Genomic DNA, 57,422 nt, shown 5'->3' on the forward strand with positions numbered 1-57,422 from the left:
CGGCTTCGCCCGCGCCACGGACGGCACCATCAACTTCTCCGAGATCACCGTCGATGTGAACGCGATCAAGCTCTACGACACCAACTCGGCCAGCGTTCAGACCGCCGCCACCGCCGCCCAGGTCACCGGCACCACCTCGCTCACCGGCACCGCCGGCTTCGGCTCGGGCACCGGCACCGCCAACTTCAGCGGCACCAACGAGGTCAAGATCACGCTGACCACCTCGGCCGGCGCCAACGACATCACCCTCAACGCCTCCACCCTCGCCTCCGCCGCCGTGAACCTGGCCGCCGTCACCACCGAGGAGTTCATCTCGGCGATCAACAACCAGATCGCCGCCTCCTCCAACATCGCCGGCACCGTCACCGCCGCCCTCGACACCTCGGGCCGCCTGTCGTTCACCACCACCGGCGCCGGCGCCACCGAGACCGTCTCCGTCGCCAACGGCACCGTCACGGCCGGCAACACGCTGGTCGACGTCGGCTTCGGCACCGGTACGGCGGGCACCGACACCCGCTCGGGTGCCGGCACCGCCGCCGGCACCACCACCGCCCGCGGCATCCTCGACACCGTGTCGGGCGCCTTCTCGGTCGACAGCATCGACATCAGCGCCCTCACCGGCACCGCCGGCGATGCCAGCCTGAAGGCGATCATCACCCAGGTCGACAAGGCGATCTCGGCCGTCACCAACGCCGGCACCAAGCTCGGCGCCAACAAGACCCAGATCGACGGCCAGAAGACCTTCGTCGACACCCTGATGAAGGCCAACGACCGCACCATCGGCATCCTGGTGGACGCCGACATCGAGGAGGAGTCGACCAAGCTGAAGGCCCTGCAGACGCAGCAGCAGCTGGCCGTGCAGTCGCTCAGCATCGCCAACTCGTCGAGCCAGAGCATCCTGTCGCTGTTCCGGTAAGATCTCCTGCCTTCGCCCCCGGCCGCGCCGGGGGCGGAACCGAAACGGAAAAAGGCCACGCTTCCTGCCGGAAGCGTGGCCTTCGTCGTCGGTCGCTCCCGCGTCGTCAGCCGACGAAGGTGTACCCGGCCAGGCGCTTGGCCTCGATCGGGTCGTAGCCCAGCCGCATGCGCAGCTTCTTGCGCAGCTTGCTGATATGGCCCTCGACCACGCTCTCCTCGACGTCGGTGTCGTGCTCGGCATAGACTGCGTTGAAGATCTGCAGCCGGCTGAGCTGGCGGCCGCGGTTGCGCGCGAAATACTCCAGGATGTGACGCTCGCGGCGCGGCAGCATCAGGCTCTGCCCGTCGATCTCCGGGTCGCGGCCGTCGGCATGGACCGTGAGGCGGCCGGCCTTGTCCTGGGCCGGGGCGGCCACGCCCTCGCTGCGGTTGGCCCGGCGGCGGATGGCGGCGGCCCGGGCCAGGATCTCGCGGACATGGACCGGGCGGCGCACGACGTCGTCGATGCCGGCGGTGAAGAGGTCGAGGGTCTGTTCGAGGGAACGGGTCTCGTTGAGCGCGATGATCGGGGCGTGGGTCAGGCTGCGGATGGCGGCCGTGAAGCGGGTCCGCTCCTGGTTCTCGCCGAGCACGAAGCCTTCCACCGCCTGCAGGTCGTCCGATCCGGTGGTGCCGAGCCAGGCCTGGAACTCCTCGGCCCGAAGGCCGAGGGCGCGCACGCCCTGCGCGTCGAAACCGGCGAGGTACTCGGTGGCTACGGAAGACCGCTCATCGACCACGATGTACATTGTCGCGCATTGCCCCACTGAAACCGGGAGTGGGACGATAAGATCGTCGCCACGGCAGTCGTCTCGAGCGAAGATCGAGGCGATGTCGGCGCGGCATCGGCAAAACGACTTGCCGTTGCTTCGCTTCCGATCTCTTCGACTGGGTCAACTCAAGATTTCGTGTTGACACCGTTCTCGTCGGGAAATGGTTAATTTTCGATTAAGTGGCGTTAACGAAATTCTTCCGCTGCCGGATCGTCCCTGTCCCGTCCCGGCACCTGTGGCGCCTGCGCATCAGGCTCCGGCGGGCGGGCCGTAGCGGTGGTTGAGGCTGTTGGCGAAGCGGTCGGCGAACTTCGCGGTGGCCACCGGCAGGGTGCGCCCGCGCAATTGTCCGAGGATCAGCGACATCGGCTCGAGGTCGCGCGCGTCGATGGGCCGGCGGCACAGGCGCGGGTCGTCGGGGATGCCGCTGGGCACCTGCAGGCTCACGGCGTCCTCGCGCAGGACGAGGTTGCGCAGGAATTCCAGGGAGCTCGATTCGATCGCCGGGCGCAGCGGCGCCCCCTTGCGGGCCAGCGCGTCGTCGAGGTGGTGGCGGATGGCCAGCGACCGGTCCGGCAGCGCCATCGGGTGCATCAGGCACTCGCGCAGGCGCACCGGCCCCTCGTCCCGGGAGAGCGGATGGCCGGCCCGCATCAGGGCGTAGAGGGGCTGGCTGCAAGAGAACAGCACCTGAAGGTCGGCCGAGGGCGGCGGCTGCAACACGAGGGCGAGGTCGGATTCGAACTGGGCGAGGGAGGCGATCGCCTGGAGGTGGTCGCGCACCAGCACCGTGAAGGTCACCAGCGGGAACGGCGCCCGGTAGGCCTCGACCTCGTCGGGGACGACATGGTTCACGAAGGCCTGGCTGCAGGCGAGCTTGACGTGGCCCCGGCGCACCCCGGAGAGGTCGGCGATCTGCGAGCGCACGCGCTCCAGGTCCGAGACCTGGTCGCGGATGTGGCGCACCAGCAGCTCGCCGGCGGCGTTGAGGCGCATGCCCTTGGCGAACCGCTCGAAGATCGGGGTGCCGAGCTCGTATTCGAGGTCCTGGATCTGCCGGGTCAGGGCCGAGGGCGTGAGGTTGAGCCGCTCGGCCGCCCGCCGGATCGACCCGTGCCGCGCGATCTCCGAGACATAGGTGAGGACGCGCAGGTGCTTCATCGACGGGGATCCGGTGCACGGCGAGGGAGCGTTGCGTTTTCGGCAACGCCTCGGTCAGCAAACAGCACTCGCATGCAACAGGGCCTGCTCATAGCCTGCGCCGGACCCTGTCGCTGGAACCGGATACCGCCATGATTCGCCGTCGCACCTTCCTGGCCGGCCTCGGCGCCGGACTCGTCGCCGCCCCCGCCGTGGTGCGGGCGCAGGGCTCGAGCGTGATCCGGATGGGCTCGCTCAAGCTGATCCATTCGATCGCCCCGCATTTCTACGTGCAGTTCACGCCGGCCGGCGTCACCGTCGAGGTGATCCCCTTCGAGAGCCCGACCGAGTGCAAGAACGCCGTCGTGACGAAGTCGGTGGATTTCGGCACCTTCGGCATCGCCGCCGGCACCCTGGGGGCGGCCGCCGGCGAGCCGTTGGTGATCGTCGCCTCCACCTGCAACCGCGGCATGGCGATCATCGCCAAGAAGGATGCCGGCATCGCCACCATCCAGGATCTCAAGGGCAAGCGCGTGGCGCTCTGGCCCGGCTCGACCCAGGAGGTGTTCGCCCTCGAGCGGATGCGCATGGAGGGGATGAGCGTGAAGGACATCACGCCGGTGCGGATCTCGTTCAGCGAGATGCACATCGCGCTGGCGCGCGGCGACATCGACGCCTACGTCGGCGCCGAGCCCGCCCCCGGCGTCAGCCTCTCGACCGGGGTCGGCAGCCTCGTCGAATACCCCTACGGCACCGAGATGGGCGCCCTCAACATGGTGTTCGGCGCCCACCGCGACACCATCGCCGAGCGGCCCGACGTGGTGCGCACCATGCTCGACATCCACCGCAAGGGCACCGACTTCGCCGCCAACAACCGCGAGGCGATGATCGCCATGGCGGTGCAGAAGCTCGGCCAGAAGCGCGAGGCGCTGGAGATCTCCGCCCCCAACGTCGAGCTCAAGTGGAAGCTCGGCTCCACCGAGATCGGCCAGGCCAGGATCTATGCCGACCGCATGCTCGCCCTGAAGCAGATCAAGCGCCTGCCCGACTTCTCGACCTTCATCGACACCCGCTTCGTCGACGCGATGAGGGACGCATGAGTGCCGCCCCGCTGGCCGGCCCGGCCGCCGTGACGGCGCCGCCGGCGGCGGCGGCGCGCGCGCCCTGGCGGCTCGAACGCCTGCGCGAAGGGCTCCTCGCCCTGGCAATCCCGGCGGTGCTCGCCCTGATCTGGCACCTGACGACGACGGGGCGGCCCTACAGCCTGATCCCGCCGCCGGCCGAGGTCTGGACGGCGCTGGTCGACCTGGCGGTGGGCGGCATCAACGACGACGCCTTCAGCGCGACCCTGCTCACGCACCTGGGGGCCTCGCTGTCGCGGGTGTTCGGGGGCTTCGCGCTGGCCGTGCTCACCGCCCTGCCGATCGGGCTCCTCATCGGCCGCGTGCCGCTGATGCGCCAGCTCCTCGACCCGATGTTCCAGATCCTGCGGCCGGTGCCGGTCACCGCCTGGCTGCCCCTGGCCATGATCCTGTTCGGGCTCGGGCCGCGCTCGGCCTACTTCCTCGTCTTCCTGGGCGCGTTCTACCCGATCCTCGTCAACACCATCTTCGGCGTGCGCTCGGTGGAGCCGCGCCTGTTCGAGGCGGCCGCGATGCTCGGCTGCCGGGGCTCGGCCCAGTTCGCCCGGGTGGTGCTGCCGGCGGCCCTGCCGTCGATCTTCACGGGCCTGCGGCTGGGCCTCGGCTTCGCCTGGGTCGTCATCGTGGTCGGCGAGATGACCGGGGTGCAGACGGGACTGGGGGCGATCATCATGGAGGCGCGCCAGCTCTCGCGCACCGAGATCGTGATCTGCGGCATGATCGTGATCGGCATCGCCGGCTTCCTCTCCGACCGCATCGTCATGCTGATCGGCCGCCGCCTGCTCGCGTGGAGCCCCTCCCATGGATGACCAAGGCATGGATGACCGAGATATGGATAACCAAGGCATGGATGACCAAGCCAATGGCTGATGCCACCGTCCCCATCCTCGACGTGCGCAACGTCTCGAAGTCCTTCAGCGTGAACGGCCGCACCGTCGAGGCGCTGAAAGGCGCCAACCTCACCGTGAACCGGGGCGAGTTCATCTGCCTGCTCGGCGCCTCGGGCTGCGGTAAGTCCACCCTGCTGCGGATCGTGGCCGGCTTCGAGACGGCCACCGCCGGCGAGCCGCTGATGTGGGACCGTCCCATCGACGGCCCCGCCCCGAGCCGGGGCATGGTGTTCCAGGACTACGGCCTGTTCCCCTGGCTCTCAGTGCGCGACAACATCGGCTTCGGGCCGAAATCCCGCGGCCGGCCGGCGGCCGAGATCCGCGACACGGTCGCCCGCTACATCGACGTGGTCGGGCTGCAGCGCTTCGCCGACGCCTATCCGCACCAGCTCTCGGGGGGCATGAAGCAGCGGGTCGCCATCGCGCGGGTGCTCGCCAACGAGGCCGAGGTCGTCCTGATGGACGAGCCGTTCGGGGCGCTCGACGCCATGACCCGCGAGCGCCTGCAGGACGAACTCCTGGACCTGTGGAGCCGCACCGGGCTGACGGTCCTGTTCGTCACCCACGCCATCGAGGAGGCGATCTTCCTCGCCGACCGGGTGGTGGTGATGTCGCCGAGCCCGGGCCGCATCGACGCGATCCACACCATCGACCTCGCCCGGCGCCGCGACGTGTCGAGCCCCGCCTTCAACGACGTGCGTCGCATGCTCTCGGCCCAGCTCCACAGCCACCACGCCCGCACGGCGGCATGACGGCCGATCTCCGCCGCCCCGAGCACCGCCTCGCCTACCGCGCGGCCGTCGACCGTCCCAGGATCGCCCTGCCCGGAGGCAAACACCTCGCGGTCTGGCCGGTGGTCAACGTCGAGCACTGGCTCATCGACCATCCGATGCCGCGCCAGATCCTGGTGGCGCCGACCGGTGCCGCGCTCCTGCCCGACATCCCCAACTGGGCCTGGCACGAGTACGGGATGCGGGTGGGGTTCTGGCGCCTGCTCGAGGCGTTCGAGACCCGCGGCATCCGCCCGACCCTGTCGATCAACGGCTCGGTCTGCGAGGCCTATCCACGGATCGCCCGGGCCGCACACGCCGCCGGCTGGGAGTTCATGGGCCACGGCTTCCACCAGGTGCCGACCCACCGGGTCGGCGACGAGCCGGCGGCCATCGCCCGCACCATCCGGGCGATCCGCACCGTCACCGGCGCGGCGCCCCGCGGCTGGCTCGGGCCGGGACTCACCGAGACCCTCGACACGCCGGACCACCTCAGGGCGGCGGGGATCGAGTACGTCGGCGACTGGGTGGCCGACGACCGGCCCTGCCGGCTGTCCACCGCGCACGGGTCGCTGGTGACCCTGCCCTATTCGGTGGAGCTCAACGACATCCCGCTCCTGGCGATCCAGCATCACCGCGCCGACGAGTTCGTGGAGCGCGCCCTCGTCCAGGCCGACCGCCTCGCCGCGGAGGCCGCGGGCGGGGGACCGCTCGGGGGCGCCAAGGCGATGGGGTTCGCGATCCACCCCTACATCACCGGCGTACCGCACCGGATCGGCCTGCTGGAGCGCCTGCTCGACGCGCTCCTGGCCCGGCCGGACGTGGTGTTCCTGCAGGGCGGCGACCTCGTCGACTGGTATCTGGAGAGCGGCGACGATGCCTGATGCCAACTGGCGGACCCTCGACGCCGACGCCCTCGACCGGGCCTACGACAACCGGGGCGCGGTGGCCGACAGCGCGTCTCGCCTCGCCGGCTGGCGCGCCCGCAGCGCGGTCCTGCGAGCCGAGCGCCCCGACACCCTAGACATCCCCTACGGCCCTCGCCCGCGCAACCGCATCGACCTCTTCGAGGGGGACGGCGGGAACGCCCCGCTCCTGGCCTTCGTCCACGGCGGCTACTGGCAGCGCAACGCGCGCGAGGATTTCGGCTGCATGGCGCTCGGCCCCCTGGCGCTCGGGCTCGACGTGGCGCTGATCGGCTACACCCTGGCGCCCGAGGCGACCTTGAGCGAGATCGCGGACGAGATCGGCGCCGCCCTGCGGCTCCTGCGGGCGCGGGACGAGGTCGCCGGCCGGCCCCGGCGGCGGCTGGTGGCGTCGGGCTGGTCGGCGGGCGGGCACCTGGCGGCCCTGTCCTGCCAGTGGCCGGAGGTCGACGCGGCCCTGTGCATCAGCGGGATCTACGACCTCGCGCCGATCCGCCGCACGGGTCTCAACGAGGCCCTGCGCCTCACCGAGGACGAGGTCGCCACCCTCTCGCCGATGCGCCTGGGCGGCCGGCGGGGCGTGCCGGTGACGGTCGCCTACGGCCTGTGCGAGCTGCCCGAACTGCAGCGGCAGTCGCGCGACTACGCCGCCCTGCGGCAGGCCTCCGGCGAGCCCGGCGGGCCGCTGCCGCTGGCGGGCCACGACCACTTCTCGATCCTCGACGCGATGATCGCGCCGGACGGCGCCCTGGCCCAGGCCGCCCTGGCGCTGGCGCGGGGGTGAGGGGTCAGGGGTCAGGCCGCGACCCTGCGGGGGCGCTCGCGGACGAAGGCCCGCGCCTCCTCGGCCGGAAGCGGCCGGCTGAAGAGATAGCCCTGCACCTCGGTGCAGCCCTCCCGGCGCACGCTCTCGAACTGCTCCTGCGTCTCGACCCCCTCGGCGGTGATGGTGGTGCCCCGGCGCATACCGAGCCCCACCACGGCGCGGACCACGGCGGCCGCATCCGGATCGGCGATGTCCCAGATGAAGGAGCGGTCGATCTTGATCTTGTCGAAGGGGAAGCGGCGCAGGTAGCTCAGGGAGGAGTAGCCGGTGCCGAAGTCGTCGAGCGCGATGCGCACCCCCAGCGCCCGGAGGCGGGTGAGGCAGGCGATCACCGAATCGGCCTCGTGCATCAGCACGCTCTCGGTGATCTCGAGTTCGAGCCGCTGCGGCGCCAGCCCCGAGGCGGCCAGGGCGGCGACCACGCTTTCCTCCAGGCCCGGCTGCTGGAACTGCAGGGTCGAGACGTTAACGGCGATCCGCAGGTCGCCGGGCCAGGAGGCGGCCTCGCGGCAGGCCTCGCGCAGCGCCCAGATGCCGAGGGGCACGATCAGCCCCGTTTCCTCCGCCAGCGGGATGAACTGCTCCGGCGAGACCATGCCGCGGCTGGGGTGGCGCCAGCGCATCAGCGCCTCGAAGCCGCACACCGTGCCGTCGGCGATGGTCATGACCGGCTGGTAGGCGAGGCCGAGCGCGCCGCCGATCACCGCCTCGCGCAGGTCGAACTCGAGGCGGTTGCGGTCGGCGATGGCCGCGTCCATCCCGGTCTCGTGGAAGTGGTAGGTGTTCCGCCCGGCCGCCTTCGACCGGTAGAGGGAGATGTCGGCGTTCTTGAGGAGGACGCCGGCGGTCAGGCCGTCGTCCGGCGCCAGGGTGATGCCGACGCTGGCGCCGATCGTCACCATGCGGCCGCCGAGGTCCACCGGCTCGCCGACCGCATCGATGATGCGCTGGGCCAGGGCGGCCGTCTCCTGCGTTCCGGAAGCGGCGGGGGCGATGACGGCGAACTCGTCGCCGCCCAGGCGCGCCACCGTGCCGGCCTCGCCCACCGCGGCCCGCAGGCGCCCCGCGATGGTGGCGAGCAGAGCGTCGCCGGCAAGGTGGCCGAGGGTGTCGTTGACGGTCTTGAAGCGGTCGAGGTCCAAGAAGAGCAGGGCGAGGCGCCCGCGGCCCGCCTTCACCTCGGCAAGGTGCCGGTCGAGGTGCTCGTGGAACAGGATGCGGTTGGGCAGGTCGGTGAGCGCGTCGTGATGGGCCATGTGGTTGACCCGGCGCTCGGCCTCCTTGCGGGCGGTCACGTCGATATGGGTGCCCACCATCCGCAGCGGTCGCCCCTCGCCGTCGCGCGTCACGACACGCCCGCGCGACAGGATCCAGGCGTAGCGTCCCTCCGCCGTCTCGACCCGGTGCTCGCATTCGTAGGCCGCGCTGGTGCCGGCGAGATGGTCCTCGAACGTCCGAAGGGCCTGCGCCCGGTCGTCGGGATGCACCATCTCGGCCCAGGTGCGGACGGTGCCGGGGAACGCCCCGACCGCGTAGCCGAGCATCGTGTAGCAGCGGTCGGACAGCCAGTACGCCCCGCTGGCGACGTCGAGGTCCCACAGCCCGTCGCTGCCGCTGTCGAGGGCCAGCGCCAGGCGCTCCTCGCTGACGCGCAGCCGCCCCTCGCTCTCCACGAGGGCCTCGCGCGTCATGCGCAGTTCGGTGACGTCGAGGTTGAGCCCGACGATGCGCGAGGGCACGCCGGTGGCCTCGTCGCGGATGATCCGGCCGAAGCTCATCAGCCAGCGGCAGGAACCTGAACCGGCGCCGGCGCCGGCGCGCGGCAGCACCCGGAACTCGACCCCGAAATTCGCAGCCCCGGTCCGGATGGCGTCGTGGTCCGCCGCCTCCACCGCGGCGCGGTCGTCGGGGTGGATCGGTGCGGTGCGGTGGTTCGCGTCGACGGTCACCGTCGTCGCACCGGGCGGGACGTCGAGCCCAATCATGCGCGCGCTCTCGGGCGAATGGCGCAGGACGCCGTGCGCCAGGTCCCATTCCCACACCGCCGCACCGGCGGCCTGCTGGGCGAGCTGGAGCAGGTCCGACGTCTGCGAGAGCCGGTCGCGGGCGACGATGATGTCGTCGATGTCGAGGGCGGTGCCGATCCATTCGGCCACACGCCCGTCCCGGTGGACCGGGATCATCACGAGCTTGTGCCACCGATAGACGCCGTCGTGGCGCCGCAGGCGGCCCTCCACCTCGAAGGTGCGGCCGGCGGCCACCGCCTCCATCCAGACGCGGCTCATGCGGGCGACGTCGTCGGGGTGGTTGCGGCTGTGGCGGATGTCGCGCGGGGCGCCATCCTCGCCGTAGTAGCTCCGGAAGCAGGCGTTGCGGTAGGTGGTGCGACGCTCCTCGCCGGCCAGCACCCAGACCATCTGCGGCAGGGACTCGGTGAGGGAGTGGTATCGGGCCTCGCTGTCGCTCAGGGCGAGGTCGGCGCGGGTCTTGGCCCGCAGGGTGTCGTGCAGGCGCAGGTGCGCCAGGACGATTTCGGACAGGTCGTGCAGCTGCCCGATCTCGGACGGCGACAGACGGCGCGGCCGCGTGTCCATGACGCACAGGGTGCCGAGGCGGATGCCGTTGCGCAGGACCAGGGGGATGCCGGCATAGAACCGGATGCGAAGGTCGCCCTGGACGAGGGGATTGTCCCGATAGGCCGGGTCGGCGGCGGCGTCCTCGATGACGAGGGGTGCGTCCGACTCGATCGTCTGGGCGCAGAAGGCGATGTCGCGGGACACGAACGCGTCCTCGATCCCGCAGCGGGCCTTGGTCCAGACGCGATCCGAGTCGACGAGGGTGACCAGCGCGATGGGGACGCTGAACAGGTCGCGGGCGGTCCGGCATACGGCATCGAAATGACGCTCGGCCGCGGTTCCGATCAGGTCGAGAGCATGCAGAGCGGCCAGACGCTCGGCTTCGATCACCGGAGAGGACATCCCGTTCCCTGCATTCTCCCGCTTCGCCGTCGGGATTAAGCGAAATGTCTTGACGAATACCTCCCGCCATCGGTGTTGTCGTTGCGCGTTCGGAGTGCCCGCGACGGTGCCGAGACCGCCCGGCAGATTCCGCGACGGTCCGTGCGACGAAGACCGCCGACGCCGGCGTCGAACGTCGAAAATGCGCCATACCGGAAGGCTAGGGCAGGCACCGGCTTGCGACTTCGCCAGCATCGGAGTAGCGCTCCCACGCCGACGGCAGGTTCCGGAGACGCCGCCTCACCCAAGAGACAGTCCAATCTGCAGGGTTGGAAAAACGAATCGGCATCCGATGCGTCACGAAAGGCGATTTTTCCTGTCGGGGGAGACTTGTTCTTGGCAATGGCGCCACCCATGTCGCCGACAGGACGAGGTCAACATCGTCCGGTGGCCCGACTAGTCTGCATCACGATGCATTCCGGCTCGGCACATCGCATGCGGGCCGAGGCGCGGCACGGGACGGTCGCCGTCCCTGTCGGCGTTTCGACTCCGTCGCGGGCCCCATGAGAACAACGACAAGAAACGTCCGCGCGAATCCGGCACCGTCGCCATCGAATCCGCCACGGAGTCGATGCTCGGGCCGCCCGTTCGAAGCAGCGACGGTCGCTTTGATCATCACATCGTGACTCAACGGTGGACGATGGATGGTGATACGTGGCAGCGAAGTGATCGGTGACGCGCTATTGGGAACCACATACCAATTGGCGGTGGAAAATGACCGCTCTATGGGTGCCAGATGAAACTTTGCTCGGTATTGCGTGTTTCCACATCCTTCGACGTGTGAAACGTTGCGGTTGGATCGTTCGATAGCGGCATGGAGGCATGTCGCTTTGTGGCTTTAGTACATGAGGGCCACGAGAGAAGGTTTCCCTACAGAATCTCAGGGCGAGGTATCGGCGACCGTGGTCCGGGACGCGACGTCCCGGGACGGTTTCGACACGACGACGACCGCTGCCGCCGAAGGGGCGGCGCGGTGGATAAAAATGCAAAAGAGAGAGAAGGGTCATAGACATGGAAGACACAGATCAGACCATCCAGGCTGACTATGTCGAACTCGCTGCCGATATCGTTTCCGCCTACGTCTCGAACAATTCGGTTCCGGTGGGAGAATTAGGCAATCTGCTCAGCAGCGTCCACGCGGCGCTCAGCGGCATCGCCGGCGGCTCCGCCGCCGCTCCCAAGGAAGAGCCGGTCGAAAAGCCGACGCCGGCACAGATCCGCAAGTCCATCACCCACGATGGCCTCGTGAGCTTCGTGGACGGCAAGACCTACAAGACGCTCAAGCGCCACCTGACCGGCGCGGGCCTCGATCCGGCCTCGTATCGTCAGCGCTACGGCCTGCCCAGCGATTACCCGATGACGGCGCCCTCGTACTCCGAGCAGCGGTCGGCCCTGGCCAAGAGCCTCGGTCTCGGCCAGCAGCGCCGTGCCCCGGGCGACGCCAAGGCGAGCGAGTCCTCCGAGCCGGCCACCGAGCAGGCCGAGGCCGAGAAGCCCCGGCGCGTCGGCCGTCCGCGCAAGGTCGCTGCGGCCGAGTGAAGGTACGGACCGGTCCATTCGGACCGGCACGCCTCCGTCCAGCCTTCGTCCCCGCATGCCGACTCCGGCTGCGGGGAGTATTCGGTTCCAGGGCCAGCGAGAAACGGGCTTCGCTCGGGCGACGCGCGGGCTCGGTGATACGGTTCCCGCCTGAATCAAGCGGAAGCCGTGTCAGGCGCCTTCCTGCCAGCCGGTCTTGGCACCCTTGTCGAACAGCTTCTGCGCCAGCACTACGGCGGCGGGCGCGTTGAGGGCGGTGGCATCCGCGCCGAGGCGGACGGCGAGACCGGGGTCGGCCGTGAAGACCGGACCGCCCACCATGATGCCGACGGCCCGGTTGCACGACCTCGCCCGGATCGTCGCGATGAAGGCCGCGAGCTCGTCGAGGCCGCGGTCGCAACTCTTGGTCAGCCCGACCACCGCGAACCACCGCCGCTCCACCAGCGAGGCGATGGTCTCCCGAGGAGCCGCCGGTTCCGACTGGACGTTCCAGCCGCCGGCGCTGAGGAACTTCTCCACCATCGCCGCGCCGAACACATGCTGCTCGTCGGACATCGTCGTCATGAGGACGAGGCGCTTCTTGTTGATCGCCGGCAGACCGTCGGTGTCGTTGAAGACCGCCAGGAGATGCTGGAGCCGACCCACCGCCAGGGTCACGTCGATGAAATCGCAGATGTCCTCGTCCCACAGGTGCCCGAGGTAACGGGCGGCCGGCTCCAGCACGTCGACGAACAGCGTATCCATCGAGACGCCGCGGTCGCGCAGTCCGGTCACGAAGTCGATCGCCGCCTGCAGGTCGGTGCCGAGCACCAGGTGCGCCAGGCTCTGGATCTCGTTGTCGCGCGCGAGCGTCGCGGTGGCCGCCTGGGCCTCGGCGCGGTGGTGCAGGGTCAGGCGGGGAATGACGTCCGCGGAGACGATCCGCAGGAGCTTGGCGCGCCGCGCGAACACGTCGGAACGACGGATGATGTCGGGGGCGACGAAGTGCGCGTCCATCGCGGTGTGCTGCGGCGGAGGCGTCGAGAACGCGGTGTCCTGAGCCGGCATGTCGATTCCCCCGAACGTGGCGTCGCGGGTTTGGCACCCGACTCGTCCTCAAGGTAGACCTCGAAACCGTGACCCGTCTAGGGGGCAGCGTGAAAGCTTGAATCAGGCCAAGCTTTCGCCGTGTCCGTGCAATCCGGCAACTGTGGGATTCTTTTCGGCAACGCGCCGGTATTCCAGAGGAAACCGCACGTTCCAGTCATGCTTTCCCCGAAGTCCGGTTGCTAAAGGTCAGTCCTGGTCCGCCCCCGACGCGACGCGTTCGTCCGCCCGGGAGCGCCGGGCGCGCTCGTTGCGCAACTCCCGCTCGGCCAGGAGCCAGAACTCGATCTCGAAGCCTTCCGGCCGGTGGTGACGCTCCCACAATTCGTAGGCGCGTTCGCGAATGTCGTCGAAGCTGATCCTGGCCTTGCCATCCATGTGCCGCTCTCCGTGCGGATCGGGCGCCGTGGCCGACCGATCGTCCCTGGGGAAGACGCCCGAGGCCGGCGGGCGATCCCTCCTCGGGCGACCCTCCGGCGACGGACGACCCGCTCGACGAGAGTTCAACCGCCCGCGCGAAGCGATGTTCGGTCCCCCTCGCCCTATCCCTTCCAGTTCTTCAGGGCGCCGAAGGGGCTGGCCGAGGGATCGGGGGCGGGCGGGTTGAGGACCGGCTCCACCTGAGACAGGGCGTCGGCGATCGAGAAGGCCGAGCCGTTGTTGGGCAGGCGGCCGCCGGCCGCGTCCTTGTGGCCGCCGCCGCGGAACCTGCGGGCGCCGTCGAGGGCGGTCTCGTCGTTGGAGCGGAACGAGAGCGAGCCGGTGCGCTGGACGTTGACCACGCGCCGGGCCCGGCCGCTCTCCATGATCCGGTCCGACACCCGCTGGAACATGCCCGAATCGAGCCCGAACGAGAGCAGCGTCCCGTCGGAAAGCGGCCTAAACAGCGTCTCGGAGCGGGCGAGGATGCGGGCGATGCGCATGCGGGTGGTGAGCGAGCGGTCGTCGTCGGGCTCGCCCTCGAGGAGGCGATCGAGGACGCGGGCGCGCAGGGCCCCGACCTCGGTCTCGATCCGCGCCGGCGGCAGGCCCTGGCGCAGGAAGCCGGCCACCCCGCGGAAAAGCTCGCCGACGAAGCGGTCGTGCCAGGGATGGCCCAGCGGCACGAGGTTGGAGACGTTGTCCCAGAACACCTCGTCGAGGACGTGCCCGCCCAGGAAGGTCGGCCGCTCCTTCTTCCACAGGTCGAGGGCGTCCACCGCCTCCACCAGGGTGGCGAGGTCGAGGCCCTGGGCCTCGTCGGGCTCCTGCGTCGCGTAGAGGGCGCGGTGCGCGAAGGCCATGCGGGTTGCGCAGCACCCCTCGTCGATGAGCAGGACGATGGCGGGGTCGCCGAGATCGAACCGCCTGAGGGTCTCCCCCTCGGCCTGCGGGGGCAGGGGGACGATGCCCTGCTCGCGCAGCTGGTCGAGGGACGAGGCGTGGTGGTCGAGGACGACGAGGCGGTGGGCCTGCTCGGGCGCACGCTTGGCGTTCATCGCCGCGAAGGCCTTGAGGAAGTTCACCGCCGGGGCCTCCAGCCCGAGGTCGGTGACGATCAGGAGTTCGGGCGTGCGCGCCGCGGTGAGGCGCTTGAGCTCGACGTCCACCACCGGGCCGATGTCGGAATAGCGCGCCACGTGGACGATCCGCGACACCGGCAGGAAGGCGCCGACCACGGTGGAGGCGGCATAGCCGTCGAGATCGTTGTGGGTGATCTGCGTGGCGTTCACGGCGGGAATCCTCGGCGCGGCGGCCCTCGCCACCAGGTCCGGACTGCTATGGCGGCCTTGCGGGTGCGGTGCAACGACCGCTTCGGGCACCGGGACGATCGTTCCCGCCCCGGAATGCTGCCAGACGCCGCAACCGGTCGCGCTTGATTGCCGCGCTCCGGGCGCGAGATGGAGCCGATGCCCGATCCAGAAACGCCCCCGCCGACCCTCGTCTGCCTGCATTTCCTCGGCGGCAGCGCGCGGGAATGGGCGCCGATCGCCGCCCGCCTCGATGGCACCGTGGCCTGCCTGCCCCTCGACCTGCCCGGCTTCGGGTCGGCCCAGGACGTGCCCGGCTTTGCCGTCGCCGAGATGGCGGACCACGTGATCGCCCGCGTCCGGGCGGAGGCGCCGCGCCGCTGGATGCTCGCGGGCCACAGCATGGGCGCCAAGGTGGCGCTGGCGGTGGCCCGGCGCGCGGAGGACGGCGAGGACGGCCTTGCCGGCCTGTGCGGGCTCGTCCTGCTGGCGGGTTCGCCCCCGAGTCCCGAACCGATGCAGGAGGAGCGCCGCGCCGCGATGATCGCCTGGATCGGCGCCGATGCCGAGACGCGGCGCAGGGAGGCGCAGGGCTTCATCGCCGCCAACGTCGGGGCACCGCTGCCGGAGGCCCTGGCCGGGCAGGCGGTGGAGGACGTGCTGGAGGCCTCCCCCGCCGCCTGGACCGCCTGGCTCGAGGGCGGGGCGCGGGAGGACTGGTGCGCCCGCATCGGCGTGCTGGCGACCCCCGCCCTGGTGGTGGCGGGCGGGCAGGACGCCGACCTCGGCGCCACCGCCCAGGCCTGCCTCATGGCACCGCATCTGGCGCACCATCGCCTCGTGGTGCTGGAGGGCGCCGGCCACCTCCTGCCGATGGAGCGGCCCGAGGTGCTGGCCGCCCTGATCGAGGGCGAGCCCTTCGCCCCGCCGCCCGCCCCGGTCGCGCCCGCGATCCCGGCCGAGTACCGCGCGTTGATCGCCTCGCCGCGGGTGAACGGCCGCCTGCGCGCGGCGCTCGACGACCGCGCGGCGCCCGACGACCCCGCCTACCGGCCCGCCGTCCTCGACCCGGTGGAACTGGCGATCCTGCGCGCCGTGGTCGACCGGGTGCTGCCGCAGGAGGGGAGCGCGCGCATCGATATCGCCGCGCGCATCGACGCCCGGCTCGGGCGCGGCGAAGGCGACGGCTGGCGCTTCGCCGACCTGCCGCCCGACAGCCAGGCCTATCGGGCCGCGATCCGCAGCCTCGACGGCGAGGCCTGCGCGCGGGCCCACCTGCGCTTCCTCGCCCTCGACGGGACGGCCCAGGACGCGATCCTCACGACGGCGGCCGAGGGCCGGCTCGACGGCACCGGCCTCGACGCGGCGCAGATGACGCTGTGGTTCGAGGACCTGCGATCGGATGTGGTGCGGACCTACCTCGCCCACCCCGCCGCCCTGGCGCGGATCGGGTTCGGCGGCATCGGGGCCGGGGGCGATACCGCACCGGCCGGGTTTGCGCGCGTGGGCGTCGACGGGCGCGAGCCCTGGGAACCGGCAGCGGCCGGGGAGGAGACGCGATGAACCTCGATGGCATGCGGCGCCATGCGCCCTTGGACGTGGTCGATGCCGTCGTCGTCGGCACCGGAGCCGGCGGCGCGCCGCTCCTGGCGAGGCTGGCCGCGGCGGGCCTCAAGGTCGTCGCCCTGGAGGCGGGGCCGAACTTCGACCCCAAGACCTTCGCCTTCGACGAGACGCTGGCCGACGAGATCTACTGGACGAAGGAACGTCTGAGCGGCGGCGCCACGCCCGAGGCGTTCGGGGCCAACAACAGCGGCACCGGTGTCGGCGGCTCCACCCTGCACTGGGGTGCCTTCGTGCCGCGGGCCGACCGGCGCGACCTCAAGCTCCGGTCCGAGAGCGGACAGGGTGCCGACTGGCCCCTCGACTACGACGACCTGCTGCCGTTCTACGAACGGGTGGAGGCCTTCATCGGCGTCTCGGGGGCGCAGGCCTATCCGTGGGACGCGAGCCGGCGCTACCCGCTGCCGCCGGTGGCGCGCAACGCCTCGGCCGAGATCATGGCCGCGGCCTGCGCGCGGCTCGGCGTGCGCGCCACCGACGCGCCCGCGGCGGTGGTCTCGCGGGCCTTCGCGGCCGCCGGCGCCGACGAGCGGCCGGGCTGCATCGGCTGCGGCTACTGCCACCAGGGCTGCCGCACCGGCGCCAAGACCAGCATGGACGTCACCTACCTGCCCCTGGCGGTGGCCCACGGCGCCGAGATCCGGCCCGATTGCACGGTCCACGGGATCGAGCGCGACCGGGACGGCCGGGTCGTGGCGGTGGTCTACCGGCACGAGGGACGGGACGTGCGCCAGGCCTGCGCCGCCCTGTTCCTCTGCGCCGGCGCGGTGGAGACGCCCCGCCTCCTCCTGCATCTCGACCTCGCCAACGGCAGCGGGCAGGTCGGGCGCAACTACATGGGCCATGTGGCCACCCAGGTGTGGGGGACGTTCGCGGCCGAGACCCGGCCCAACAAGGGCTACCCCTCCTCCCTCATCACCGAGGACATGGTGCGTCCGGACGACGCCGACTTCGTCGGCGGCTACCTCGTCCAGAGCCTCGGCGTGGTGCCGCTGACCTTCGCCAATTCGGTGGCGCGCGGGCGCGGCCTGTGGGGACGCGACCTCGTCGACTACCTCGCCCGCTACAACCACGTCGCCGGGCTCGGCATCAACGGCGAGACCCTGCCTTCCGAGCAGAACCGCCTCACCCTCGGCGACGAGACCGACGACCTCGGGATGCGCAAGGCGCGCATCGACTTCGGCTACGGCGCGAACGAGGAGCGCCTCGACGCCCATGCCACCCGGTTCATGACCCGCCTGTGGCAGGAGGCGGGGGCGCAGGACATCTGGGCGCTCAAGCGGGTCGCCCATACCCTCGGCACCTGCCGGATGGGCCACGACGGGAAGACCGCCGTGGTCGATCCCTTCGGGCGCAGCTTCGAGGTCCCCAACCTGTGGATCTGCGACGGCTCGACCTTCCCGAGTTCGCTCGCCGCCAACCCGGCCCTGACCATCATGGCCCTCAGCCTGCGCAGCGCCGAGCGGTTCCTCGGCCGATGAGGGCCGCCGACGGGCTCGGAACGTCCGCCCGGACAGGGCGGTTGACCCCTCGATAAGGTCGCTGCCGCGCGGGCGGCCGTCGCACCGGAGAGGCCGATGCCGCTGCACGATCCCATCCCCTACGACGACGATGCCGAGCGCCCCGATCCGGGCGAGGCGGCCGTCCATGAGGAGATGATCGCCACCTTCGCGACGATCCAGGAGACGACGTCCGGCCACTACGGCCACGCGGTGCGCGGGGTCCATGCCAAGAGCCATGGGCTCCTGAAGGGCCGCCTCGAGGTCCGCGAGGGGCTGGCCCCGGCCCTGGCGCAGGGGCTGGTCGCGACCCCCGGCTCCTACGAGGTGGCGCTGCGGCTCTCCACCAACCCAGGCGACATCCTCGACGACAGCGTCTCGACGCCGCGCGGCCTCGCCGTCAAGGTCGTGGGCGTGGAGGGCGCACGGCTGCCCGACTCTCCCGGCACGAGCCAGGATTTCGTGCTGGCCAACGCCCCCGCGTTCGTGGCGCCGGACGCCAAGGCCTTCCTCGGGAGCCTCAAGCTCCTGGCCGCCACCACGGACACGCCGCAGATCTTCAAGAAGGCGTTCTCCGCGACGCTGCGCGGGATCGAGGGCGTGATCGAGAGCCTCGGGGGCAAGAGTCCGACCCTGATCGCCCTGGGTGGCCACCCCGAGACCCATCTCCTCGGCGAGACCTTCTACAGCCAGGTGCCGCTGCGATGGGGCGACTACGTCGCCAAGGTGGCGGTGGCGCCGGTGTCGCCGGAGCTGACCGCGCTCACCGGCGCGGCCCTCAACGTCAACGGCAAGCCCAACGGCCTGCGCGAGGCGGTCCTCGCCTACTTCTCGGCTCACGAGGCGGTGTGGGAGCTACGGGTGCAGCTGCGCACGAACGCGCGGACCATGCCGATCGAGGACGCCTCGGTGCCGTGGCCTGAGCACGAGAGCCCCTATGTCGCGGTGGCCACGATCACGGTGCCGCGCCAGTCCTCCTGGGACGAGGGGCGGATCAAGGCGATCGACGACGGCTTCGCCTTCAGTCCCTGGAACGGGCTCGCTGCACACCGGCCGCTCGGCTCGATCATGCGGGCGCGCCGCGCCGCCTATCCGCGCTCGGCCGACTTCCGCGCGACCCGCAACGGCTGCCCCATCCACGACCCGCGCGACCTGTCGGGGATCAGGGGCTAGCGGGGCGATCGTGGCCGGATGAACCTCCTCGACCCCCCTGACCCCTCGTCGATCTGCCGCGGTCGCCCGAGACCCGCGTCGGTCGCCGGTGGGCCATTCCCGACACCGACGGACCACGTCGCCATGAGACGAGACCCGATGGAACAAGCGCTTATGATGAACCCGATCCGCCGCGTGCGCCCTCTCGCACTTCTCGTCGCCACGACGATGCTGGCCGCCCTTCCCGCCATGGCCCAGGCGCCGTCCGGAACCGGGCCGGTGCTGACCAAGGTCGCGAGCTTCGAACATCAGGTCACCGGCGTCACCGTCTCGCCGGAGGGGCGCATCTTCGTGAATTTCCCGCGCTGGACCGAGGACAGCGCGGTCTCGGTCGCGGAGGTGAAGGACGGCAGGCTCGTCCCCTTCCCCGACGAGGGCTGGAACGGCTGGCGCAACGCGCGCAGGGACGAGGTCTCGGCCGGCGACCACTGGGTCTGCGTCCAGAGCGTCGTCGCCGACCGCCAGGGCAACCTCTGGGTGCTCGATCCGGCCGCCCCCGCCATGGGCGCCATCGTCAAGGGCGGCCCTAAGCTCGTGGCGATCGACCTGAAGACCAACACGCCCACCCGCACCATCGCCTTCGACGAGACCGTGGCACCGCAGGGGTCCTACCTCAACGACGTCCGCTTCTCGCCCGACGGCAGGACCGCCTATCTGACCGATTCCGGGGCCAGGGGCGCCCTGATCGTCCTCGACGTCGAGAGCGGCAAGGCCCGACGCGTGCTCGACGGCCATCCGAGCACGCAGGCCGATCCGGCCGTGACGGTGACCTACGACGGTAGGCCCCTGCGCCGCCCCGACGGCCGCGGGGTCGAATTCGCCGCCGACGGGATCGCACTGTCGGCCGACGGCAAGACGCTGTACTGGCAGGCGATCAAGGGCCGGACGCTGTATTCCATTCCCACCGAGGCCCTGGCCGGCGGCCTCGCCACGGCGCTGCTGCCGACGGCGCTCGCCGGCGATCCGGCCTCCAAGATCGAGCGGGTCGGCGACAACGGGCCGGCCGACGGGCTCATCGTGTCGCGGCGCGACGGACGCCTCTACGTGACCTCGCCGCAGGACGACGCCATCAAGGTCCGCGACCTGTCGGCCAAGGATTCGCCCCTCGCGACCCTGATCCAGGACAAACGCCTGCGCTGGCCCGACACCTTCGGCGAGGGTCCGGACGGGACGCTCTACGTCACCACCTCGCGCATCCAGGATTCGGCCTTCTACAAGCCCGACGCTCCGGCCGCCCTCCCCACCGACCTGTGGAGCTTCAAGCCGAACGCGGCCGAGGCCACCGGGTCGGCCGTGCCGCCCGCCCGCTGAACCGCCCGGACGCGAGACGGAACGATGATGTCACGACGCGACGTCCTAGCGGCCGCCGCGGCGGGGCTGACGACCGCTCCGGTCACCGCCGGCCCGATCCTGCGCGCAGACGACCCCGGCTTCTCGGCGGTGGTCGATCCCGGCGCGCAGCTACGGACACTCTATGCCGGTGGGCGCTGGTGCGAGGGGCCGTGCTTCGCCCCGGCGTTGGGCGGCCTCGTGTTCAGCGACGTACGCTCCAACCGGATGCTCGTGCTGGGCGAGGACGGCGAGGCGCGAACGTTCCGTGATCCGTCGAACAACGCCAACGGCAACACCCTCGACGCGCAGGGGCGCCTCGTCACCTGCGAGCACCGCGGGCGCCGGGTGGTGCGGCGCGAGGCGGACGGCGGCCTGACGGTGCTGGCCGATTCCTACGCCGGCAAATCGCTGAACTCGCCCAACGACGCGGCCCTCGGCCCGGACGGGGCGATCTGGTTCACCGACCCGATCTACGGCATCACCGTGCCGGACGAGGGCATCATGGCCGAGCCGGCCCAGTCCGCGCGGCGGGTCTACCGGATCGCGCCCTCGGGCGGGATCGCGGCGATGACCGAGGCCCTCGACCAGCCCAACGGCATCGCCTTCTCACCCGACGGCCGCACCCTCTACGTGAGCGACACCGGCGCCGCCCTCAAGAACCCCGAGGGTGCCCGGGCGATCTACGCCTTCGCCGTGACGGCCGGTCCTTTGCCGGCGCCACGGGTGTTCGCCACCCTGGAGGCGGGCGTGGCCGACGGGCTCGCCGTCGACGAGGCGGGCCGGGTCTATGCCGCCTGCGTCGACGGCGTGCGGGTGTTCGGGTCCAGCGGCGCCCCGCTCGGGCGCATCGCCACCGCGACGGCGGCGGCCAACGTCGCCTTCGGCGGGCCGGACGGACGCCGCCTGTTCGTCTGCGCCGGCCCGGCCGTCCACGCGATCGACCTCCAGGTCCGCGGCGCCCGCTTCGCCTGATTTTCGCCCTCTCGACCGGAGCCCGCATGACCCTCGACCGCCGCCACCTGATGACCGCGACCGGAGCCGCCGCGCTGGCCCTGACCACGCCGGCGGCGAGCCGGGACGGGGCCGCTCCCGGGGACGGCGTGGCGCGTGATCGCACGCGAGGACCGATGGAGCTCGCCCGGGTCGCCCATGCCCCGTCGAACCCCACCGGGCTCGCCATTTCGCGGGGCGGCCGGTTCTTCGTCATGATGCCCCGCTTCGAGGCCGCGGTCCCCTTCACCCTGGGCGAGGTGATGCCCGACGGGCAGGTCCGGCCGTTCCCGGACCTCGCCACCAACGCCATCGATCCGGCACAGCCGCAGGCCCGGCTGTTCCACGTGCCCAACGGCGTGTTCGACGACGAGGACCACCTCTGGGTGCTCGATGCCGGCCTGCCGGACGGCGCGGGGCCGCCGGTGCCGGGGGGGCCCAAGCTCGTGCGGATCGACATCGCGGCGGCCGCGATCCGCCGGGTGGTCCCCCTCGAGGCGGGCGTCGTGCCGACCTCCTCCCTCAACGACCTGCGCCTCGACATCGGCCCCGGCCGGGCGCTCGCCTACGTCACCGACCAGGGCCAGGACGGCGAGGGGGCGATCCTCGCCGTGGACCTCGCCGACGGCCGGGTGGTGCGGCGCCTGGCCGGCCACGCCAGCACCCGGTCGCAGAAGGGTCTCCTCAAGCTCGTGGAGGGCGAGGCGGTGATGCAGCGCAAGGGCGAGGGCCCGCCCCGCCCCGTCCAGGGCGGCGCCAACGGCATCGCGCTGAGCGCCGACCGCAAGCGCCTGTACTACGCGCCCCTGATGGGCCGGCGGCTGTATGCGGTGGACACCGCCTCCCTCCTCGACCGCCAAGCCTCCGACGCCGCGGTGGCGGCCGGCGTCGAGGACCTCGGCGAGAAGGGCATGACCGGCGGCCTCGCCACCGACGCGCGGGACCGGGTCTACCTCGCCCTGCAGGAGCACAACGCCGTGGGGCGGCGCGACCCCGACGGCACGGTCTCGATCCTGGCCACCGACCCGCGCCTGATCTGGGCCGACACCTTCGCGATCACCGCCGACCGCTGGCTCTACATCACCGCGGCCCAGGTCAACCGCCGCCCCGAGTACAACCGCGGCCAGGACCGGCGGGTGACGCCCTACGCGATCCTGCGGATGCGAATCGACGCCGACCCGGCCTGACATCGGGCGGGGTGCGGCTCACCCCGTCACGGGACACGGCCGCTTTCCCGGAGCAGCGCCGCGCCGCGAGCCGATCCGCCGCAGGCGCAGGCCCCGGCCGACAGGTCACGCGACCCGCTATCGCGCGCCCTCCGGGCAACTTATGCTAATGCGGACCCGCGAACATCTGTCGTCTTCGCGCTCGACCGACAATCCGTCGCGCACGCCACGTCGTCCCGTACCCTTTCCTCTGTCGATCGTCTCTACCCAGGGTAGCCTGGCCGAGACAGGACCGCCGCCGGTGACCATGATATCGCCCGAAGACCTCAAGCTCCTGGTCCGCAAGCTCTCGAGCATCGAACACATCTCCGATGCGGAGAAGCGGGCCGTCGAAACCCTGCCCTTCACCAAGCGGCGCCTCGACAGCGGCCACGACATCGTCCGCGAGAAGGACCGGCCGACCCAGTGCTGCCTGATCCTCGACGGGTGGGCCTGCCGCTACAAGATCCTCACCGAGGGCAAGCGGCAGATCATGTCGTTCCACATCCCCGGCGACATCCCCGACCTGCAGAGCCTGCACCTGCGGGTGATGGACCACAACCTCGCAACGGTGACGCCCTGCACGGTGGCCTTCATCCCGCACGAGGCGGTCCTCGACATCACCCGCCGCTTCCCGGGCATCACGGGCGCCCTGTGGCGCGACACCCTCGTCGACGCCTCGATCTTCCGCGAGTGGATGACCGGCCTCGGGCGCCGCTCGGCCAGCGGGCGCATCGCCCACCTGTTCTGCGAGATGTACGTCAAGCTGAACGCCCTCGGGCTGGCGGAGGGCTATCGCTGCGAATGGCCGATCACCCAGGTCGACATCGCCGATGCGCTGGGCCTCTCCAACGTCCACGTCAACCGCGTGCTGCAGGACCTTCGCAGCCAGAAGCTGATCGCGCTGGGCGGACGCACCCTGGTGATCGAGGATTGGCACGGCCTGACCGAGGCGGCGGAATTCGACCCGCTCTATCTCCACTTCGACGACTGAAGATCGGTCTCCCGCGCGATCTCTTCCGGGGTGGCGCAGAGGCCGAGGCGGACCATCGCCCGGCCGACGCCGGGCGAGGCGGTGGCCACCGCGAAGGGAATGCCGAGGAGGTAGCCCAGCGTCAGCGGCAGGCTCCAGACGAAGGCGGCGGGGCCGAGCGCGAGGAGCGCGAGGCCGAGGCCGAGCCCGAAGGCGAGGCAGGGCCACAGGCGGCGCAGGGCCGTCGTCCACCGCACCCCTTGCGCGTCGCGGTTCTGCCGGCCCCAGGCGTGCCGGGGACTGACGAGGCGCTGGCCCATGAACAGCGTGAGCCGGAAGCTGCTCACGGCCAGGAGCACGAAGGAGAACGCCAGTTCCAGGAGGGCACCGGCCGTCACCCGCGCCAGCCCGCCGTGGGCGCGGGTCGCGCGGCGGGACGTGAGCACGTCGAGGTAGCCGGCGAGCTTGGGCGCCATCGAGGCGGCCAGCCACGCCAGGTAGAGCCCCGCGGCCAGGGCCACGGGAAAGCCCTCCTCCACCTGCATCAGCTTGAAGGGCACCAGGACGAGGGCCAGGGTCAGTGCGGGCGCGGTCAGGAACATCATCACCGCCGCGGCGAGCTGGAACCGGCTGACCGGGTGCAGGCCCGGCATCCGCATCAGGCGCAGGTACTGCAGGTTGCCGAAGCACCAGCGAACCTCGCGGTCGACGTGGTCGAACAGCGTCGGCGGGTTGTCCTCGAAGCTGCCGCCCTCCACCGGCAGCACCCGCACCTCGTAGCCGGCCCGGCGCATCAGCACCGCTTCGATCTGGTCGTGGGACAGGATCGGGCCGCCGAAGATCCCATCGGGCAGCACCGGCATGCGGCAGTGGCTGGCGAACGGGCGGATGCGCACCAGGGCGTTGTGCCCCCAGAACGGGCCGCAATCGCCCGTCCACCACGCCGACCCCATCGTGTAGGGGCGCATGCCCTGGCGCATCCCGAACTGGAAGATGCGGGCGAAGGGGCTGGCCGAGGGCGCCCCGACCACGAGGCTCTGGAGGATGCCGATGCCGGGGTACGCCTGCATGATCCGCACGAGGCGCAGGATGCAGGCCCCGTCCATCAGGCTGTCGGCGTCCAGCGGCAGCATCAGGTCGCAGGTCCCGCCGTGGGCGCGGCAGAAATCCTGGAGGTTGCCGGCCTTGAAGCCGGTGTTGTGCGCCCGGCGCCGGTAGGCGATACGGTGACGCTCCGCGAGCGGGCTGCGGGCGCGCCAGTCGGCCACCGCCCGCTCCTCGGCCGCCGCCACCGACGGGTCGTCGCTGTCGCTGAGCACGTGATAGGCGAAGGCCCGGCCCCAGCCGGTGGCGTCGAGGCTGGCCTTGACCCGCTCGAACCGCGCCAGCGCCCGGGCCGGGTCCTCATTGCGCAGGGTCATCACCACGGCGGTGGCGATGCGGATCGGCTCCTGGCCGGTGATCGCGAAGGGGGCGGCCGCCGCGAGGCCCTCCGCACCCCGGCGCATCAGCCAGAGGCCGATCGCCGCGTTCCAGAACCCCAGCACCGTCCAGGGCAGGGAGAGGGCGCAGCAGGCCAGCAGCGCCAGATCGACGAGGCTCCAGCCGCCCGCCCCGAGCACGACCGCCGTCAGCCCGAGGAGGACGAGGCTGCTCGCGAGGTTGAGGGCGAGCACCAGCATGCGGCGCCAGCGCAGGGTTTTGCGGGGTTGTAGGCCCGCGGGCGTCGTGAGAGGAGCGCCACCGTCCGCCTCCGTGCACCGGGGCTGCAAGGAGTCGACGTGAATCATCGGGAGACATCCGGCGCAGCGGTTCGGGAAGCGGAAGGGCTGACGGCGCTCTGGTATACCGCCGTCGGACAAGCCGAGCTGCGACACGAGGTTCCGGCTGCGCCTGAGCCCGGCGCGGTTCCCGTCGAGACCCTGTGGAGCGGCATCAGCCGCGGTACGGAACGCCTCGTCTTCGAGGGACTCGTGCCCGAGACCCTGTACGACCGCATGCGTGCCCCGGCCCAGGAGGGGCAGTTCCCCTTCCCCGTCAAGTACGGCTACTGCGCCGTCGGGCGGATCGCGGCCCCTGACGCGGCCGGCACCGGCCTCGTCTTCGCGCTGCAGCCGCACCAGGACCAGTTCTTCGCGCAGGCCGCCGACCTGTGCCCGATCCCCGCCGGGGTGCCGCCGCGCCGGGCGGTGCTGGGCGCCAACATGGAGACCGCCCTCAACGCGGTCTGGGATTCGGGCGCCGGCCCCGGCGACCGCATCGCCGTCGTCGGCGCCGGCGTGGTCGGCCTGCTCGTGGCCTATCTCGCGGCCGGCATCGTCGGCTGCGAGGTCACGGTGATCGACGTGCTGCCCGAACGGGCCGCCGTCGCCGAACGGCTCGGCGCCGCCTTCGCGCGTCCCGCCGACGCCCGGCCCGGCGAGGCCGACGTGGTGTTCCACGCCAGCGCCAGCCAGGACGGGCTCGCCCTGGCCCTGACGCTCGCCGGCGACGAGGCCCGGGTGGTGGAGCTGAGCTGGTACGGCGCGCGCAGCGTCGCCGCACCGCTGGGCCTCGATTTCCACGTGCGGCGCCTCAGCCTGGTCTCGAGCCAGGTCGGCCGGGTCTCGGCCTCGCGCCGGCCGCGCTGGAGCTACGCCCGCCGGATGCACAAGGCCATGGGCCTCCTGGCCGATCCGCGCCTCGACGCGCTCATCACCGGCGAGGTCGCCTTCGCCGACCTGCCCGAATCCCTGCCGCGCCTGCTGGCCGCCGGCGCGCCGGGCCTCTGCACCGTGGTGCGCTACGCCCTCTGAGCACCGTCACCAACCCCGAGGACACCCTGCATGTACGCCATCGAAGTCCGCGAGCACGTCATGATCGCCCACAGCTTTCGCGGCGACCTGTTCGGGCCGGCCCAGGCGCTCCACGGCGCCACCTTCGTCGTGGACGTCGCCTTCTACCGCACCAGCCTCACCGAGGACGGGGTGGTGGTGGACATCGGCCGGGCCGGCGAGGCGCTCAAGCGCATCCTGGCGCCGATCAACTACACGAACCTCGATACGCTGCCGCAGTTCGCCGGCATCAACACCACCACCGAGTTCCTGTGCGGGCACATCCACGGGGCGATGGCGGCGGCGGCGCGGGCCGGCGACCTCGGCCCCGGCGGCGAGGGCGTCGAGCGCCTGCGCGTGACCCTGCACGAATCCCACATCGCCCGGGCCTGGTTCGAGGGCCCGGTGGCGCCGTGACCGCGGTCTCCTTCCTCGTCCCCGGGGATCTGGCCACCCCCACCGGCGGCTACGCCTATGCCCGGCGGCTCCTCGCCCATCTGCCGGCGCAGGGGGTGGAGGTCATGGCCGTCTCGCTGCCGGGGTCGTTCCCGCACCCGAGCGAGGCCGACCTCGCCCTCACCGCCCAGGTCCTGGCGGCGACGCCGCGCGGCAGCGTGCTGCTCGTCGACGGTCTCGCCTACGGCGCCCTGCCGCCGGCCGTCCTCGCCCTGGCGGGGACGCGCCCGGTCGTGGCCCTCGTCCACCATCCCCTCGGCCTCGAGGCGGGGCTGAGCGCCGAGGCGGCCGCCCGCCTCGTCGCTGTCGAGCGCGCCGCCCTGGCGCTGGCCGCCCGCGTGGTGGTGACGAGCCGCTTCACCCGCGCCCTGCTGGTCTCCGATTTCGGGGTGCCGGCCGCGCGCATCGCGGTGGCCGAGCCCGGCACCGACCCGGCGCCCCGCGCGCCCGGCGGCGGGACGCGAACCGTGCAGCTCCTCGCCATCGGCGCGGTGACCCCGCGCAAAGGCTTCGACCATCTGGTCGCCGCCCTTGCGGGCCTGGCCGGCCTCGACTGGCACCTCACCATCGCCGGGGCCTGCGACCGGGCGCCCGGGCATGTTGCCGACGTCCGCCGGGCCATCGCCGCCGCCGGGCTCGAGGCGCGGATCACGCTGGCCGGCACGGTCTCGGCGGCCCGCCTCGACGCGCTCTACGCGCAGGCCGACCTCGTGGTCTCGCCCTCCCTGTTCGAGGGCTTCGGAATGGCGCTGGCCGAGGCCCTCGCCCGCGGCCTGCCGGTGGTGGCGTCCACCGGCGGGGCCGCCGCCGAGACCGTGCCCGATGCCGCCGGGCTGAAGGTGGCGCCGGGCGACGTCGCCGCCCTCGCCGACGCCCTCCGGGCGATGATCGCCGATCCCGCCCGGCGCCGGGCGGCGGCGGAGGCCGCCTGGGCCGCCGGCGAGGACCTGACCCGCTGGCCCGACACGGCGGCCATCGTCGCCGCGACCCTGAGGGAGGCCCGAGCCTGATGCGCAACACCGACATCCGGTTTTCCGGACCCATCGTGCGACCCCCGGGAGATCCCGCATGACCGGCTTCAGCAGCGAATGGCTCGCCCTGCGCGAGCCCGCCGACCACGCCGCCCGCGACGCCGGCCTCGTGGCCGACCTGGGGCGGGCGCTGCCAGCCGACCGGGAGATCGGAATCGTCGATCTGGGCTGCGGCACCGGCTCGAACCTGCGCGGGCTCAGTCCTCGCCTGGGACCACGCCAGTCGTGGCGGCTCGTCGACCACGACCCGGCCCTGCTGGCGGCCGCCCGCACCGCCCTCCTCGCCTGGGCCGACCGGGCCGCGACCGACGGCGAGACCCTCGTCCTGGAGAAGGGTGCCGCCCGCCTGCGGGTGACCTTCGCGGCCCTCGACCTCGCCGCCGGGCTCGGGTCAAATCTTGGATCCGGTCTCGGATCAGGTCTTGGATCCGATCTTGGCGCAGCCCTCGATCCCGCCCCGGATCTCGTCACGGCCGCGGCCCTGTTCGACCTCGTCTCGGCGGAGTGGGTCGCCGGGTTCGTCGAGGCCGTCGCGCAGACCGGGGCGGTCTTCTACACCGCCCTCAGCTACGACGGCACCGAGACCTGGGCGCCGCCGCACGCAGCCGACGCCGCCGTCCATGCCGCCTTCCTGGCACACCAGGGGATCGACAAGGGTTTCGGGGCGGCCCTGGGGCCGGGCGCCACGGCGGCGCTGGCGCAGGAGTTCGGCCGCCACGGCTACGGCGTCGCCACCGCGCCGAGCCCCTGGGACCTCGGCCCCGGCCACGGCGCCCTGGTCCGCATGCTCAAGGACGGCAAGGCCGCGGCGGTGGCCCAGACCGGCCGCGTCGGTGCGGACGCCCTCGCCGACTGGACCGCCGCCCGCGGCCGCCCGGAGACCACGGCGCGCATCGGCCACGCCGATCTGTTGGCGATCCCGCCCCGGTAGGGCGGTGGCTCGTCCGGCTGGGTCGGGCCGCCGCGCCGGTCCCTACCGGCTCGCCAGCATGCGGCGCAGGGTGCCGTCGCGGCGCACGAGGTGGTGATGCAGGGCGGCCGCCGTGTGGAGGGCGACCAGGGCCACGAGGGCGAAGGCCGCCACGGTGTGGACGCCGAGGATGCGCTCGCCCACCGGCATGCCCCCTGAGATCGGCAGGGTCAGCGGCACCGACCAGAACAGGTTCACGGGGGCGCAGCAGGCCGAGGTGCCGGCCCAGCCGAGCAGCGGCACCAGCACGATCAGCCCGTAGAGGGCGGCGTGCGACACGCCCGCCGCCCGCCTCTGCCAGGTCGGCAGCCCCGCCTCGGCGCCGGGTGCGCCCCGCGACAGGCGAACCAGGACGCGGGCCGCCACCAGGGCCAGGGCCACGAGGCCGAAGGACTTGTGCCACTCGTAGAGCTGGTTCTGCAGCGCCCCCTCGCCGACGTTGGTCATCGCCAGCGCGAGCGGCACCTGGACGAGGATGAGCAGCGCGATGCCCCAGTGCAGCGCCTTCTGGCTCGTGGAATAGGTCGCGGGTCGGGTCGTCTCGGGTCGGGTCGTGGGTGCCGTCATGGGGCGGGTCCTCCTTCGGCGCGGCGGCGCAGGTCGCAGTCGAACAGAACCTCGCCCCCGCCCAGGCGATAGCTCGTGGTCGCCGGCCGCATCGCCTCGTTCAGGGCGACGATGGGCCGAAGGTCGAGGCCGTTGCGGCCCGACCCCATCAGCATCGGCGCCACCATCAGGTGGAGCCGGTCGATCGCGCCCGCGTCGATGAAGGCCGAGACGGTGCGCGCACCGCCCTCGACGAGGATTCGCGCGAACCCGAGTCTCCCGAGGCGGGCGACGATGGCCAGTGGACAGAACGCCGCCTCTGCCTCCATCCGCACGGCCTCGACCCCTGGTGGCACCGCCGCACCCGGCCGGCAGACGACGACCCGGCGCGCGCCGTCCTCCGCCAGGCAGCGGGCCGTGGAGGGCATCCGGCCGGAGGGGTCGATCACCACCCGGGCCGGGCTCGCCCCCGCGACGCGGCGCACGGTGAGGAGCGGATCGTCGGCGAGGACGGTGCCGATGCCCACCACCACCGCGTCGACCCGGGCGCGGACCCGGTGGAGATGGTCGAGGGCCGGGCACAGGTTGATGTACTTCGAATCGCCCGAGGGCGTCGCGATGCGCCCGTCCAGCGATTGGCCGAGTTGCGCCAAGACGAAAGGACGCTGCGATGTTCCCGCCGCGAACGGCGCGAAGAGGGTCCATGACGCCGCACCCATGTCATCGGCGTCGGCGCGCAATACATCAGGCGCAGCCGAGGGCGGACGGGACGGATCGCAAACACCGTCCGGACTCGTCACGCTCGCCATCACTCGTGTCCCGTCGTCGTTCGTCGTCGGGCCGTGGAACCAGAGGTCATCGATGCCCACGACGTGCCAGGATGTAGATCGCAGGGACGCTTCCGAACAGGTGGCCGTCGAGCGCGCGATCGCGGAATTGCGCGCCGGCCGTCCGGTCGCCGTCCTCGGGGCGAGGCCCGCCCTCGTCGCCTGCGCCGAAACGGTGGACGCGGCCCTGGCCGCCTTCCTCTCCGGGCTGGATGCGCCGGTGCACCTGGTGCTGCCGGCCCCGCGCCTGCGCCGGCTCGGGCTGCCCGAGCGTGCCGGTGCCGGCATCGTCCACCTCACCGCCGTCGAGCCCGAGCGGATCGCCCGGCTGGCGTTGCGGGTGGATGCCCGCATCGACGCCCCCGTGGCCTCGGCCACCCCCTTCGACGAGAGCGCCCTCGACCTCGCCCGCGCCGCCCTGATGCTGCCCGCCGTGGTGGTGGTGCCGCTCGCGGATGCGGCGGCCGTGCCGGCCCATCTCCTCACCCTCGACGAGGCGGCGATCGCCGCCTACCGCGGTGTCGGCGTGCGCATCGTCAGCCGCGCTCCGGTGCCCCTGGAGGGCGCCCTCGACAGCGAGTTCGTGGTGTTTCGCGGCGGCGACGGCCTGCGCGACCAGGTGGCGATCGTGGTCGGGCGGCCCGACCTGTCCGCGCCGGTGGCGGTGCGGCTGCATTCGGCCTGCCTCACCGGAGACCTGTTCGGCTCGCTCAAGTGCGATTGCGGCGACCAGCTGCGCGGCACTATCCACCGCATGTCCGAGACCGGCGGCGGCATCCTCCTCTATCTCGACCAGGAGGGCCGCGGGAACGGACTCGCCAACAAGATCCGCGCCTACGACCTCCAGGCCTGCGGCTTCGACACCTACGAGGCCGACGAGGCGCTCGGCTACGGGGTCGACCAGCGCCGCTACGATTTCGCCGCCGCGATGCTGCGCGGCCTCGGGGTGAACCGGGTGCAGGTGGTGAGCAACAACCCCGCCAAGATCGCGGCCCTGGCCGCGGCCGGGCTCGACGTGGTCGGCTCGCAGCGCAGCCTCGGCCGCGTCACCGCGCAGAACCTCACCTACCTCACGGTCAAGCGCGACCGCACCGGCCACGCGCTCGGCCGCGACATCGCCGAGCGCCTGGAGGCCACGGTGACGTGAGGGCCTGGCCCGCCGGTGCCGCTTTCCAGCCCTCGCGCAGACGGCCATAGGGTCGGGGCCCGCCGCGCGCGTCGAGGCCCGGCCCGGGCCTTCGCGAGAGGCGATGACGGAGACCGGCGATGATCCTGCGACGTGATGCGACCCTCGCCCTGGCGGCGATCGCCTGCATCGCCCTGCCCGCCCGGGTGCTGCCGGCCACGGCCGGCGGCGCGACCTGGGTGCTGCCGGCCGCGGCCGGCAGCGCGACCTGGGCGGTCGAGGGCAAGCTGTTCGGGGAGCCGAAGAAGGACAGGGCCAAGCCGGGCCGGGTCGACAAGGACGACGTCAAGAAGTCCACCGACGTGAGCGGCCTCGCCTGCGCCACCACGGTCGGCTTTCCGCGCACCTGCCTGATCGCCGACGATCAGGCCCAGGGCGTGCAGATCGTCATCCTCGAGGACGGCCGGCTCCTGGCCGGCGACTTTATCCGCCTGACCGACGAGACCCATGGCGACAGGGCCCTCGACCTCGATGCGGAGGCCGTCGCCTACGCCGACGGCCTGTTCTACGTCGTCGGCTCGCACGGCCGGCCGCGGCACACCGACGGCGGCTCCGACGACCCGAGCAGCAACGCCAGGGCGGCGGCATCGCGAAAGCTGTTCCGCCTGCGGATCGACCCGGCCGCGGTCGACGCCAGGGGACGGTTGACGGGACCGGTGGCGGTCACGGCCTCCACCGCCCTGCCCGGCCTCCTGGCCGCGGAGCGGGCGCTCCTGTTCGACCAGCCCCTCAAGAAGGACGGCCTCAACATCGAAGGCGCGGCGGTGAAGGGCGGCCGGCTCTATGCCGGGTTCCGTGGCCCCCTCGTCGGCGGCAGGGCGGCGATCCTGTCCGTGCCCCTCGGCGTCCTGTTCGAGGGCGAAATCGGCAAGGCCGAGGTGACGACCGTCGACCTCGGTGGCGCACGCGGGGTGCGCGACCTCGTCACCTTCGGCGACGCCTTCCTCGTCCTCGCCGGCCCGGTGCAGGACCCGGCCGACGGCAGCGTCGCCGACGGGGATTACGCGGTCACGTGGTGGGACGGGGCGGGACGTACCAAGAGCCTCGGCGCCGTTCCCTCCCTCGGCCCCAAGGTGAAGCCGGAGGCGCTCCTGCCCCTCGGCGAGGCCGACGGCCGGCTGCGGCTCCTGGTCCTGTTCGACGGCCCCGACGAGGGGGGCCCGCGCGTCGTCGAGGTCGACGCCCCCTGACGATCCCGCCCGGCGGGGAGAGGACGAAGGGCGGCAGGACCGATACCGATCCGGCCGCCCCGGTCGCGCGATCCCCCGGGAGGGATCAGCCATGGCCTACCATTGGTAGCGGATGCCGGCCCGGCCGCCGCCGCCGAGCAGGTCCTCGCCGATGCGGTAGTCGGCCCTCAGGAAGCCGGACAGGCCGGTGGTGAGGTTGAGGAAATTGATCGAGGCCTGGATCTCGCCCCGCGCCTTGTTGACGTTGGTGAGGCCCGTGAGGCGGGTGCCGCCGCCGAAGGTGGCGGTGGTGCCGGACTCGGTGAAGACGTTGTAGACGAGGCCGGTGATGCTCGGCTCGACCCGGATGTTGTCCTGCACGAACTCGGTTCCGAGCCGGGCGCCGATGCGGCCGCGGAAGGCGTCGCCGTCCTGCAGCGGCACCGCGTTGGCGGCGAGCACCGGCGTGCGGTCGAACACCGTCGACACGTATTCGAGGCCCGCCGTCGGCTCGATGTAGAGGGCGTTGGGCAGGTCGAACCGGTAGCCGATGTTGCCCAGCACGTTGTAGTTCTGCAGGCCGGTCGACTGGCGCACGCCCGGCGCGGTGATGTCGAGGCCGAGCAGGTCGGTCTTGAACAGCGTGTCGGCGAAGAAGCCGCCCTTCAGGTAGGTGGCGTAGGCGCCCACCGTGCCGCCGTCGTAATCCTGGCGGCCCGCCTGCTGGTTGAGGCGGACGTTGGCGGTGGTGTAGCCGCCCATGACGCCGAGGATCAGGCCGTCGTCCGGCGCGGTGACGCCGCTGATGACCACGTCGGCGCCCGCCAGCAGGCCGCCGGTGGCCTGGCTGTAGCCGAGGTCGCGCCCGAAGTTGGCGCCCCCGAAGGTGAGGGTGCTGAAGCCGGTGCGGCGCTCCATGTCGCCGAAGGCGCGCGCCCAGACGGCGGGCTTGACGTTGCTGGGCGGGGCCGGCGCCACGATCCTGGGGGCGATCGGGTCCTTGCTCACCAGGGCCGCGTATTGGCCGAGCGGCGCGTATTGCGTCATCTGCGGCAGGGCCGGGGCCGGGGCCGAGCCGGCGGCGGCGCGCTGGGCGTCGCCGCGGATCTGGGTGACGCGGTCGAGGATGGCGGTGCCGCCCTGGAAGGCGATGCTCTGGGCGGCCAGGACCGCCGTGGTGCCGGATTGGCCCACCGCGCTGGGCACCGTGACGAGGGAGACGGTGCTGCCGCCTTCCGTGCCGAGGGCGCCGGTGAGCAGCGCCACGTCGAGGGCGCCGAAGCTCTGGACGTTGGCGATGCCGAAGGCGCCGGGGCTCACCGCCCCGTTGACCTGCACGAGCACCGGCGAGGTGGTGAAGGCCTGCCCCGGCGTGAGGTTGAGGAGGTTGAGGCCGGTGGTGCCGCCGGCGCTTCCGGTGATCACCAGGCGGTCCGAGGAACTGGTCTGGGTCGAGACGTCGAGGTTCACCCGGCCGTTCTGGCCGACGTAGTTGCCGTTGATGGTGAGGCTGTCGCCGGCCCGGCCGTTCTGCAGGTCGATCGTGCCCGCGTTGGTGAAGGTCGCCGCCGAAACGGCGGAGGCGCCGCTCGCCCGTACCACGCCCGAGGCGTTGGTGAAGCTCGACAGGCCGGCCAGGGTCACGTCCGGACCGAGGTTGACGATGCCGGCGTTGGTGAGGCTGCCGCCGCCGAAGGTGCTGGTGCCGAGCGGGTTGAAGATCCCCGAGGTGTCGTTGCCGAAGCTCGACCCGGCCGAGAGGGCGACGCGGCCGGCGATCGTGCCGGCGTTGACGACCTGCGTCGCGCCGCGGCTGGCCGTGGTGTCGATCGCCAGGGCGGCGTCGACGAGGCCGGAGTTGTAGACGGTCAGGGCACCGACCGCCGGGGGGACCAGCCCCTGGGCGGTGGCGTCGAGGACGGCCGCGTCGATGCCGACCGACGCGGTGACGGTGCCCGCGTTCACGACCGTGACGGCACCGCCGACGGTGCGGGCGTAGATGCCGGCCGTGCCTGCGGGCACGAAGCGCGCGAAGTCGCTCGGCAGCGTCGCCAGCTGCGCCGTGCTGACCTGCGTCGGCAGGGTCGCGTCCTGGGTGAGGGTGCCGCGGTTCGTGATCGTGACGGGGCCGAACAGCCCGCCGGCGGCGAGACCGAGCTTGCCGAAGGTCACCTGCCCGGAGTTGGCCACCCCGACGCCCGCGCGGGAACCGGCGGCGATGCCCACCGTCGCACCCTGGATCACCCCGTCGTTCGTCGCCACCGCGTTGCCGCGGGTGGAGCCGGCGGCGATGCCGATGGGCGCCGTGAGGGTGCCGGCGTTGGCGACCTCGACCGAGCCGGTCCCGGCCCGCGCCACGATGGCGGCGGTGCCGGCCTCGATGGTGCCCGCGTTGGCGACGGTGGCCGAGCCGGCGCCGCCCTGGGTCTCGACCCGGATACCGGCGCCCGCCGCCGATACGATGCGGGCGCTCGAATCGACGGTGACGGCGACGTTGCCGCCCTGCGAACCGCCGGCCGTCGCCGCCATCACCAGCAGCGCGTCCTGCCCGGCCGCGGCGGTGATGGTGGTGTTCTGCAGGACGTTGAGGGTGAGCGCCCCGGTCGGCGTGTAGAAGATGCCGCCGCCGTAGACCCCGCGCGGACCGCAGTTGGCCAGCGTCGTGGTCGAGGCGTTGTCGCCGGCCGAGCAGAGCCGGGCGAACAGGACGCCGCCGTTGCGGACGGGGAACAGGAACTGGCCCGGGGCGCCGCCGTTCGACGCGGTGGCGAGGGCGAAGGGGCTGCCGTCGAGGTAGTAGCCCGGCACCAGCGCGCCCGGCAGCTGGTAGTAGGTGCCGTCGACGCCGGTGCCGGCCGAATAGCCCACGGCCGCGGAGGTGCCGCCCAGGCCGTTGGTGCCGCCCGAGGCGTCGCCGGTCTCGAACTGGATGCTGCGGTAGTTGTAAGTGATGTCGAAATTGCCGGCGCCCGTGTCGGAGCGCTCCGTCAGCACCACCTGGAAGGTGTTGAGCTTGTCGGCCTTCGACGCGAAATAGCCCACGGCCGGCCAGGTCGCACCGAAGGCGGTGCGGCCGGCATAGGTGCCGGTGCCGTAGGCGGTGACGCCGCTGGCGGCATTGGTGGTGTCGATGTCGGCGAAGAACGGCGCGATGATGGGGGCGCCGCGATAATCGGCGTCGAGTCCGGTGGGCGTGTAATCGCTGAGCGGCCGGCCGAAGGTCACGTTGCCGTTGTTGTTGACGTAGATCTGCGTGTAGTTGCCGCCGAAGAAGTTGGCCGTGAAGGGCAGCGTCACCGGACCGCTGGAATTGTCGTCCCCGCGCGGGACCTGGGTCTGGTCGAAGCCCGGCGCGATGCCCTGCGCGGTGGCCTCGGATGCCGTCACCAGCGCCATCGCCAAGGGCAGGACCGCCAGGGATACGCCTGCGAGAAGGCTGGCCCGCAAGGCGCTCCGACGCGAGGCCGATCGGTCGGCGCGTCCGCCCGGTGCGGTAATGGCGTGAGAATGCATTGTCTGGTGCCCTTTGACCTCGCCAAGACTGTACAGCCAGGTATCCGGATTTGGGTGACGAAACGCCTTAACGATTCTAAACCACCTTGAATTTCGAAGGTATGTTGCCATGGTGCCACAAACGCTGTCCCGCCGGGCGAAGACAGAACTTGAGCCGGCCCCGGAAATTCCAACGCAGTCGTTTCGGCGGAGGGTTGCGTGCGAAGACCGGCGAACACCACGCCGACGCCAGCCGTGCGGTGCCGAGACCCTGAGGGCCGCGGCATGATTCGCAATCGGCGATTCGGGGACGCGGGCAATTCCGGCGCGAACGCCGGCCGACCGTCTCCGGTGCGTCGTGCCATTTCCGATGGATCACTCGTACCATTTCCGGGTGATCACTTCGTGATGCGGAAATGGGCTTCGCTCAGGCGCTGCGCGGGCGTGCCGATCCGGCCACCGCGGTCATCGAGCGCTGGCCGTATCAGGGCATCCGGCTCATGGCGCGGACCGCGCCGATCTCGGCGGGCGTGACGCTCGGGGCCGAGGAGGCGGTGGCGCGCACCGGGGCCGAGCGGGTGTAGGTGGACAGGGCCGGCACCTTCGGGGCGGCGCGCACCGGCGCCACGATCTTGTAGGTGGGCCTGGGAGCCGGACGGGCGGCCTCGCGCGGAGCCGGGCGCACGACCTCGCGCGGAGCGGGGCGGCGGACCTCCCGCTCCACCGGCGGCGCGACGACCTTGCGAGCCGGCCGGACATCCTCTTCGATCTCCGCCGGGCGCGCCGCCTTGCGGATGCGCGGGGCCGGGTCGACCGCCACCGGGGCCGCCTTGCGCGGCAGGCAGACGCTGTCGCTGAGCACGGTGCCGTTCGGGCAGGTCACCTTCACGCAGACCTCGCCCTGCTGCTCGCTGCCGGTGGGGCAGATCATCGGGCAGATCCGGCCGCTGTAGCTGTTGAGATCGTCCAGGGTGAGCTGGTCGGGCAGGGTCGAGGCGATGCGGATGGAGCGGTTGGGGCCGTTGCCGGTCAGCTCGGCCTTGGCCTGATCCGTCTTGGCCTGATCCGTCTTGGCCTGATCCGTCTTGGCCCGATCGGCGCGCTTGGCGGCGGCGTAGAACCGGTCGAGGGCCGCCATCGAGTGCCGGCCCCACGAGGCCTCCGGCGGCTCGGTGTAGCAGCCGAGTTCGGTCAGGCGGCGCTGGACCGCGCGCTGGACCTCGCCCGGGTTGCCCGGAACCGTCGCCTTGACGTCGCCGATCTCCTTGAGGTCGAGGCTGGCATAGGCGGTGTGGGGCAACTTGGCGGTGTCGGCCTGGGAGGCGGGCGCCCGGTCGGCGGGCGCCCGGTCGGAGGGGGCGACCACGGCCTTGGCCGCGTCCATGGACAGGGCAAAGCCCCCGGCGGCGGCGACCGGCTCGACCGCCGCGATCCTGGAATCCACCACGGCCGCCATGCGGACCGCCTCGGCGTCCGCCGCCAGACGAGCCTGCTCTTGCCGGACCTGCTCTTGCCGGACCTGTTCTTGCCGAACCGCGGCGACCTGAGCCGCCGCCTCGGAGGCGATGCGCAGTTGATCGGCGCGGGCGGTCTCTTCCCGGCGCGACTGCTCGGCGGCGGCGACCCGTGCGGCCTCCTCGCGGCGCGTCTGTTCGATCGCCGCCAGCCGGGTGGCCCTCTCGGCGTCCGCCCTGGCCTGTTCGATTCTGGCCTGTTCGGCCTTGGATTGCTCGATTCTGGCCTGCTCGGCTCTCGCCTGTTCCTGCCGGGCGGCCTCGTCGCGGCGCTGCTGTTCGGCGGCGGCCACGCGCGCGGCTTCGGCCTTCGCCTGATCCAGGCGGGCCGCGTCCTCGCGGCGCTGGCGCTCGGCGGCCGCGACCTGTGCAGCGGCGACCTGTGCGGCCGCGACCTGTGCGGCCGCGACCTGTGCGGCCTTCTCGGCCTTGGCCTGCTCCTGCCGGGCGATCTCGTCGCGACGCGCCTGCTCGAGGGCGGCGAGGCGGGCGGCCTTCTCGGCCTCGACACGGGCCTGTTCGATCTTGACCTGTTCGATGCGCGCGGCCTCGTCGCGGCGCTTCTGCTCCAGGGCAGCCAGGCGGGCGGCCTTCTCGGCATCCGCGCGGGCCTGGTCGATCCGGGCCTGTTCCTGCCGCGCCAGCTCCACGCGGGCAGCCTCGTCGCGGCGCGCCTGCTCGGCGACGGCGAATTGGGCGGCCTTCTCGGCCTCGATCCTGGCCTGTTCGACGCGCGCGGCTTCGTCCCGGCGCTTCTGCTCGGCGGCGGCCAGACGCGCCGCTTTCTCCGCCTCCGCTTTGGCCTGTTCCTGGCGGGCGAGGCGCGCGGCCTCTTCCCGGCGCAGGATCTCGGCGGCGGCGAGGCGGGCGGCCTTCTCGGCGTCCAGGCGGGCCTGCTCCTGCCGGGCGCGCTCCTCGCGCCGGATCGCCTCGCGGCGGGCCTCCTCGTCCTGCCGCTGGGCCATCAGGCGGGCGAGCTCGGCCTGATTCTGCTCCTCCTCGCGGCGCGACTTCTCCATGCTGAGGCGGGCCTGCTCGCGGTGGTTCTGTTCCTCCTCGCGGCGAGCCCAGAGCTGCCGCTCCTGGGCGCGGCGCTCCTCCTGGCGGCGGTTCTCGGCCTCCTGCTCGGCGTAGCGGGCCTGGTTCTCCAGGAGCTGGATGCGGATGCGCGCCGCATCGGCGAGGAAGCTCGCCGGGAACTTCTCGATGAAGGCGGAGAGGTCGGCCACCACGTTGCTGTTGCGCAGGCGGCTCCAGGCCTGGGAGTCGGTCTCGGCCCGGTTGAGGAACACCTCGTCGGCGTAGGAGCGCGAGAACTCGGGCAGCTGCTTGCCCTGCGTCGCCTTCTTCACCGCCACCGCCACCCGCTGGAACACCTGCCCGACCTCGAGGCCGGATTCGGCCAGGGACTTGGCCAGCGCCTCGGCGTAGGGGCTGTTGCGGCCCTGGCCGTCGAAGGCGACCTGGTTGGACTGCGTGGCGTAGGCGATGATCAGGCCGTCGCGGCCCACCACCCGGGCGAGCCCGGTGCCGCTGCCGCGCTTGACGCCCTCGGTGAGCGGCAGGTTGCGGCAGGCGTCGAGGATCATGATCCGCGCGCCGCGGGAGTTGTCGAGGGCGCCGATGACGCTGTCGACGGAGATCGTCTCGAACGGGATGTCGAACCCGTCCTTCAGCTGCGCGTCCGTCGGCACCAGGAAGTTCTGGTTCTGGTACTGCAGGCCGTGGCCGGCGTAGTAGACCACCGCCGTCTCGGCGTCGCTCGCCGCGCGGGAGAACTGCGCCAGCCGCCGGTCCATGTCGCGCTTGCTGAGGTCGCGACCCTCGATGACCGTGAAGCCGATCTGCCGGAGGACGGCGGCGATGTCTTCGGCGTCGTTGCTCGGGTTGTCGAGCTTGCCGAAGCTGGCGTAGGCGGCATTGCCGATGATCAGGGCGACGCGCTTGCCGGTCTGGGTCTGCGCAACCGCCGCCGATGCCCACATCGTGAGCAGGAGGACGAACAGCGCTGGCAGCACCTTCTTCATGGGCCTCATCAGTACACGCCGGGTCGCACGCCGATCAAGTGACCGGGCGCACCGCCAAGAGATTTCCGCGGCCCGCGCCGGCGCCGATTCACCCGAACATTGAATTGCCACGGAGGATCGGCCGCCAAACCGGAGTCATCGTTGCAACGGCGCCGCCCAACACATCATAAGATCGGCTTGGCGAAAGCGCGGCGGTGGTGGAATCTGTCGCGTGATTCGCATGCGCTCCGCATCGACGAGGTTGGGGAAGACGCATGGTCGAAGACCCGTGGTCGTAGTCCGATGACGATCCGCCCCGCCTGGATCGCCGCCTCCGGCCTCGCCGTGGCCGTGGCCGCGGCCGCGGCGTGGCCGCTCCTGACGGGCGTCCTGGCGGGGCATGTCCGGGACCGGCTGGCCCGCGAGACGGGGCTGGACTGGCGGATCGGGTCCGTCGCGCTCGGAGCGGGCCCGAGCCTCGTGCTGTCCGACGTCGGCGCCGGGCGGGCGGGCGCCGGCCTCGGGCTCGACGTCCGCAAGGTGCATCTCTCCGGGCCGTTCGCCCTCGTCATGGGCGGGGCCGGGGCGCTGCGGGTGCGGGTCGAGGAAGCCCGCCTGCGGCTGCCCCTCGACGGGGAGCCGGCCACGCCCCGGGCGGGCGGCGAGGGGCAGCCGGGGCTCTCGGCCCTCGCCGGCAGCGCCAGGATCGAGGCCTTCGACCTGTCCGCGGACGGGCGCAGCCTGTCGGTGGCGATACCGGCCGCCGACCTCACCCTCGATCTCGATTCGGGCCCGGCGCCGGCGGGGGCAACCTACCGGCTCGATCTCGACGCCGGCGGCCATCGCCTGGCACTGGCCCTCGATCCCCCCGCCGGATCGGGCCGGCCGCTGCGCCTCACCCTCGAACCGGGCGGCCCCTCCGGCCGCCGTGGCACGATCGCGGGCAGCCTGCGTCTCGAGGGCCGCCGGGTCGCCCTCGACCGCCTCACGGGCACCCTCGACGGTGCGGCTCTCTCGGGCGCCCTGCTCTGCGACCTGCCGGCGGGCGCCTCCGCCAAACCGCGGATCGCGGCGGACCTGCGCCTCGACGCCCTCGCCCTGGCGCCGGAAGGATCCTCCACCCGGGCGCCCGCCGGCCTCACCGTGCCCGTCCCGGTCGGCATCCTGCCCGATCCGCGCTGGTTCGCGGCCGTGGAGGGCGAGGGCCGCATCGCGCTCGGGCGCCTCGTCCTCGGGCCGGCCCGGATCGAGGGCGTCGCCGTCACCGCCAAGGTGGGCGCGGGCGTCCTCGAGGCCGGGCTCGCGGCGGCCCGGGCCTACGAGGGGACGCTGAAGGTCCGCTACGCCCTGGCACCGGCCGGAACCGCGGGCCGTCACCGCCTGGGCCTCACCCTGACGCAGGGGCAGGTCCGCCCCCTGCTCGGCGACCTCCTCGGGATCGCCGCCATCGACGGGCGCCTCACGGCGAGCCTCGACATCGAGGCCGTGGCCGCCCGCCCCGAGGACGTCCCGCGCGCGGCCACCGGCTCGGCGGACATGAGCGTCACCGACGGCACCCTGGAGGGCTCGGAGCTCCTCGCCGTCCTCGCCTCCCTCGGGCAGGAGCGGGGGAGCGCGGCCACCCGCTTCAGCTATCTCGGCGGGCGCCTGCGCATCGCGCAGGGAACCGGCGTCACCGAGGGGCTGTCCCTGCGCTCGCCGCTGATCGAAGCCGGCGGCAGCGGCAGCCTCGATCTCGTGGGCCAGACCCTGGACCTCACCTTCCAGCCCAGGGTCACGCCCCAGCGCGGGCGCCGGCCCGGCCGCGGGCTCTCCGTCCCGGTGCGGGTGACGGGGCCCTGGCGGGACCCCGCGGTCTCCGCCGACATGGCGGGGCTGCTCGACGATCCGGCCGGCGCGATGGAGGCGTTGCAGGACCTCGGGACCGGGCTGTTGGGCGGCCCAAGTGCCACCGGCGGCCCAAGTGCCACCGGCGGCGGCCAAGGCGCCACCGGCGGCGAACTCGGCGGCTTCCTCGACGCCATCCTCCCAAGGTCGCGCCCGGACGCCCCCGTCCCGCGGCGACGCTGAAACCTTCACGATCGAGATCTCCAGGATCATGACGATGCCTCATCCCCGGTCCCCGGGTCGCACCCGCCTCGCCGCCGTCGCGGGCCTCCTGCTCGGCCTCCCCCTCGGCTTGGCCCAGGAAACGAGCGCTCAGGAATCGAGCGCTCAGGAGGCGCGGTCGCCCTCGGGCCTGTCGGTGAGCGTGCGCGCCGCCCGCGGCGTCTGCTTTTCCGACCGGGTCGAGGTCACCGGCGTGCTGGTGGCGCGCCAGGAGGTCGACGTCGGCCCCGAGCGCGAGGGCCTGAAGGTGACGCAGGTGCTGGTCGAGCCCCTCGAGAAGGTCGCCGCCGGCCAGTCCCTGGCCAACCTCGGCCCGATGGAAGGGGTGCCCGGCACCGGGACGACGGTGCGCTCGGGGGTCGCCGGCACCGTCCTGCGCAGCGAGGCCCGCGTCGGATCGCCGGTGTCGCCGCGCCAGGAGCCCCTGTTCCGCATCATGGCCGGCGGCGAGGTCGACCTGCAGGCGGACGTGGCCCTGGCCGACCTGCCCAAGCTCGCGGCCGGGCAGGCGGTGACGATCGCGCCCCTGGGCCTTGCCGACGTCGCCGGCCGGGTCCGCCGGGTCGACCGCGGCATCGATCCGGCGAGCCAGCTCGGGCGGGCCCGCATCGCCCTGGCCGCCACCGACGCCGCCCTGCGGGTCGGCACCTTCGCCCGCGGGGTGATCGTGCTGGCCGAGCGCTGCGGCATCGGCGTGCCCTATTCCGCGATCCAGTACGAAGCCGACGGCACCATCGTCCACACCGTCGAGGACGACCGGGTGGTGACCCGCCAGGTGACCACCGGCCTGCTGTCGGGCACCGACGTCGAGATCCTGACGGGGCTCACCGAATCGGACACGGTGGTGGTGCGGGCCGGCGCCTTCCTGCGCGACGGCGACAGGGTCAACCCGATCCTGCGGCGCGAGCCGGCCGGCGGTTCCGGGCCGCGCTGAGCCTCATACCCAATCGCGATGAGACCGACCTATCGGTCGAACTCATCGCGGTTCGGCGGACGCCCGCCGCCGCGCAGTCGCGCGGGCAGACCTCGCTGGGTCGGGCTCATTGGGGGTCTGGCATCAGGCGCCCGCCCCCGGCCCGCCGGGCGCCGGGGCATGCGCCTCGGTCCCGGCGGCGGTCTTGTGCGGCCGGTCGACCAGCCCCGCGATCCTCCGGCCGAGGCGGGTGAAGAGGTCGCCGACCCGGGCGACCACGACGAACATCGCCGGCACGAAGATCAGCGACAGCAGCGTCGAGAAGATCAGGCCGCCGATGATGGCGATGGCCATGGGCGAGCGGAACTCGCCGCCGATGCCGAAGGCCAGGGCCGAGGGCAGCATGCCGGCGACCATGGCGATGGTGGTCATGACGATCGGCCGCGCCCGCTTGCGGCCGGCATCGATGATCGCCTCGTCCCGCGGCATGCCGTGGCGGATCGATTCCACGGCGAAGTCGATGAGCATGATCGCGTTCTTCGTCACGATGCCCATCAGCATCAGGATGCCGATCCACACCGGGGTCGTGAGCTGCTTGCCGCTGATCATCAGGGCGATGACGGCCCCGCCCAGCGACAGGGGCAGCGAGAACAGGATGGTCAGCGGCTGCAGGAACGACCCGAACAGCAGCACCAGCACCGCGTAGACCATCATCAGGCCACCGCTGATCGCCTGGGCGAACCCTTCCGAGAGCTCGTTGAGGCTCTCGGCGTCGCCCGACTGGCTGATGGTCACCCCCTTGGGCAGGGACTTCATCACCGGCAGCGCGTCGATGCTCTTGAGGGTGTCGCCCAGCGCCGCCGAGCCGAGGAGGTCGGCCTCGACGCTGGCCTGGCGCTGGCGGTCGTAGCGGCTGATGTTGGTGGGCCCCTGCTGGAAGTCGAGGTCGGCCACCGCCGAGAGGGGGATGCTGCCGCCCCGCCCCATCGGCACCCGCAGCTGTTCGAGGACGTTGCGGTTGAGCCGGGCGCGGTCGTCGAGCTGGACCCGGATCGGGATGAGCCGGTCGCCGGCGTCGAACTTGGCCAGCGCCGGCCCGACGTCGCCGATGGTGGCCACGCGGATGGTCTCGGCCAGGAGCTCGGGGGTCACCCCGAGGCGGGCGGCCAGATCGAGGCGGGGCCTGATCTGCAGCTCGGGCCGGTCGAGGGTGGTGCCCGAGATCACGTTGGCGACGCCGGGGATGCGGCGCATCTGGCCGGCGAGCTCGTTGGCGACGTTGGCGACGATGCGCGGATCGAACCCGCGCACCACCAGCGCGATGGCGCGCAGGCCGTTCTCGTCCACGAAGTAGTAGCGGATGTCGGGCACCTGGCGCAGGCGCTTGCCGATCTCCTGCTCCAGCTCGCGCTGGGTGATCGAGCGGTCGGCCTTGGGCGTGTAGTTGACGATGAGCGAGGCGCGCCGGAACTCGGTGGGCTCCCTGGGCACGCGGCCGCCGTCCACGAACACGCTGCGCACCTGCGGCAGGGCGCGGATGGCGGTGACGATCTCCTCGGTGGTCGCCTCCGTGTCGGTGAGCTGCGAGCCCGGCGGCAGTTCGAGCGCCATCACCGAGCGCGAGGTGTCCTGCGCCGGCAGGAAGCCCTGGGAGAGCAGGCCGAGGCTGGCGATGGAGGCGGCAAAGAAGCAAAAGCCGATCAGCACCGTCACCAGCGACCAGCGCACCGAGAGGGTGACGAGGCGGGTGTAGGCGCGCAGGATCGGGCCCGGCGGCTTCTCGGGCTTGGTGTGCGGCTTCATGAGGTAGGCCGCCAGCATCGGCGTCACGAATCGCGCCGCCAGCAGCGAGAACAGCACCTGCACCGCCACCGTGATGCCGAACTGCTTGAAGAACTGCCCGGCGATGCCGGACATGAAGCTCGCCGGCGCGAAGATCGCGATGATGGTGAGGCTGATGGCGATGACCGCGAGCCCGATCTCGTCGGCGGCCTCGGAAGCCGCCTGCAGGGCGGGTTTGCCCATGCGCATGTGGCGCACGATGTTCTCGATCTCGACGATGGAATCGTCGACGAGGATGCCCGTGGAGAGGGTGATGGCGAGGAAGCTCACGAGGTTGAGCGAGAACCCGAGCATGTCCATCGCCCAGAAGGCGGGGAAGATCGACAGCGGCAGCGAGACCGCGACGATCACCGTGGCGCGCAGGTCCCGCAGGAACAGGAACACGATGATGACGGCCAGGATCGCCCCTTCGAACAGGGTGTGGATCGCCGCGTCGTAGTTGCCGAGGGTGAACTCCACCGAGGAATCGATGAGCGTGAGGTCGAACTCCGGGTTCTCGGCCCGCAGGGTGTCGACGCGGGTCTGCACGGCTTTCGCCACCACCACGTCGCTGGCGCCCTTGGCCCGCTTGATGCCCACCGCCACCACCGGCTCGCCGTTGAGGCGGGCGAAGGTGCGCCGGTCGGCGATGGTGTCGGTGACGATGCCGAGATCGATGAGCCGGACCTCGCCGCCGGTGGGCAGGGCGATCATCACGCCGGCCAGTTCGTCGATGGTCTTGGCCGCCGCCAGCGTGCGGATCGCCTGGTCGCGGCCACCGATCTCGGCCCGGCCGCCGGTGACGGTGACGTTGGTGCCGCGCAGGCGCCGGCTCACGTCCACCGCCGAGAGGCCGAAGGCCTGGAGCCGGTCGGGATCGAGGGAGACCAGCACCTCGCGCGAGACGCCGCCGATGATCTCGACCTGCGCCACCCCCTTCACGTCCTGCAGCGAGGACTTGACGGTGTTCTCCATGAACCAGGAGATCTGCTCCGGGCTCTTGCCCGGCGCACGCGCCGCATAGGTGACGATCGGCAGGCCGACCACGTCGACCCGCTGGATCAGCGGCTCCTGCACGCTCTGGGGCAGGTCGGAGCGGATGCGGGTGATCGCGTCCTTGACGTCGTTGAGGGCCCGGTCGGTGTTGGTCTCGAGCCGGAAGGCGATGGTGGTGACCGAGAGGCCGTCGGTGATCGAGGAGGCGATGTGGCGCACGCCCTCGACGCCGGAGACGCCGTTCTCGACGACCTTGGTGACCTGCGTCTCGATCTCGGCGGGGGCCGCGCCGAACTGCGTCACCACCACCGAGATCAGCGGGATGTCGGCGCTCGGCAGGCGCGTGATCGGCAGCCGGACGAAACTCGCCCAGCCCAGCGCCAGCAGGATGATCGAGAACACGATGGACGGCAGCGGCCGCTTGATCGCCAGCGAGGAGACGTTGAGCGACATTCAGCGGTTCCTACCGTCGTTCTTGCCGTCGTTCTTGCCGGTGTGACTGCCCGCGTTCTTGCCGTCGTCCCGGCTCACGACCGGCGTGACGCGGTCGCCCGGCCGCACGGCGGTGCCGGCATCGACCACCACGAGCTCCCCCTCGGCGAGGCCGTCGCGGATCTGGATGGTGGTCTCGTCGGACAGGCCGGTGCGGACCCGGCGGCGCTCGACCTTGGTGCCGTTGAGGATCTGCACGCTGGTGACGCCGTTCTGGTAGACCACCGCCGAGCGCGGCACCGACAGGCCGCAGTCGCGCGCGGTCTCGAGGACGGCGCTGGCGAACTGGCCCGGGCGCAGGGCCGAGGCCGGCTCGATCGTGAGGCGGGCGCGGCCGAGCTGCGAGGCGGGGTCGACCTCGCTCACCGGCACGCGGACGGTGCCCTTGGCCTCCAGGCCGGGGCCGTAGACGATGCGGGCCGCCGTGCCGGTGCGGATCTTGGTGGCGTAGGGGCTCGGCACGTCCACGAGCAGGTCGATGCCGCCCTCGCCGGTGATGCGCACCTGCGGCTCGGGCACGCCGCCGGGGCCGGTGGGCATCGCCGCGCTCGTGGCCATGCCGACGCGGGCGGTGACGCGGGTGACGGTGCCGGCGATGGGCGCGCGGGCGCTGACGCCGGCCGGGCGTCCCTGCGACGCACCGCCCTCCTCCGCGCCGAGGAGGGAGGCGCGCAGAACCTCCTGACCGCTCGTCACCCTGTCGCCCTCGGCGACGAGGACCTGGGTGATGCGGTAGCCGTCCAGCGCGAGGCTGGTGCCGCTCTCCTCGCGGGCCAGCGCGAACCCGGTGATCCGGATCTGCTCCTGAATGCAGGCCTGGCCGGCACGGATGCCGATGACGGTGGTGCCCTCGGGCGTGCTCTCGGCCCGGGCGGCCGACGTCGCCAGGGCGAACAGGCAGAGCCCGAGCGCGATTCGCGCGACCCCTCCGCCAGGGCCCGGGACACTCCCGCCCCGCCCGGGACGACACGCGACGCTGGAGGATTGCACGGTCGGGTCCGGCCTTGTGCGACGACTGGGGTGAGGGCGCCCGCCGACCCCACGGGCGCCTGCCCGCGGGGTCGGGACGCGGGTGTCCTAGCGGGCCGCGGTCTTCACCTGGAGCAGGTTCACGGCCTGGACGCGCCGGTTCTCCATGGCGAAGGGCGCGGCCTGGTTCTTGAGCTTGGTCTTGCCGTAGCCGACCGCGATCAGGTTCTCGGCCGGCAGCTTGTAGGTCGCCACGAGGTAGCGCTTGACCGCCTCGGCCCGGCGCTCGGAGAGCGTCTGGTTGGCCGCGTCAGAGCCCTTGGCGTCGGTGTGGCCGGCGATCACGAAGGTCTGGTTGGCGAGTTCCGGCTTCGAGAGTGCCTTGCCGAGGGCGTCGGCGTTCCGGAGGGCCTCGCCGCGCAGCGCGTCGGACCGGAAGTCGAACTCCATCACGAGGTCGATGGCCGGCTTGTCGGCGGCCACGGTCTTGAGCTTCTCCCGCGCGCTCGCGCTCAGGTCGCGGCTGCTCTTGTTGCGCAGGGTATCGACGAAGACCTCGTCGCCGCTCGGCGCGACCCGGGTCGGGGCGCCGATGGACAGGCTGCGGGTCTTGGGCGGCGACAGGGCCTTGAGGATCTCGTCCTCCGTGACCTGCTGCGCCTGGACGGGCGCCACCGAGGCCAGGAAGGCGACGGCCATCAACCCGATCACACCATGGGAGAGTTTCGAGAAAGTGGTCATCTCAGCCTCCGAAGTCGCGCTGTCGATGGACGTGCAACACCGTGTTCTTCCCACGCCCCCAGGCAGCGATCAACAGCATTCGCCCGGTTTTCTCAGACCTTCCGCGCCCTCGGCGAGGGAAATGTGCAGGCTTGCACAGAGGAGACGCCTCGTAGGCCATGTCATCGCGAGTCATGTGCGCCGGCGCATCGCCGGTCCTCATCATTCCCGCCCCCGGCGGCCGGCCGATCTGCTGCGGATCGGGCCTTGGTGATTCGGGTCGCCGGACGATCCGACCGCGCGAATCAGGTTTCGCGATCGCCAAAGCAGATTTCGTGAGGACACCATGCTGGGCCGCACGGCCATCGCGGTCGACCGGCGACGGCCGGGGCCGGCCGCGACGGCGCAGCGGGCGTTTCGCGAGGGACGTTCAGCGCAGCCCGTATTGCGCGAAGTCCTTGTCGATCATCGGGTTGAGCGCCAGCGCCCGGGTCAGGTCGTCGTTGGCCTGGGCAGACTGGCCGAGGCGGGAGCGGGCGATGCCGCGTCCGTAGAGGGACGAACTGTGGGTCGGCGCCAGCCGCAGGGCCGCGTCGTAGTCCTGGATCGCCGCCTGGAGGGCATCGGCCTTGAGGTTGACGAAGCCGCGGCTGTCGAGGGCGTCGACGAAGCCGGGCTTGAGCTTGAGGGCGTCGTTGCAGTCGGACAGGGCCTTGCGCAGGTCGTTGTTGATGGCCCGCACCCAGCAGCGGTTGTTGAGGGCCTCGGGACTGGAGGGCTCCAGGCGGATGGCCTGATCGAAATCCGCGATGGCCGCGGGATAGTCGTCGCGCTGGGCGTGGAACTGGCCGCGCTCGTAGAAGGCGGTGGCATCGCGCGGGTTGCGGGTGATGCGCGCGTCGAGGGAGGCCTTCCGCTGCAGTTCGGCCATCGAATAGGTCTTGGGGGGCGAGCGCCAGGGTACCGGCGGTGATGGCACCGACGGTGCGGGCTCGGCCGCGGGCGCAGGAGCAGGTGGCGCGGGCGGCGCGACGGCGACCGGCTTATCGGCCTCGCGCGGCGGGCGGGCGGTGCCCTCGACCCTGGCCAGTTCCGCCCGTGCGGTCTTGGCGAGGGGCCCCGAGGGATGGCGCTTGAGGAAACCTTCCAGCGCGCCCTTGGTGCCCTTGGCCATGGCGGCATTGAACTCGCGCGCGGTCTCCTCCTCCGCCGCCACCATGGCGTCGATGTCCTTGTCCTGCAGGGTCGCGGTCGGCTTGGCGGCCTTGTCCTTCGCCGGGGGTTCCTTGGACGACCCCTCTTTGGCGGCTCCCTCCTTGGGTTGCACCTCGGGAGGACGGGCCGCCGGTGCGGGCCTGTCCTCGACCTTGGCCATGGGGGCGGCCGGCCTCACCCAGGCCGGATCGAACCCGAACGGCTCGGTCGTTCCCGCGATCAGGGCGGGCTTCTGCTGGTTGCGGCTCGCGCGGGCCACCGCCTCGGCCGTGGCCGCCAGCGCCTGTTCGGCGCTCGCCTCCGGCACGGCGATCTGGCGCACCAGTTCGGTGGCGAACGGGCTCGTGGCCGCGCGCGTCTCCACGAGGACGCTGCCGGGGGCCGCCGACTGCAGTTCGAGGGTGCGCGGGCCCGGCTTCGGCTCGGCCAGCCCGGCCGAGAAGCTGCGGAAGCGCCGCTCGAACGGGTTGCGGCGGGCGGCGTCGAGGATCAGGATCCGGGCGCCGGCCCCGCGCCTGTCGAGGTCGGCCAGGACCGTGTCGAGGGCGATGCCGTCGCGCTGCACGTCGGGCTCGCTCCAGATCCGCGCGTCCACGGGAACGAGGTAGTTCCTGCGCCCGGCCTGGATGCCGTAGCCGGCGAAGTAGACCAGGGCCACCGCGCCGGTCTCGACCTTGCGCACGAACCGGTCGATGGCGGCCTGGAGGGCGGCCTTGTCGAGGTTCTCGCCGGTCTCGACGGCGAACCCCTTGCGCTTGAGCTCCTCGGCGAGGAGGCGCAGGTCGCCCGGCGGCGTCGCGAGGGCCGCGTCGCTGTCCGGATAGACGGCGTTGGCGACGAGCAGGGCCTGGCGCTGGCGGGACACGCCGCCGGCCGTGGCCGGAGTCGAGGTCAGCGCCACCGATGCCAAGAATCCCGGCACCAATCCCGGCACCACGATCAGTCCGGTCGCCAGAACGCGTGTCGCCGCAACGAGTAGACGTCCAAACATGCGGTGCTCTGCTCAAAAGCCTGCCCGTCCTGATACGCATCGAAACGGGGATTTCGCAATAGCGTCGCAGTCCGTCCACACGCCGTCCCGGCGAACTGAGCAATCCTCGCGAATCCCCGGCGGCAAAACCGGGCGCCGGACCGGCCCCAAACCTGCGCAAACCTCGCTCTTCACTTGAGCCGGGGCCTTGACACGGGCCGCCCGAAAGCGTGCGTGGCGCCAGACGCATGGGCCATCCCGGTCTCGGCCTCGGACCCGTTGCGCAGCGAAAGGCCGGGAGCATGCAAGGTGCGGGGCTGCGGGGCGCGGGGCCGGAGGGATGAAGCGCACCATCGCGGCGATCCTGGCCGCCGACGTCGCGGGGTATTCCCGGCTGATCGCGCAGGACGAGGAGGACACCCTCCGGCGCCTGGCCGACCACACCGCCCTCTACCGGGGGCAGGTGTCCGAATTCGGCGGCCGGGTCTTCAACACCGCGGGCGACGCCATCCTCGCCGAGTTCCCCAGCGCCGTGGAGGCCCTGCGCGCCGCCATCGCGATCCAGCGGGAGCTCGGCCGCCGCAACGACGCGCTTCCCCCCGAGCGGCGGCTGGCCTTCCGCATGGGGCTGACCATCGGCGACGTGGTGGCGGTGGAGGGCGACCTCCTCGGCGACGGCGTCAACGTCGCCGCGCGCCTCGAGGGCATCGCCGAGCCCGGCGGCATCTGCCTGTCCGCCTCCGTGCACGAGACGGTGAGCAACAAGGTGCCGGTGCAGTTCCGCGATATCGGCCCGCAGCGCCTCAAGAACATCCCGCGCCCCGTCCATGCCTACCGGGTGGTGTGGCCGCAGGAGGCCGCCGCCGCGGGGTCGGTGCGCGACCGCTTGCGGCGGAGCGCGCCGGCCCGCCGCTGGCTCCTGGTCCCGGCGCTGGCCGTGCCGGCGGCCCTGGCGCTCGCCCTCCGGGCCGGTCCCCTGCCGTGGCGGGACGATCCCGCCGATCCGCCGGGCGATCCCGTCGTCACCGAAGCGCTGCCCGTGAGCGTCATCGCGGCGCGACACCTCTGCTTCAAGGACGAGGTCCGGCTCGGGGGCGTGGTGGTGCCGCGCCGCGAGATCGAGGTCCGGCCCGAGGGCGAGGGCCTGCGCGTCCTCACCGTGGCGGTGGAGCCCCTGGCCAGGGTCGCCGCCGGCCAGGTGCTGGCCACCCTCGGGCGCCTGCACGGGCCGGAGCAGCCGCCGGTGACCTTGAGGGCGCCGGCCTCGGGGGTGGTCGGGCGGGTTTCGGCGACGCCGGGGGCGCCCGTCACCGCCGCCGGCCCGGCGCCGTTCCAGATCGTGGCGCAGGGCGAATTCGAACTCGCCGCGGAGGTGCCGTTGTCCGACCTCGGCCGGATCGCGGCGGGCCAGCCCGCCACCGTCACGCCGCTCGGCCTGCCCGAGAGCCGCGGCCGGGTCCGGACCGTGTCGGCCTCGGCCGAGGGCGCCTCGCAGTCGGGGCGCGTGCGCATCCAGATGGCGGAGGCCGGCGAGCCGCGCCAGGGCACCTTCGCGCGCGCGGTGGTGACGGTGGAGGAACGCTGCGGCACGGCAATACCGGCCTCGGCCGTGATGATCGGCGAGGAGGGCCGCTTCGTCTACCGGGTCGAGGACGGCCGGATCGAGCCGCGCCTCGTCACGATCGGACTGTCGGCGGGTGGGGACGTCGAGGTGCGCGGCGGCCTCGAGCGGAACGACGTCGTGGTCGCCCGCGCCGGCGCCTTCCTGCGCGAGGGCGCGGCGATCCGGCCGATCCGCGTCGAGGCCGGACGAGCGGCCGATTGAAGAGCCCGACACCCGTGCGTCCGGCGTAAAAACCCCCGCGAGGACAGAACATCCGCGCCTGCGTGCTGCCCCGCACGGAGCCGTCGACTGGCGAGACCGGATCGACGATTCACGGTTGACCGCCAACTCTTGCACGATAACGTCGCTCCCATGAACAGGCCGACCCGCGGTCGTCCGGTCATCTTGTCCGCACCCCGTCGGGAGCGGGAATGGCGTGTCGAAACGTCGGGAGGTCGGAATGAAGACAGTGGTGATGGCCTGTGCGGGATTGATCTTCGGCATCGGCACGTCGGCGGGGCTGGCGCAGGGCACCACCCTGCAGCGCGCGGCCTGTACCCCGGACGTGTTCAAGTTCTGCAGCGGCGACATCCCCAACGTCGAGCGCATCACCACCTGCCTGCGGCAGAAGAAGGCCAGCCTGAGCTCCGGCTGCCAGGCGGTGTTCAACGGCCTCGAACAGACCAGGGTCGCCACCCGCTCGATCGAGACCGGGACCGACGCCTCCGCCTGGTGCGCGCCGTCGGACCCGATGGCGAGCGGCTACGAACTCTGGACGGCGTGGTGCCGGACGGGCGCCGCCGAATAGCCGCCTTGTCGATAGGACATCTCGGTCGATGCAAGGTCTCGGCCGGGGCCGGCCACGGCGAATCGAATGATCGCCCGTCCCGCCCGCGCTCTCGCAAGACGATATGAACCATTTTGCGAGCCGGGCATTGATTTCGTGCGGCGGTGACCCGCCGGTAACGGCGATGCCCTCCAATCCGAGACGGACCACGACTCCGTCGTGTCACCCGACATCCGGGTCCGTTCCGCAGTCAGGAAGCAATCAGATGGTGTCCTTCAGATCGACGGCCGTGACCTTGTCCCTCGTGCTGCTGGGAGCCGTCTCGGCGGCACCGGCCCTGGCGTGCACCACCGGCTGCGAGATCGCCCGCCAGAACCCCTGCCTGTGGGACGACGCCTGCCGGCCCCGCCTGGTCCCGCAGCGGGTGGCCGCGGCCCGCTGGGATGCGTTCCAGCCCGTCGCCCTCAGGGCGTTCTCCCGCATGGACGTCGAGGCGGTGCGCCTGTTCCAGCGCATGCCGTAGGCGGGAAAGACCATGCCGTAGGCGGGAAAGACGACGCCGGGTCGACCGGCCCGGTCCGACCGCGGGCGGGCTGCCGCCCCGCCGGTTCGACTCCAGGAATCGGAAACATGCCCGAAGGCCGCGTCTCGCCGACCCTCTCCCAACCATGACGTGGCGATGGCCGAGGCTGGGCCCGCGCCTCGATCCATCGTGGATCTTTGATTCGGTGTCCGCTCGAATCGAGTGGGAACCGTATCATCGAGCCTGCGCGGCGCCTGAGCGAAGCCCATTTCCGCATCACGAAGTGATCAACCGGACATGGGATGAGGCCCGCTCTCCCGGAACGGACGGGGGAGGCCGAGGGGCCGGCGCGAAGCCCCCATCCCCACGCAAGCTTGCCCGGCCAGAACGCCTCCCTTGAGACGTGGGACACCCATGTCGGGACATGAGGGAGCATCATGGCTGCGATCGAGGCGATCGTCCCGGAGCGCAAGTCGCAGCGCGACATCGGGTTCGCGCTCGGCATCGTCGCGATCCTGGCGATCCTGTTCCTGCCGGTCCCGGCCATCCTCCTCGACATCGGGCTCGCCTTCTCCATCGCCCTGTCGGTACTGATCCTGATGGTGGCCCTGTGGATCCAGAAGCCGCTCGAATTCTCGGCCTTCCCCACCGTGCTGCTGATCGCGACCCTGCTGCGGCTGGCGCTGGGCATCGCCACCACCCGCCTCATCCTGGCCAACGGTCACCACGGCGTCGGGGCCGCGGGTCACGTCATCGAGGGCTTCTCGCAGTTCGTCATGAGCGGCGACTTCGTGATCGGCATCGTCGTCTTCCTGATCCTGATCACGGTGAACTTCCTCGTCATCACCAAGGGCGCCACCCGCATCGCCGAGGTCGGCGCGCGCTTCACCCTCGACGCCATCCCCGGCAAGCAGATGGCCATCGACGCCGACCTCAACGCCGGCCTCATCGACGACAAGGAGGCCCAGCACCGCCGCCGGGAGCTGGAGGAGGAGAGCTCGTTCTTCGGCTCGATGGACGGTGCCTCGAAGTTCGTGCGCGGCGAGGCCATCGCCTCGCTCATCACCATCGCCGTCAACGTGTTCGGCGGCATCATCATCGGCACCACCCGCCACGGCATGCCGCTGGGCCATGCGGCGGACGTGTTCACCAAGCTCTCGGTGGGCGACGGCCTCGTCTCGCAGATCCCGGCGCTGATCGTGTCGCTGGCCGCGGGCCTCCTCGTCTCCAAGGGCGGCACCAAGGGCACCGCCGAACAGGCGGTGATCGGCCAGCTCGGCGCCTATCCGCGCGCGCTGTGGGTGTCCGCGTTCCTGATGCTGATGTTCGCCCTGGTGCCGGGCCTGCCGTTCCTGCCGTTCATGGTGCTCGCGGGCCTGATGGCCTTCATCGCCTACGCGATCCCCAAGAAGCTCGCCGAGGAGAAGGCCATCGTGGTGGCCAGAGCCGCGGCCGAGCAGGAGAAGAAGGACGTCGCGGCCCGCGAATCGGTCAAGGAGTCGCTCAAGACGCCCGAGATCGAGGTCTGTCTCGGCCGCCAGGTCTCGTCCCAGATCCAGACCGCCCATTCCGAGCTGTCGCACCGGGTCGCCAAGATGCGCCGCAAGTTCGCGCGCCAGTACGGCTTCGTGGTGCCCGAGATCAAGCTCACCGACAGCCTCGCCCTGGCGCCCAAGAGCTACCAGATCCTCATCCACGGCACCGTCGCCGCCACCCAGGAGATCCGCCCCGGCGAGCTCCTGGTGGTGGTGGGCGACGGCCCGTCGCCGGACGTGCCCAGCGATCCGGTGCGCGAGCCCGCCTTCGGCATGAAGGCGCATTGGGTGCTCGAATCCTACGGCGCCGAGGTCCGCCGCGGCGGCTTCGAACCCATCGACGGCGCCTCGGTGCTGCTGACCCACCTCTCCGAGGTGATCCGCAACAACCTGCCCCAGCTCCTGTCCTACAAGGACATGCGCGGCCTGATCGACCGGCTCGATCCCGAGTACAAGCGCCTCCTCGAGGAGATCTGCCCGTCGCAGATCTCGTATTCCGGTCTGCAGGCGGTGCTCAAGCTCCTGCTCGCCGAGCGCGTCTCGATCCGCAACCTCCACCTCATCCTGGAGGCCATCGCCGAGATCACGCCGCACGCCCGGCGCGCCGAGCAGATCGTCGAGCACGTGCGCATGCGCATCGCCCAGCAGATCTGCGGCGACCTCGCCGAGAACGGCGTCCTCAACGTCCTGCGCCTCGGCGGCGCCTGGGACCTCTCGTTCCACCAGAGCCTCAAGCGCGACGTCAAGGGCGAGGTCATCGAGTTCGACATCGACCCGCGCCTCGTGGAGCAGTTCGGCACCGAGGCCGGTGAGGCGATCCGCACCCGGATGCGCGAGACCCACAACTTCGCCCTCGTCACCGCGCCCGACGCCCGCCCCTACGTCCGCATGATCGTCGAGCGGCTCTATCCGACGCTGGCGGTGCTCTCGCACCTCGAGATCGCGCGCGGCGTCGAGATCAAGTCCCTCGGGACGATCTCGTGACGGCACTGGCGCCCGACAGCTTCCTGTCGGTGTTCATGATCTTCTGCCGGGTCGGGGGCTGCCTCCTGATGATCCCCGGCTTTTCCAGCCCGCGCGTGCCGGCCCAGGTGCGGCTGCTCATCGCCCTCTCGGTGTCGCTGGCGCTGACGCCGCTCCTGCTGCCGCAGTTCCAGGGCAAGCTCGACGACAACCCCGCCACCACCCTGTTCTTCATCGTCAGCGAGAGCATCACCGGCCTCGTCATCGGCTTCCTCGGGCGGATCTTCTTCTTCGTGCTCGAGACGGTGGTGAACGCCGCCTCCACCATGGTGGGCTTCGGCGGCATGCCCGGCGCGGTGGCCGAGGGCGTCGACCCGGTGCCGGCGGTGGAGGCGCTGATCATGATGTCGGCCGCCGCCCTGGTCTTTGCCGCCGACATGCACTGGGAGCTGTTTCGCGGCATCGTCGATTCCTACGCCCGCATTCCGCCGGGCCAGGGCGTCGGCTCGCAGACGGCCCTGGTGCGCATCGTCGACCAGATCGGCACCGCCTTCGTGCTCGGCCTCAGGATCACCTCGCCGTTCATCGTCTACGCGGTGGCGGTGAATCTGGCCGCGGGCTTCGCCAACAAGCTCACGCCGACGATCCCGGTGTATTTCATCGCGACCCCGTTCATCATGTTCGGCGGGTTGCTGATGCTCTACTACATCTCGAACGAGTTCATGATGCAGTTCCTGATCGGCTACGTCGACTACCTGCGCAGGGGCTGAGGCGATGACGCCGAGCCAGCGCCTCGCCCGCGCCAAGCGCCTCGTGACGGTGCAGGAGCAGATGCGCCGCGTCGCCGAACGCGATCTGGCCGCCACCCGCCGCGACATCGCCAGCACCGAGGCCGACCGGGCCGCCCTGCTGCAGACGCTGGCGGGGGAACGGATGGCGGGCCTGTTCCTCGATGCCGCCGCCGGCCGCCTGCGCCGGATCGCCGAGACCGCCACGGCGCTCGGTGCCAGGGCTACGGCCCAGGAAAGGACCGTCCTGGCGCGCGGCCTGTCCGAAAAGCAGGCCGAACGCTGGGCCGAGGGGCTCGCCCGCGCCCACCGCGCCGAGGAGGACCGCCGCGAGGCGCTGGAACAGCTCGACCTGCTAATCGCCCGCGGCGGCGGCCTGGACGATGGCGAGACACCAGCCTCCCGAAAGCCAGGCGCGCTATCCGGGTCGTGAAGGCCCGGCGCCGCGCCGCGGCCTTCGGGATTCCCTGTCAGCCCCGGCGACGACCATGAGCATCAGACCCCCATCGGACATCGTCCTCGACGTCGCCCGGGCGGCGGACCCGGCCCGCTACCAGGAGGCCTCGTCCAAGCTCACCGCCCCCGCCGGCACCGATCCGGCCGCCTTCGGCGACGCCGTGCGCATGGCGGGTGCCGGGGTCCACATGCCCCTCGACGCCCGCGCCACGCTCACCACCCTGCAGAGCGACAGCGCGATGGCCAAGGGCGGCAAGGCCGTCGACCCCTACAAGCAGTTCGAGGCGTTCGTGCTGCGCCAGTTCGTCGAGAAGATGATGCCCGACAAGGCGACCTCGGTGTTCGGCAAGGGCAACGCCGGCGGCATCTGGAAGTCGATGCTGGCCGAGCAGGTCGGCTCGGAGATCTCGAAGGCCGGCGGGCTGGGCATCGCCCGCATCCTGTCGGCGCCGCGCAACGCCGAGGCGGTCACCGTCGAGCGGCAGGCCGCCGACCGGGCCGCCGCCGCCCTCCTGCGGACCAAGGCGACCTCCTGAGCGGGCTCGCCGTCCAGGACGCCCCGATGATCGAAGGACCCTCCATGCTGATCGCCTCCCTCAAGCGGCTCGACGCCACCGTCTCGGCCGAGACCGAGGCGCTGCTCGCCCATCGCCCGATCGACCAGGACGCGGTCAACCGGCGCAAGGGCCAGAGCCTGCTCGAACTCACCCGCCTCACCCGCGGCCTCGACCCGGAGCGGGTCGACCCGGAGCTCGCCGACCAGCTCGCGCGCCTGCGCCGCAGCCTGCAGCGCAACCAGGAGGTGGTGGGCCTGCACCTGCGGGCGGTGGAGGAGATCGCCGAGATCGTCAACGACGCGATCCAGGACGCCGAATCCGACGGGACCTATTCCGCCCGCCGCCGCCGCTGACCGCCCACCGAA

Annotated in this window: 45 protein-coding genes; 30 read left to right on the forward strand and 15 right to left on the reverse strand. The window is 71.9% G+C overall.

Translation table 11 applies throughout. From position 1 onward, the window contains the following. Positions 1–916 (forward strand): flagellin (locus ASF39_RS04860; protein WP_280137194.1); only part of this gene is annotated, 916 nt, incomplete at its 5' end. Positions 917–1,022: 106 nt separating this feature from the next. On the opposite strand, the gene ASF39_RS04865 is transcribed toward ASF39_RS04860, so the two are convergent. Together ASF39_RS04865 and ASF39_RS04870 are read right to left on the reverse strand one after the other, a co-directional pair. Then, positions 1,023–1,706 (reverse strand): winged helix-turn-helix domain-containing protein, encoded by a 684-nt coding sequence (locus ASF39_RS04865; protein ID WP_055880159.1) that lies wholly within the window; start codon positions 1,704–1,706, stop codon positions 1,023–1,025. A 273-nt stretch (positions 1,707–1,979) separates the two neighbouring features. Then, positions 1,980–2,891 (reverse strand): LysR family transcriptional regulator, encoded by a 912-nt coding sequence (locus ASF39_RS04870; RefSeq protein ID WP_055880166.1) that lies wholly within the window; start codon positions 2,889–2,891, stop codon positions 1,980–1,982. 131 nt (positions 2,892–3,022) lie between these two features. Here ASF39_RS04870 and ASF39_RS04875 point away from each other — a divergent pair, with 131 nt between their 5' ends. The 5 genes from ASF39_RS04875 to ASF39_RS04895 are packed head-to-tail and all read left to right on the forward strand — an operon-like array spanning position 3,023 to position 7,382. Continuing rightward, positions 3,023–3,970 carry an NrtA/SsuA/CpmA family ABC transporter substrate-binding protein gene (locus ASF39_RS04875; protein ID WP_056281514.1) on the forward strand — a complete coding sequence of 316 codons (948 nt, stop codon included), beginning with the start codon at positions 3,023–3,025 and terminating at the stop codon, positions 3,968–3,970. Then, the gene (locus ASF39_RS04880; RefSeq protein WP_056281515.1) at positions 3,967–4,821 is read left to right on the forward strand and encodes an ABC transporter permease; all 855 of its coding nucleotides are present in this window, start codon (positions 3,967–3,969) and stop codon (positions 4,819–4,821) included. Before ASF39_RS04875 ends, ASF39_RS04880 begins: the two co-directional genes overlap by 4 nt. Positions 4,822–4,874: 53 nt before the next feature. Next, positions 4,875–5,654 (forward strand): ABC transporter ATP-binding protein, encoded by a 780-nt coding sequence (locus ASF39_RS04885; protein ID WP_056281517.1) that lies wholly within the window; start codon positions 4,875–4,877, stop codon positions 5,652–5,654. After that, complete coding sequence (locus tag ASF39_RS04890) at positions 5,651–6,556, forward strand: polysaccharide deacetylase family protein (RefSeq protein WP_056281519.1); 906 nt, start codon at positions 5,651–5,653, stop codon at positions 6,554–6,556. Before ASF39_RS04885 ends, ASF39_RS04890 begins: the two co-directional genes overlap by 4 nt. Further along, positions 6,549–7,382, forward strand: coding sequence for an alpha/beta hydrolase (locus ASF39_RS04895; protein ID WP_056281521.1), 834 nt, complete (start codon positions 6,549–6,551; stop codon positions 7,380–7,382). Before ASF39_RS04890 ends, ASF39_RS04895 begins: the two co-directional genes overlap by 8 nt. An 11-nt stretch (positions 7,383–7,393) precedes the next feature. On the opposite strand, the gene ASF39_RS04900 is transcribed toward ASF39_RS04895, so the two are convergent. Further along, positions 7,394–10,402, reverse strand: a complete 3,009-nt coding sequence (locus tag ASF39_RS04900) for an EAL domain-containing protein (protein ID WP_055880182.1) — start codon at positions 10,400–10,402, stop codon at positions 7,394–7,396. 1,050 nt (positions 10,403–11,452) lie between these two features. Between ASF39_RS04900 and ASF39_RS04905 the strand changes: the two genes are divergently transcribed. Next, entirely contained in the window at positions 11,453–11,980 is a 528-nt protein-coding gene (locus tag ASF39_RS04905) for a MucR family transcriptional regulator (protein ID WP_055880185.1), read from the forward strand. Positions 11,981–12,151: 171 nt separating this feature from the next. On the opposite strand, the gene ASF39_RS04910 is transcribed toward ASF39_RS04905, so the two are convergent. The 3 genes from ASF39_RS04910 to ASF39_RS04920 all read right to left on the reverse strand — a co-directional run bounded on the left by ASF39_RS04910 (position 12,152) and on the right by ASF39_RS04920 (position 14,778). After that, positions 12,152–13,027 carry a cobalamin B12-binding domain-containing protein gene (locus ASF39_RS04910; protein WP_056281523.1) on the reverse strand — a complete coding sequence of 292 codons (876 nt, stop codon included), beginning with the start codon at positions 13,025–13,027 and terminating at the stop codon, positions 12,152–12,154. 228 nt (positions 13,028–13,255) lie between these two features. Continuing rightward, positions 13,256–13,444 (reverse strand): DUF2934 domain-containing protein, encoded by a 189-nt coding sequence (locus ASF39_RS04915; RefSeq protein ID WP_056281525.1) that lies wholly within the window; start codon positions 13,442–13,444, stop codon positions 13,256–13,258. A gap of 164 nt (positions 13,445–13,608) precedes the next feature. Then, a complete protein-coding gene (locus tag ASF39_RS04920) occupies positions 13,609–14,778 on the reverse strand; it encodes a dimethylmenaquinone methyltransferase (RefSeq protein ID WP_056281527.1) in 1,170 nt (389 codons plus the stop codon). 177 nt (positions 14,779–14,955) lie between these two features. Between ASF39_RS04920 and ASF39_RS04925 the strand changes: the two genes are divergently transcribed. The 7 genes from ASF39_RS04925 (at position 14,956) to ASF39_RS04955 (ending at position 23,651) form a co-directional block, all read left to right on the forward strand. Beyond that, positions 14,956–16,359: an alpha/beta fold hydrolase gene (locus ASF39_RS04925; protein ID WP_056281681.1), complete on the forward strand. Its 1,404-nt coding sequence runs from the start codon at positions 14,956–14,958 to the stop codon at positions 16,357–16,359. Further along, positions 16,356–17,900 (forward strand): GMC family oxidoreductase, encoded by a 1,545-nt coding sequence (locus ASF39_RS04930; RefSeq protein WP_056281530.1) that lies wholly within the window; start codon positions 16,356–16,358, stop codon positions 17,898–17,900. Before ASF39_RS04925 ends, ASF39_RS04930 begins: the two co-directional genes overlap by 4 nt. Before the next feature lie 96 nt (positions 17,901–17,996). Beyond that, positions 17,997–19,091, forward strand: coding sequence for a catalase family protein (locus tag ASF39_RS04935; RefSeq protein WP_056281533.1), 1,095 nt, complete (start codon positions 17,997–17,999; stop codon positions 19,089–19,091). Between the two features lie 138 nt (positions 19,092–19,229). Further along, on the forward strand, positions 19,230–20,441 hold the full coding sequence (locus ASF39_RS04940; protein WP_244472274.1) for a major royal jelly family protein: 1,212 nt from the start codon (positions 19,230–19,232) through the stop codon (positions 20,439–20,441). A gap of 24 nt (positions 20,442–20,465) precedes the next feature. After that, positions 20,466–21,434 (forward strand): SMP-30/gluconolactonase/LRE family protein, encoded by a 969-nt coding sequence (locus ASF39_RS04945; RefSeq protein ID WP_244472275.1) that lies wholly within the window; start codon positions 20,466–20,468, stop codon positions 21,432–21,434. A 26-nt stretch (positions 21,435–21,460) separates the two neighbouring features. Next, a complete protein-coding gene (locus tag ASF39_RS04950; RefSeq protein ID WP_056281539.1) occupies positions 21,461–22,639 on the forward strand; it encodes an L-dopachrome tautomerase-related protein in 1,179 nt (392 codons plus the stop codon). Positions 22,640–22,925: 286 nt separating this feature from the next. Continuing rightward, positions 22,926–23,651, forward strand: coding sequence for a Crp/Fnr family transcriptional regulator (locus tag ASF39_RS04955; RefSeq protein ID WP_056281684.1), 726 nt, complete (start codon positions 22,926–22,928; stop codon positions 23,649–23,651). Here the strand turns inward: ASF39_RS04955 and mdoH are convergent. Further along, positions 23,630–25,312 carry a glucans biosynthesis glucosyltransferase MdoH gene (gene mdoH, locus ASF39_RS04960; protein WP_244472276.1) on the reverse strand — a complete coding sequence of 561 codons (1,683 nt, stop codon included), beginning with the start codon at positions 25,310–25,312 and terminating at the stop codon, positions 23,630–23,632. The two genes, ASF39_RS04955 and mdoH, sit on opposite strands and share 22 nt — an antisense overlap. A gap of 186 nt (positions 25,313–25,498) precedes the next feature. Between mdoH and ASF39_RS04965 the strand changes: the two genes are divergently transcribed. From ASF39_RS04965 to ASF39_RS04980, 4 genes are read left to right on the forward strand one after another with little or no spacing between them, the layout of a single operon-like run. Beyond that, the gene (locus tag ASF39_RS04965) at positions 25,499–26,425 is read left to right on the forward strand and encodes a zinc-binding alcohol dehydrogenase (RefSeq protein WP_244472281.1); all 927 of its coding nucleotides are present in this window, start codon (positions 25,499–25,501) and stop codon (positions 26,423–26,425) included. Positions 26,426–26,455: 30 nt separating this feature from the next. Beyond that, entirely contained in the window at positions 26,456–26,860 is a 405-nt protein-coding gene (locus tag ASF39_RS04970; protein ID WP_056281543.1) for a 6-carboxytetrahydropterin synthase, read from the forward strand. Beyond that, a complete protein-coding gene (locus ASF39_RS04975) occupies positions 26,857–27,909 on the forward strand; it encodes a glycosyltransferase family 4 protein (RefSeq protein ID WP_056281545.1) in 1,053 nt (350 codons plus the stop codon). The genes ASF39_RS04970 and ASF39_RS04975 overlap by 4 nt, the downstream gene beginning before the upstream one ends. Before the next feature lie 58 nt (positions 27,910–27,967). Beyond that, positions 27,968–28,861: a hypothetical protein gene (locus tag ASF39_RS04980; RefSeq protein ID WP_056281548.1), complete on the forward strand. Its 894-nt coding sequence runs from the start codon at positions 27,968–27,970 to the stop codon at positions 28,859–28,861. A 42-nt stretch (positions 28,862–28,903) separates the two neighbouring features. Here the strand turns inward: ASF39_RS04980 and ASF39_RS04985 are convergent, their stop codons facing one another. Next, entirely contained in the window at positions 28,904–29,467 is a 564-nt protein-coding gene (locus ASF39_RS04985; RefSeq protein WP_056281551.1) for a cytochrome b, read from the reverse strand. Beyond that, the gene (locus ASF39_RS04990; protein WP_244472277.1) at positions 29,464–30,099 is read right to left on the reverse strand and encodes a RibD family protein; all 636 of its coding nucleotides are present in this window, start codon (positions 30,097–30,099) and stop codon (positions 29,464–29,466) included. The genes ASF39_RS04985 and ASF39_RS04990 overlap by 4 nt, the downstream gene beginning before the upstream one ends. Positions 30,100–30,307: 208 nt before the next feature. Here ASF39_RS04990 and ribA point away from each other — a divergent pair, with 208 nt between their 5' ends. Together ribA and ASF39_RS05000 are read left to right on the forward strand one after the other, a co-directional pair. Beyond that, positions 30,308–31,420, forward strand: coding sequence for a GTP cyclohydrolase II RibA (gene ribA, locus ASF39_RS04995; RefSeq protein WP_056281556.1), 1,113 nt, complete (start codon positions 30,308–30,310; stop codon positions 31,418–31,420). 119 nt (positions 31,421–31,539) lie between these two features. Then, positions 31,540–32,649: a DUF3616 domain-containing protein gene (locus tag ASF39_RS05000; RefSeq protein WP_056281559.1), complete on the forward strand. Its 1,110-nt coding sequence runs from the start codon at positions 31,540–31,542 to the stop codon at positions 32,647–32,649. Positions 32,650–32,745: 96 nt separating this feature from the next. On the opposite strand, the gene ASF39_RS22520 is transcribed toward ASF39_RS05000, so the two are convergent. Beyond that, positions 32,746–36,075, reverse strand: a complete 3,330-nt coding sequence (locus ASF39_RS22520) for an autotransporter outer membrane beta-barrel domain-containing protein (RefSeq protein WP_056281562.1) — start codon at positions 36,073–36,075, stop codon at positions 32,746–32,748. A 529-nt stretch (positions 36,076–36,604) separates the two neighbouring features. Continuing rightward, entirely contained in the window at positions 36,605–39,661 is a 3,057-nt protein-coding gene (locus ASF39_RS21825) for a caspase family protein (protein ID WP_056281583.1), read from the reverse strand. Between the two features lie 282 nt (positions 39,662–39,943). On the opposite strand from ASF39_RS21825, the gene ASF39_RS05015 reads away from it, so the two are divergent. Then, entirely contained in the window at positions 39,944–41,710 is a 1,767-nt protein-coding gene (locus ASF39_RS05015) for an AsmA-like C-terminal region-containing protein (protein WP_056281584.1), read from the forward strand. 34 nt (positions 41,711–41,744) lie between these two features. Next, a complete protein-coding gene (locus tag ASF39_RS05020; protein WP_082494382.1) occupies positions 41,745–42,683 on the forward strand; it encodes an efflux RND transporter periplasmic adaptor subunit in 939 nt (312 codons plus the stop codon). Positions 42,684–42,806: 123 nt separating this feature from the next. On the opposite strand, the gene ASF39_RS05025 is transcribed toward ASF39_RS05020, so the two are convergent. From ASF39_RS05025 to ASF39_RS05040, 4 genes are all read right to left on the reverse strand, one after another. Beyond that, positions 42,807–45,932: an efflux RND transporter permease subunit gene (locus tag ASF39_RS05025; RefSeq protein WP_056281590.1), complete on the reverse strand. Its 3,126-nt coding sequence runs from the start codon at positions 45,930–45,932 to the stop codon at positions 42,807–42,809. Next, positions 45,933–46,961: a hypothetical protein gene (locus tag ASF39_RS05030; RefSeq protein WP_056281593.1), complete on the reverse strand. Its 1,029-nt coding sequence runs from the start codon at positions 46,959–46,961 to the stop codon at positions 45,933–45,935. Between the two features lie 87 nt (positions 46,962–47,048). Next, positions 47,049–47,681: an OmpA family protein gene (locus tag ASF39_RS05035; RefSeq protein WP_055880248.1), complete on the reverse strand. Its 633-nt coding sequence runs from the start codon at positions 47,679–47,681 to the stop codon at positions 47,049–47,051. A 409-nt stretch (positions 47,682–48,090) separates the two neighbouring features. Next, positions 48,091–49,866 carry a caspase family protein gene (locus ASF39_RS05040; RefSeq protein ID WP_082494369.1) on the reverse strand — a complete coding sequence of 592 codons (1,776 nt, stop codon included), beginning with the start codon at positions 49,864–49,866 and terminating at the stop codon, positions 48,091–48,093. A gap of 319 nt (positions 49,867–50,185) precedes the next feature. Between ASF39_RS05040 and ASF39_RS20240 the strand changes: the two genes are divergently transcribed. The 8 genes from ASF39_RS20240 (at position 50,186) to ASF39_RS05080 (ending at position 57,410) form a co-directional block, all read left to right on the forward strand. After that, positions 50,186–51,670 (forward strand): HlyD family efflux transporter periplasmic adaptor subunit, encoded by a 1,485-nt coding sequence (locus ASF39_RS20240; RefSeq protein WP_056281598.1) that lies wholly within the window; start codon positions 50,186–50,188, stop codon positions 51,668–51,670. Positions 51,671–51,908: 238 nt separating this feature from the next. Next, positions 51,909–52,256, forward strand: coding sequence for a hypothetical protein (locus ASF39_RS21830; RefSeq protein ID WP_200938158.1), 348 nt, complete (start codon positions 51,909–51,911; stop codon positions 52,254–52,256). Between the two features lie 268 nt (positions 52,257–52,524). Then, positions 52,525–52,758 carry a hypothetical protein gene (locus ASF39_RS05055; protein WP_156387523.1) on the forward strand — a complete coding sequence of 78 codons (234 nt, stop codon included), beginning with the start codon at positions 52,525–52,527 and terminating at the stop codon, positions 52,756–52,758. 437 nt (positions 52,759–53,195) lie between these two features. Then, positions 53,196–55,277, forward strand: a complete 2,082-nt coding sequence (gene flhA / locus ASF39_RS05060; protein WP_056281601.1) for a flagellar biosynthesis protein FlhA — start codon at positions 53,196–53,198, stop codon at positions 55,275–55,277. After that, entirely contained in the window at positions 55,274–56,026 is a 753-nt protein-coding gene (fliR, locus tag ASF39_RS05065) for a flagellar biosynthesis protein FliR (RefSeq protein ID WP_274533814.1), read from the forward strand. The genes flhA and fliR overlap by 4 nt, the downstream gene beginning before the upstream one ends. A gap of 4 nt (positions 56,027–56,030) precedes the next feature. Beyond that, entirely contained in the window at positions 56,031–56,477 is a 447-nt protein-coding gene (locus ASF39_RS05070; protein WP_200938160.1) for a hypothetical protein, read from the forward strand. 55 nt (positions 56,478–56,532) lie between these two features. Continuing rightward, on the forward strand, positions 56,533–57,036 hold the full coding sequence (locus ASF39_RS05075; RefSeq protein ID WP_082494370.1) for a rod-binding protein: 504 nt from the start codon (positions 56,533–56,535) through the stop codon (positions 57,034–57,036). A gap of 44 nt (positions 57,037–57,080) precedes the next feature. Then, the gene (locus tag ASF39_RS05080) at positions 57,081–57,410 is read left to right on the forward strand and encodes a hypothetical protein (protein ID WP_056281691.1); all 330 of its coding nucleotides are present in this window, start codon (positions 57,081–57,083) and stop codon (positions 57,408–57,410) included. Positions 57,411–57,422: the final 12 nt, after the last annotated feature.

It is taken from the genome of Methylobacterium sp. Leaf108, from assembly GCF_001423265.1.
Classification (GTDB): domain Bacteria; phylum Pseudomonadota; class Alphaproteobacteria; order Rhizobiales; family Beijerinckiaceae; genus Methylobacterium.

What these genes read in the sequence shown, in the direction of transcription:
- ASF39_RS04865 (WP_055880159.1), bottom strand. Translation starts at nt 1,706, where the DNA reads ATGTACATCGTGGTCGATGAGCGGTCTTCCGTAGCCACCGAGTACCTC.
- ASF39_RS04870 (WP_055880166.1), bottom strand. Translation starts at nt 2,891, where the DNA reads ATGAAGCACCTGCGCGTCCTCACCTATGTCTCGGAGATCGCGCGGCAC.
- ASF39_RS04875 (WP_056281514.1), top strand. Translation starts at nt 3,023, where the DNA reads ATGATTCGCCGTCGCACCTTCCTGGCCGGCCTCGGCGCCGGACTCGTC.
- ASF39_RS04880 (WP_056281515.1), top strand. Translation starts at nt 3,967, where the DNA reads ATGAGTGCCGCCCCGCTGGCCGGCCCGGCCGCCGTGACGGCGCCGCCG.
- ASF39_RS04885 (WP_056281517.1), top strand. Translation starts at nt 4,875, where the DNA reads ATGGCTGATGCCACCGTCCCCATCCTCGACGTGCGCAACGTCTCGAAG.
- ASF39_RS04890 (WP_056281519.1), top strand. Translation starts at nt 5,651, where the DNA reads ATGACGGCCGATCTCCGCCGCCCCGAGCACCGCCTCGCCTACCGCGCG.
- ASF39_RS04895 (WP_056281521.1), top strand. Translation starts at nt 6,549, where the DNA reads ATGCCTGATGCCAACTGGCGGACCCTCGACGCCGACGCCCTCGACCGG.
- ASF39_RS04900 (WP_055880182.1), bottom strand. Translation starts at nt 10,402, where the DNA reads ATGTCCTCTCCGGTGATCGAAGCCGAGCGTCTGGCCGCTCTGCATGCT.
- ASF39_RS04905 (WP_055880185.1), top strand. Translation starts at nt 11,453, where the DNA reads ATGGAAGACACAGATCAGACCATCCAGGCTGACTATGTCGAACTCGCT.
- ASF39_RS04910 (WP_056281523.1), bottom strand. Translation starts at nt 13,027, where the DNA reads ATGCCGGCTCAGGACACCGCGTTCTCGACGCCTCCGCCGCAGCACACC.
- ASF39_RS04915 (WP_056281525.1), bottom strand. Translation starts at nt 13,444, where the DNA reads ATGGATGGCAAGGCCAGGATCAGCTTCGACGACATTCGCGAACGCGCC.
- ASF39_RS04925 (WP_056281681.1), top strand. Translation starts at nt 14,956, where the DNA reads ATGCCCGATCCAGAAACGCCCCCGCCGACCCTCGTCTGCCTGCATTTC.
- ASF39_RS04930 (WP_056281530.1), top strand. Translation starts at nt 16,356, where the DNA reads ATGAACCTCGATGGCATGCGGCGCCATGCGCCCTTGGACGTGGTCGAT.
- ASF39_RS04935 (WP_056281533.1), top strand. Translation starts at nt 17,997, where the DNA reads ATGCCGCTGCACGATCCCATCCCCTACGACGACGATGCCGAGCGCCCC.
- ASF39_RS04940 (WP_244472274.1), top strand. Translation starts at nt 19,230, where the DNA reads ATGGAACAAGCGCTTATGATGAACCCGATCCGCCGCGTGCGCCCTCTC.
- ASF39_RS04945 (WP_244472275.1), top strand. Translation starts at nt 20,466, where the DNA reads ATGATGTCACGACGCGACGTCCTAGCGGCCGCCGCGGCGGGGCTGACG.
- ASF39_RS04950 (WP_056281539.1), top strand. Translation starts at nt 21,461, where the DNA reads ATGACCCTCGACCGCCGCCACCTGATGACCGCGACCGGAGCCGCCGCG.
- ASF39_RS04955 (WP_056281684.1), top strand. Translation starts at nt 22,926, where the DNA reads ATGATATCGCCCGAAGACCTCAAGCTCCTGGTCCGCAAGCTCTCGAGC.
- mdoH (WP_244472276.1), bottom strand. Translation starts at nt 25,312, where the DNA reads ATGCTGGTGCTCGCCCTCAACCTCGCGAGCAGCCTCGTCCTCCTCGGG.
- ASF39_RS04970 (WP_056281543.1), top strand. Translation starts at nt 26,456, where the DNA reads ATGTACGCCATCGAAGTCCGCGAGCACGTCATGATCGCCCACAGCTTT.
- ASF39_RS04980 (WP_056281548.1), top strand. Translation starts at nt 27,968, where the DNA reads ATGACCGGCTTCAGCAGCGAATGGCTCGCCCTGCGCGAGCCCGCCGAC.
- ASF39_RS04985 (WP_056281551.1), bottom strand. Translation starts at nt 29,467, where the DNA reads ATGACGGCACCCACGACCCGACCCGAGACGACCCGACCCGCGACCTAT.
- ribA (WP_056281556.1), top strand. Translation starts at nt 30,308, where the DNA reads ATGCCCACGACGTGCCAGGATGTAGATCGCAGGGACGCTTCCGAACAG.
- ASF39_RS05000 (WP_056281559.1), top strand. Translation starts at nt 31,540, where the DNA reads ATGATCCTGCGACGTGATGCGACCCTCGCCCTGGCGGCGATCGCCTGC.
- ASF39_RS21825 (WP_056281583.1), bottom strand. Translation starts at nt 39,661, where the DNA reads ATGAAGAAGGTGCTGCCAGCGCTGTTCGTCCTCCTGCTCACGATGTGG.
- ASF39_RS05015 (WP_056281584.1), top strand. Translation starts at nt 39,944, where the DNA reads ATGACGATCCGCCCCGCCTGGATCGCCGCCTCCGGCCTCGCCGTGGCC.
- ASF39_RS05020 (WP_082494382.1), top strand. Translation starts at nt 41,745, where the DNA reads ATGCCTCATCCCCGGTCCCCGGGTCGCACCCGCCTCGCCGCCGTCGCG.
- ASF39_RS05025 (WP_056281590.1), bottom strand. Translation starts at nt 45,932, where the DNA reads ATGTCGCTCAACGTCTCCTCGCTGGCGATCAAGCGGCCGCTGCCGTCC.
- ASF39_RS05035 (WP_055880248.1), bottom strand. Translation starts at nt 47,681, where the DNA reads ATGACCACTTTCTCGAAACTCTCCCATGGTGTGATCGGGTTGATGGCC.
- ASF39_RS05040 (WP_082494369.1), bottom strand. Translation starts at nt 49,866, where the DNA reads ATGTTTGGACGTCTACTCGTTGCGGCGACACGCGTTCTGGCGACCGGA.
- ASF39_RS20240 (WP_056281598.1), top strand. Translation starts at nt 50,186, where the DNA reads ATGAAGCGCACCATCGCGGCGATCCTGGCCGCCGACGTCGCGGGGTAT.
- ASF39_RS21830 (WP_200938158.1), top strand. Translation starts at nt 51,909, where the DNA reads ATGAAGACAGTGGTGATGGCCTGTGCGGGATTGATCTTCGGCATCGGC.
- flhA (WP_056281601.1), top strand. Translation starts at nt 53,196, where the DNA reads ATGGCTGCGATCGAGGCGATCGTCCCGGAGCGCAAGTCGCAGCGCGAC.
- ASF39_RS05070 (WP_200938160.1), top strand. Translation starts at nt 56,031, where the DNA reads ATGACGCCGAGCCAGCGCCTCGCCCGCGCCAAGCGCCTCGTGACGGTG.
- ASF39_RS05075 (WP_082494370.1), top strand. Translation starts at nt 56,533, where the DNA reads ATGAGCATCAGACCCCCATCGGACATCGTCCTCGACGTCGCCCGGGCG.
- ASF39_RS05080 (WP_056281691.1), top strand. Translation starts at nt 57,081, where the DNA reads ATGCTGATCGCCTCCCTCAAGCGGCTCGACGCCACCGTCTCGGCCGAG.